The organism is Aeromonas sp. CA23 (assembly GCF_002587065.1).
In the GTDB taxonomy this organism is placed as follows: domain Bacteria; phylum Pseudomonadota; class Gammaproteobacteria; order Enterobacterales; family Aeromonadaceae; genus Aeromonas; species Aeromonas bestiarum.
The window spans coordinates 3,936,760-3,994,430 of sequence record NZ_CP023818.1 but is presented as its reverse complement, the minus strand read 5'-3'; the positions used below and the strand labels follow the sequence as shown (position 1 = coordinate 3,994,430).

The window sequence follows — 57,671 nt, the reverse complement described above, 5'->3', positions numbered from 1 at the left end:
AGGTGGTGGAGGTGGGGCCGCTCGCAGACTTGCTGGTGAAGCTCGCCGCCAAGCACCCGGAGACTGTGACCCATTTTGATCAGCTGAACGGCATCTACAAGGCGCTGACCGGCTCTGCCATCAAGACCGAACAGCTGCATTCCACCATGGGCCGCATCATAGGCCGCGCGGTGCGCTGCTGTGTGCTCAAAGACACCCTGGCGCACCAGTGGAAGGCGCTGGTCGACAACATCGGCAAGGGGGACTTCAGCGCCTACATCAAGGCCGAGATCCCGGCGGACAAGGAGTTTCGCGGGGTGGGCTTCGAGGAGGCGCCGCGCGGCATGCTCTCCCACTGGATCGTCATCAAGGAGGGCAAGATCGCCAACTATCAGGCAGTGGTGCCGTCGACCTGGAACTCGGGTCCGCGCAACTTCAACGACGAACCCGGTCCCTACGAGCAGGCGCTGGTGGGCACGCCGGTGGCGGATCCCGCCAAACCGCTGGAGGTGGTGCGCACCATCCACTCGTTCGATCCCTGCATGTCCTGCGCTGTGCACGTGGTGGATACCCAGAATGGCGAAGTGACCCAGGTGAAGGTGCTGTGATGAACACCTTGATCCTGGGGGTCGGCAACCTCTTGCTGAGTGACGAGGCGGTCGGGGTGCGCCTCGTCGAGGCGCTGGGGCGCGAATACCGTTTCGCCCCCGGCATCGAGCTGCTGGATGGCGGTACCGCCGGCATGGAGCTGCTGGAAGCCATGGCCAGCCGTGACCACATCATACTGGCGGATGCGGTGCGCAGCGGCAACCCGCCGGGCACTGTGGTGACCCTGCAGGGCGAGGAGATCCCGACCCTGTTTGGCCGCAAGATCTCCCCCCATCAGCTGGGGCTGGCGGATGTGCTCTCGGCGCTGCACATGACGGGGGAATCCCCCAAGCGGCTCACCCTGATAGGGGTGGAGCCCGAGTCGCTGGAACCCCGCATCGGCCTCACCCCGCGAGTGGCGGCGGCCATGGGGGAGGCGAAGGATAGGATCTTGACCCTGCTGGCCAGCGTCGGCGCCCCCGCCATTGCGCTTTCCGAACAGGAAAAGGCAAAACAGGAGCAGGAGGGCCTATGGCGCAGTCCCATTTGAGCGAGGCTGATGCCGTGCAGGAACGCGTGCAGGAGTTCATCGGTTTCGCCACCAATCCCGCGCCCCTGCTGGTGGCCCAGTATGAGCGGATCGCCCAAGAGCAGATGCAGGGGTTGCCCTTCTACCACGCCACTATGCCCATAGTGGCCGAGTGCGTGCTGTTTGAGGGGCAGTGGCTCGGTTGCGTGCTCACCCCCTGGATGCTGAGCCTGGTGGTGCTGCCGGGGCCGGATCAATGTTGGCCCGTGCGCAGCAGCAGCGATCGGCTCGCCCTGCAGCTCCCCTGCGGCAACATGACCTTCATGGTGGGCGAACTGCCCGAGACGGGGCAGCTGCTGGCCTGCTCCCTGATGTCGCCGCTCGATCCGCACCTTGGTGCCGAGGAGGGGCGCTCGCTGGTGAACAGCACCCTCAAGATGCTGCACTCCTTGCCTGTGCAGCAAGGTGCCGCCGGCGTGGATCTGGGGCGCAGACGGCTGTTTGGTGCCCGTCGTGGCCAACCGGCATAGCCGCTAGGTTTCACGCGAAATCAAGTTTAGAATAGGGGCCCGTTTTGGCCCCTCACTCGCTTCTTCGTCTGGCGTTTTTCTTCGAGGTGAGTGGTACAAACGAACAAGGAATCTTATGACCATTCAATGCCATGGCCGCCGCAAGGGCGTGCCTGTCGTCGCGGCCACCCTGCTGGCCCTGCTCTCGGGCGGACTCTCTCATGTGGCACTGGCAGCCCAGCCGGTTCCTGCCGAACTCAAGCTCGCCATCGGCGCCGAGCCTACCGAAGGGTTTGACCCCCTGCTTGGCTGGAGTCACGGCAGCTACCTGCTGCTGCACAGCCCGCTGCTCAAGCAGAACGCAGACCTCAGTTGGCAGAATGTGCTCACCCAATCTGTGACCCCGAACCAGGATGGCAAGGGGTGGCTCATCCGCCTCAAGCCCGACCTCAAGTTCTCCAACGGCGTGCCGCTCACCGCCGAAGATGTGGCCTTTACCTACAAGAGCGCTGCTAGGGGCGGCGGCAAGATCGACATGGGCAACTTTGTCTCTGCCAAGGTGCTCTCGCCCACCGAGGTTGCCATCACCTTGAGCGCCCCCCAGAGCACCTTCGTCAATGTGTTGGGATCGCTCGGGATAGTATCGAAGCGGGATTACGATCCCAAGCGTTATGCCCGCGAGCCGGTCGGTGCCGGCCCCTACCGGCTGGTGAGCTTCCTGCCCGGTCAGCAGCTGGTGGTGGAGGCGAACCCCCATTACGCCGGTGGCCGCAATGACTTCAAACGGCTGGTCTTTGTCTTTATCGACGAAGAGAGTGCCTATGCCGCCGCCCAGAGCAGCCAGCTCGATCTGGTGCGCATCCCCCCGTCGCTGGCGCCCACAGTGCCTGCCTCGCTCAAGCTCTGGGTACGGCCAAGCGTGGAGAACCGCGGCATCGTCTTCCCCATTCCTGCAGCAGGTAAAAAGGATGCCAAGGGTTATGCCATCGGCAACGACGTAACTTCCGATGTGGCGGTGCGCCGCGCCATCAACTACGCCATCGATCGCAAGCTGCTGGCCGATCAGCTGCTGGAAGGGCACGCCATCCCCGCTTACAGCGCGGTGGAAGGCTTGCCCTGGCAAAGCAAATCTACCGCCTTCAAGGACGGCGATGCCGCCCATGCCAACGCCCTGCTCGACGAGGCGGGCTGGAAGAGGGGCAGTGACGGCATTCGCCACAAGGACAATCTGCGCGCGGCCTTCACCCTCTGGTACACCAGTGGCGACAGCACTCGCCGGGATCTGGCGGAAGCTGTGCGGGCCATGCTCAAACCCATAGGTCTGGAGGTGAGCCTCAAGTCCGGCAGCTGGGAGCAGGTGGAGCGTGAGATGCACGCCAATCCGGTGCTGATGGGGTGGGGGAGTCTGGATCCCATGGAGCTATATCACCACTACCAGAGCGGTGCCGGGGGCGTCGAGTTCTACAACCCCGGTTACTACAGCAACCCCGTGGTGGATGGCCACCTCAAGCAGGCGCTGGATGCCCCGAACTGGCAGGCGGCCGTGCCCTTCTGGCAGCAGGTGGAGTGGGATGGCAAGACAGGCGCCGGAGTGCAGGGGGATGCCGCCTGGGCCTGGCTGCTCAATGTGCAGCACACCTATCTCGCCAACCGCTGCATCGACCTTGGCAAGGGGGCGCCGGAAATTCACGGTAGCTGGTCTTTGCTCAACAACCTCTCTGACTGGCGGTGGACGTGCCGCTAAGTTCGCCCTTGAGCACGTCAGGTTATATGTTGCTAAAAGCCCTGCTGCGTCTGGCAGGGCTCTTGTGTCTGGTCTCCGTCGCCACCTTTGTGTTGCTCAGCTACTCCCCCATAGATCCCATCAAGGCCTATATCGGTAACGATCTGCTCCATGTTCCCCCGGAGCAGTACGCCCGCATTGCCGCCCGCTGGGGGCTGGATCAGCCGCTGTGGCTGCGTTACTGGCACTGGTTCTGCCAGGTGCTGCAGGGGGATCTCGGTTACTCCATGCTCTACAACGCGCCTGTGGCTCAGGTGATAGGCAGCCGCTTTGCCGCCTCCTTCCTGTTGCTGGCGGGCGCCTGGCTGCTCTCCGGCTTTTTCGGCATCCTGCTTGGGCTCTGCGCCGGTCGCTATCTCAACCGCTGGCCCGATCGCCTTATCTGCCGCCTTGCTTACTTGCTCGCCTCCTTGCCCACCTTCTGGGTCGGCCTCTTGCTGCTTGCCCTGTTTGCTGTGCACTGGCCGCTGCTGCCGGTTTGCTGCGCCTGGACGCCGGGCCTCTCTGCCGATGAGGCGGACTGGCTGATGCGATTGCGCCATCTGCTGCTGCCGGTGACCACGCTGGCGCTGCTCGGGGTGGGCAACATCGCCCTGCATACCCGGGCGCGGGTGGCCGAGGTGCTGGCGAGCGACTTTATCCGCTACGCCCGCGCCCAGGGGGACGGTGGCTGGCCCATGCTGCGTCTTCACGTGCTGCGCCACGCCCTGACCCCGGCTATCTGTCTGCAGTTTGCCTCCCTGGGTGAGCTGATCGGCGGATCGCTTTTGGCCGAGAAGGTCTTCTCTTATCCGGGGCTCGGGCAGGCGACCGTGGATGCGGGGCTGAGGGGGGATATCCCCCTGCTGATGGGCATAGTGCTCTTCTGCACCCTGCTGGTCTTTATTGGCAACACTGTGGCCAGCGTGCTGCTGGCCCGCATCAACCTGGGCTGGGAGGGTGGGCATGCTGTTTAATCCGCTCCCCTCAATGTTGCGTCTGGGTTTTGCCCTGATCGGATTGGCGCTGCTGGCCGCCTATGGCTGGAGCCTCTCTCATCAGGATGTGCCCATGGATCTGCTGGCCCGCCAGCAGCCCCCCTCGCTGGCGCACTGGTTCGGTACCGATCAGATGGGGCGGGATCTCTGGTTGCGGGCCTTTCAGGGCACCCTCACCAGTCTGGAGCTCGGCATCAGCACGGCCCTGTGCAGCGGCCTGCTGGCCATGGTGGCGGCAAGCGTGTCGCTCATCCACCCCAGATGCGATGTGGCGGTGCGCCTCGTGATCGACGCCATGCTGGCGCTGCCCCATATGCTGCTGCTGATCCTGATCTGCTTTACCGTGGGGGGCGGCATGCGCGGGGTGATCCTGGCGGTGGCGCTCACCCACTGGCCCAAGCTGGCGCTCATTCTCTGCGCAGAGGCGCGGCGAATCGCCTGCAGCGACTATGTGGTGCTGGCCCGCTGTCAGGGGATGGGGGCGCTGCGCCGCTGGCGCACCCACCTGCTGCCGGGGCTCTTGCCCCAGTGGTTTATCGGCACCTTGCTGATGTTTCCCCATGCGGTGCTGCACAGCGCCGCCTTGAGCTTTCTCGGCTTTGGTCTGGCGGCCCATGAGGCCTCCCTTGGCCTGCTGCTGGCCGATGCCTTGCGTTATCTGGCCGGTGGCGGCTGGTGGCTGGCCCTCTTCCCCGGCCTGATGTTGCTGCTGCTGGTGTTGCTGTTTGATCAGGCTACCCGCGCCCTGCAGCAGCTCTGGTTTGGGGGTGAGCCATGCTGATATTTGAAACCGCCATCTGGCGTCAGCACAGGCTGGCGCTGCTATTCGATCAGGTTACTCGCGCGCTCTGCAGCAGCTCTGGTTTGGGGGTGAAGCATGCTGATATTTGAAACCGCCATCTGGCGTCAGCACAGGCTGGCGCTGCTGTTCGATCAGGTTACTCGCGCGCCCTGCAACAGCTGCTGTGGCACAGGAGTGAAGCATGCTGAGTTTTGACCATGTGACCATAGAGGCCGCCCACTACTCCTGGCTGGGGCGGCGCAGCTGGCAGCCTTTGCTGACCGACATCAGCCTGCAACTGGCGCCGGGGGAGATAGTGGCGCTGGTGGGGGGGAGCGGCGAGGGCAAGAGCCTGCTGCTGCAAAGCGCCCTGACCCTGCTGCCGGACAACCTGCGCATGCGCGGCACCATCTCCCTCGATGGCACGCCCCTGTGCGATGCCAGCCGTGCCCGTCTGCGCGGCCATACCCTCTGCTATGTGCCGCAAGGGGTGAGCGCCCTCAATCCGCTGCTGACGGTGGAGCGCCAGCTGGGCCGGGCGGCTCGTCTCTGTGGCCAGAACGGTTCCCGCGAACGGCTCGGCCAGCAGTTGCAGTGCTATCAGTTGCCCGCCTCCACCCTGGACAGCTATCCGCGCCAGCTCTCCGGCGGCATGGCCAAGCGCATTCTGGCCTGCACCGCGGCGCTCGGCGGCGCCCGCTATATTCTGGCGGACGAGATCACCGCCTGGCTCGACGAGGAGCTGGCCTGTCTGTTGCTCGGTCAATTGCGCGAACTGGCCAATCAGGGCAGCGGCATCCTCTGGGTGACCCACGATCTGGCGCTGGCGGCCCGCTTTGCCGATCGCATAGTCGCGCTGCATCAGGGCCAGGTGAGCGATACCCTGAGCTGCCACCACCTGCGGCAGGGGCAGGGAAGCGAGATGCTGCGTGCTCACTGGCAGGCGCTGCCCGAGTTCAACGCGCTCTTCTCTGTGTCGGAGGTTTCCTGATGCCGATTTTGTTGAAACAGAGAACTTGCTGCGCAGCAGATATGCAATGTCCGACATTCAATGGCCGGTGTTGCCGCAGTGCCATTCACCCTTTGTTACCCCGGAGGTCTGCTGATGTTTGAAGTACGGGATCTCACCATCGCTCAGGGGGAACGCCCTCTCTGGCAGGGACTGTCACTGGCGGTGAAGGCGGGCGAGCGGCTGGGGATGTCTGCCCCGAGCGGTTATGGCAAGACCACGCTGGGGCGGGTATTGGCGGGCTGGCAACCGGTTCGGGCAGGTGGGCAGATCCTGCTGGATGGGCAGCCTTTGCCTAAGCAGGTAAAAGGCTACAACCCCATCCAGCTGGTGCCCCAGCACCCCGAACTCACCTTCAATCCCTATCGCACCACAGGGCAGGCGCTGTGGGATGTGTGGCGCCCCGATGACGCCATGCTGGCCCGCTTTATGGTCAAGCCCGAGTGGCTTGAGCGCAAGCCGGGTCAGCTCTCCGGTGGCGAGTTGGCCCGCATCGCGCTGCTGCGCGCCCTCGATCCCCGCACCCGGTTGCTTGTCGCCGACGAGGTGACCGCCCAGCTGGATCCGCAAATTCAACGCCAGCTCTGGCGGGAGTTGATGCGTGAGTGCGAACAGCGCGGGCTTGGCATGCTTGTTTTCAGTCACCAGCAGGCGCTGCTGCGCCAGATCTGCCATCGGGTGCTGCGCTTTGGTGAGGCGTCGCCTGCAACTGGTGTATTGGCTGAAAACGCGGCCTGAGGATTGGTGTTCCCCCTCATCCCCAACCCTTCTCCCGCAAGGGGAGAAGGGAGCAGAAGGTGCCATCTCGTCAGGCTCGGGGTTTGGAAAACAGGGCTGGTTGTTATGCTTGCAGACCCTCTCAGGGGGACGCATATTTCGAGCATATTGCCAGCATCCACGCATAGGTTTCCCTTTCCCTGTTGAGACAGAAGAGAAGAATGCGACATCCACGAACCGGTTCCCTCTCCCTGGGGAGAGGGCCAGGGTGAGGGGGCAAGTGTGAGAGGCTGGCCATTTGGTGCAGATAGCACGGCTGGCAAGGTTCGCAGATAAAAGAGAGGGAGGCATCAGCCTCCCTCTTTTGTTATCCACCGTTAGCAACGGCGTTTAATCGGTTCATCTTCAGGCAGTGGCCAGCCAGTTGAGCCAGGCATCCATCCCTTCACCCGTGGTGGCGCTGACCTGGATCACCTGAATATAGGGGTTGACCCGTTTGGCGTTCTCGATGCAGCGGGCGACGTCGAAGCTGACATGGGGCAGCAGGTCAATCTTGTTGATCACCATCAGCTGAGCGGCGGCAAACATGTCCGGGTACTTGAGGGGCTTCTCTTCCCCCTCGGTGACGGAGAGGATCGCCACCTTGTACTTCTCGCCGAGATCGAAGCTGGCGGGGCAGACCAGATTGCCCACGTTCTCGATAAAGAGGATGCCCCCTTCATTGGCGGGCAGCTGGTGGCAGGCGTCGTGGACCATCTTGGCATCCAGATGGCAGCCCTTGCCGGTGTTGATCTGCACGGCAGGGACGCCGGTGGCACGGATGCGATCCGCATCGGCGCTGGTCTGCTGATCCCCCTCGATCACAGCGCAAGGGCGCTTGTCGGCCAGCTGGCGCAGGGTTTCGCACAGCAAGGTGGTCTTGCCTGAACCCGGGCTCGACACCAGGTTAAGCACCAGCTGGGCTGCCTCGTCGAAGTGTTCGCGGTTGTGGGCCGCCAGCTTGTTGTTCTTGGCCAGCACATCCATCTCGATGGCGATCAGCTGGCGCTGCCCCATGCCGGGTACCGATAACCCCGCTTCCCCTTTGCCATAGTGCAGATCACCCTGCTGATGGTCGTGGTCGTGGTCGTGGTCGTGGTCATGAGAATGGCTGTGGTCATGGGGATGCTCGTGGTCATGAGCATGACTATGGTGGTGCGGGTGGGCATGATCATGATGATGGTCGTGGGGGTGATCGTGATGGTGCTCATGACCCTCTGCTCCCACTGGCGCCCCTACCCAGTGGTAGTGGTGATGGACATCCCCCTGATGGTGATAGTGGTGGTGAACGATCAGGGTGCGCGGTGCGCTCTGCTCATGTTCGTGATGAGCGTCATGGGCATGAGGGTGGCCGTGCTCATGTTCATGGTGATGATGGTGCTCATGATCGTGAGCGTGGGGGTGTACATGGTCGTGATCCTCTTCATGGCCGGCGATCCGCGCCTGGCCGCATCCGCATACGCTACACATATCAACTTACCTCGATGTCGGTGATGCGCAGGCTATCGCCTTGCGCGACTCGTAATTTGTATCCGCCGCACTCGGGACAGGCCTGCCCGCGCTCGGTGAGGGTGACCGTCTGGTTGCAGTCGTAACACCAGGCTTCTGCCGCCTGATGCTGAAAGTGGAGCCGGGCCCCTTCGACGGCGGTGCCCTTGGCGGCGGCTTCGAAACAGAAGGCAATGGTGTCCGGGTCGACGCAGGAGAAGCTGCCGACCTCGAGCCAGAGGGCGGTCACCTTGTTAAAGCCCCGCTGGGCGGCCTGTTCAGCCGCCAGATCGATGGCAGCCATGGCCAGAGACATTTCGTGCATGGTGACTCCTTAACCGATAGGGGGAGGAGGAGTGACTCCTCCCCCTAATTGGGAAAACGGCATATGGGTGAACGGCATGGCCGATCAACAGATCCGCGGGAGCAGTTCCCCTTGCGGCAGCTCCAGATAACGGCGGCTGCCCCAGGGGTTGTTGAGCACCACCTTGTGGCGATCGCTCGCCTGAACCACGCCTATCTGGCTGGCAGAGGGGTTGAACTGTCGCAATATGCCCAGCGCGTCCTGCGCCTGTTCGGCAGGCAGAGCCAGCACCATGGTCCCCTCGTTGGCGAGATCATGGGGCTCGAAGCCGTAGAGCTCGCACAGGCCGCGCACCGGATCGCAGACCGGAATGGCGGACTCTTCCAGCTCGATGGCCACTTGGGAGGCGGTGCTCCACTCGTTGAGCACGGCGGCGATGCCACCGCGGGTGGCATCGCGCAGGGCATGGGGGGTAAGCCCCGCTTGCAGCAGCGCCTCCACCTGAGGCCAGAGGGTGGTGCAGTCGCTCTTGAGTGTCGAGCCCAGCTGCAGGGCATCGCGGGCCATCAGGATGCAGGCGCCGTGGCTGCCGATATCCCGCGACACCAGAATGGCGTCACCGGCCTTGAGGTTTCGTACCGAGATGCCCCGGCTCTGCTCAGGCAGCGGGAAGGTGCCGACCCCGCTGGTGTTGATGAAGATCTTGTCGGCCGCTCCTCTCGGCACCACCTTGGTGTCGCCGCAGACGATGCGGGCGCCGCTCTTGGCCAGCTCTGCGGCCATCGACTCGACGATGCGGACGAGATCCGCGTAGGGGAACCCCTCTTCGATAATGAAGCTGCAGCTGAGGTATTCCGGTTTGGCCCCCATCATGGCGAGATCGTTGACCGTGCCGGCGATGGCCAGCTTGCCGATATCGCCCCCCTCGAAGAAGAGCGGCGAGACGGTGAAGCTGTCGGTGGTGAAGGCGACGGGGCCCTCTACCTGCAGCAGGGCGGCATCTTCACCGCGCAGCAGGATCTCGTTGCCGAAGTGGCGAAAGAACAGCTGGTTGATCAGCTGGTTCATCTCGACGCCGCCGCCACCGTGGCTAAGTTGGATTTCTCTCATCGGGTCTGGTTCTCCACAAGATTGCCGAAACAGGCTGGTTCATCTCTCCTCATCACCCGACCACCGTGGCTTAACTGAATTTCTCTCATCGCTGCTGGATCCCCATATAGCGGTAGTAGGCATTGCAGGCCCCCTCGGAGCTGACCATGCAGCTGCCCATGGGCTGGGTCGGGGTGCAGCCCCGGCCAAAGACCTTGCACTGGTTCGGTTTGGCCAGCCCGCGCAGGATATCGGCGCACTGGCACGCCTTGTGATCGTCGATGGGGGTCTCACTGAGTTGAAAGTGGCGCTCCGCATCGCGCCTGGCAAAGGCATCCCGCAGGCGCAGGGCGGAGGCGTTGATGTCCCCGAGACCTCGCCAGCGAAAGTGCTCGCGGGTCTCAAAATATTGGTCGACCAGCCGCTGGGCGGCGCGGTTGCCGCTGGCGGTGACCGCCCGGCTGTACTGCACCTCCAGCGCGTAGCGACCCTCCACCTTCTGGCGCACCATCATCAGCAGCGCCTCCATCACGTCCACCGGCTCGAAGCCGCTCACCACCACAGGCACCTGATAGCGATCAACGATGGGCAGGTAGATATCGGCACCAGTGATGACGCTGACGTGGGAGGGGCCGATAAAGGCGTTCACCTTGGCAACCCCGTCGGCCATCACGGCGTGGATGGCGGGCGGTACCAGCACATGGTTGATATGAAACAGCAGGTTCTCCACCCCCGCAGCGTCGGCTGCTGCCAGCAGCGCGGCTGTCATGGGGGTGGAGGTCTCGAAACCGATGGCGAAGAAGACCACGGTTTTTTGCGGGTTCTCCTTGGCGATGCGCAGCGCATCGAGGGGGTCATAGACGGGGCGGATATCGCTCCCCTTGGCCCGCTGCTGGGCCAGCGTGCCCTTGGAGCCCGGCACCCGGATCATGTCCCCCAGGGTGACCAGAATGACGTTGGGCTCTCTAGCCAGTTCGATGGCCTGATCGATGCGCTCCTTGGGCATGATGCAGACCGGGCAGCCGGGGCCATGGACGAACTCTATGCTGGCCGGCAGCAACTGGGGCAGGCCGTATTTCATGATGGTGTGGGTATGGCCGCCGCACACCTCCATCACCCGCAGCGGCTCGGGCAGATCCTTTGCCAGTTCGGTAATTTGCGCGGCGAGGGCGCGGATCACCTCGGGCTGGCGAAAGCCCTGAAACAAGTCATTCAAGGTCAGCATGGCAAGATATCCTGCGCAGGGATAAGGGCCACCATCTGGCGGAAGCTCTCGAGGCTGGCCTGCGCCTCCTCTTCGTCAATCTTGCTCATCACAAAGCCGATATGGAGCAGCACATAGTCGCCAGGGTTGAGGGGCTCTTCGAGCAGCATGCAGCTGACGCGCCGCTGCACCCCCAGGGTGTCGACGGTGACGCAGTTATCTTCTGGGTGCAGCTGCACCACCTGAGAAGGTATGGATAGACACATGGATTTCAGGACTCCGACAAGGTGGCACAACCGGTTGTGGCAGGCTGGTGCGTGGCAATATGGTGGATGGCAAACCAGAGCTGACCGGCGGCTATGCCACCGTCATTGAGCGGCAGGGTTTCGCTGGTCAATACCTGGCGGCCGGCTGCTTCGAGGCCGGGCACAAGCTGGTCCATCAGCACCCGGTTTTGAAACACGCCGCCCCCGAGCGCGACCGGATAGCCGGGGAAGCGCCCGGCCAGGGCGATGACCAAATCGCTGATGGCGCAGATAAAACCGGCGGCCAGGCTGGCGATGGCGGTGCCTTTGCGCCGCTCGCCGACAAGGGTATTGAGCAGTTCGGCCCACTCGATTTTAAGCGGCCCCTCCGCGCTCTGGTTCAGGCCAAAGGCGAGGGGGAAGGGCTGTTCATCTAGGGTCAGCCGCAAGGCGGCGGCCTCCAGCAGGAGCCCCGCTTCGCCCTCGTAATCCGGGGTATCTATCACCCCCAGCAGCGCGGCCACGGCGTCGAACAGTCGGCCGATGGAGCTGGTATGGGGGGCGTTGCGACCCAGGTGCCAGAGCTGGTGCAGGTTGCTGATCCGCTCGATGGGTAGCCGAATTACCAGCGGAATATCGAGGGCGCCGATCTCGTCGGGGGTATACGACTCAAACAGCAGTCCCAACAGCTGGCGCACCGGCTCGCGAATGGCCGCCTCGCCGCCAATAAGCTTGAAGGGTTTGAGGTGCGCAACCCGTGTAAAGCCCTTCACATCGGCCAGCAGCAGCTCGCCACCCCAGAGGGTGCCGTCATCCCCAAGGCCGGTGCCGTCGAAGGCAAAACCCAGCACAGGGCCCCTGATGTCGTGCTCGGCCATCACAGCCAGCAGGTGGGCGTGATGATGCTGCACCTCGAGATGGGTCGCACCCTCTGCCGCGCAATAGCCCTTGGCCCACTGGTGGCTGAGATAGCCGGGGTGGCAGTCCGACACCAGCAGCTCTGGCTTGAGATCGTAGAGATCGCGAAAGGTGGCGAGGGTCTGCTCGAAGTGGCCCTGCATCGGCAGGCTGTGCAGATCGCCGATATAGGGGCTGTAGATGCGCTGGCGACCGAAGGCAAGCGCCAGCTGGTTCTTCTGCTGCGCCCCGACTGCCAAGAGCGGCACCCTGACAGCCTGTTTCAGGCTGGGAGTACAGGGGGCGTAGCCCCGGGCGAGGCGCAACGTCTGGCGCCGTCCACCTGCCCACTGCACCAGACTGTCGTCGCAGGGGTGCAGTATGGGGCGGTTGTGATCCAGGATGCCGTCGATTTCGCCCCCGAGTTCCCTGACCACAGCATCGCATTCGATGAGGATCGGGCTGCCGCGACCATTGGCGCTGGTGGCCACCAGCGGCATGGCGCATGCGTCCAGCAGCAGTTGATGGAGCGGGGTGTAGGGAAGCATGACGCCGAGATAGGGAATGCCGGGGGCTATCCCTTCGGCCAGCGGGGTCGCGGTGTGTTGGGATTCTGACGGCCGATCATCCTTGGTGCGCTTGCGCAGCAAGGTGATGGGCCTGGCCTGAGAGGCGAGCAGCTTCCACTCCTCCTCGCAGCCGGTGACATGCAGTTTGGCCTCGGCAAGGGAGCCCATCATCACCGCCAGCGGCTTGCGCTCGCGCCGTTTGAGCTGGCGAAGTCGTGCCACGGCGGACTCGCTGCGCGCATCACATATCAGGTGATAGCCCCCCATCCCCTTGACCGCAATCAGTGCCCCCGCTTGCAGGGCGCGGGCAGCCATTTGCAGGGCATCCTCACGCTCGGCCAGGGCATCACCCTTGCCGCTGCGCCAGCTGAGGTGTGGCCCGCACTCGGGGCAGCTCACCGGTTGTGCGTGGTAGCGCCGATCCAGCGGATCCTCATAAGCCGCCGCGCAGCGCGGGCACATGGCAAAGCCCGCCATGGCGGTGTGGGGTCTGTCGTAGGGGAGGCGGCGGATGATGGTGTAGCGCGGGCCGCAGTGGGTGCAGTTGGTAAAGGGGTAGTGATGGTGGCGATCAACGGGGTTGGCCACATCCGTGGCGCACGCCTCGCACATCCCCTGATCCGGCGAGATGGCGACCGTGGCTGCGCTCTGCTGCTGGCTGGCCTTGATATGAAACTGGCCGTCGTAGTCGGGATTATCTGCTCGGGGCAGTTCCCGTTCGCTGAAATGATCGATACGGCTGAGCGGTGGTGCCAGCTCCCGCAGTTCGCGGGCAAAGGCGGCCAGCTGCTCGGGGGAGCCTTCTGCGCCTATGGTGACGCCGTTGGCATCGTTCAGCACATAGCCGGTAAGCGCGTGGCGCAGCGCCAGCCCATAGACGAAAGGGCGAAAGCCGACCCCTTGCACTATGCCGTCGATATGAAATTCGCGGCGCAGTCGGGTTTCTGCAGAATGGGCTGCTAGCGTGGCCGTCATACCGGCTCCTGCTGCAGGGCATCTTGGCTCTCTGGCAGGCGCAGCACCCGGCGCTCGTTCTCCTCGCGCCGCACCCAGCCATCCATCTCCATGCGCAGGCAGAACGGAATGGCGTATTTACGCGACAAACCGGTGATCTCCTTGAAGGATGCCATGTCGATCAGATCTCCCACCTGCTGGCCCGCCAGCACGGCGGCGACCATCTGGTTGTAAAGGGCGGTGTCGTAGTAGATGGGGCCATCGAGCTGCACCAGATACTTGAGTCGCGCCAGGTTGCGCAGCTGCTTTTGCAGCGCGCAGTTTTTTTGTAAACCATTGCGCTGCAAGCCCTGCTGCAGGGCGGTGGGCAGCTTGCGGGTGATAAAGGGATCCAGCTCCACGCCGCCGGGGCCCAGTTTACCGGGCTCGTAACCCTCCTTGCCTTGATCTCGCACCACTTTGAGCACCAGCTGTGCCTCTTCCCCTAAATCATCTTCCGACTCGCCGCCGCCCGGCTGCCACTTGTCATGGTGCAGGCGAACCAGCTGCTCACTTTTGAGCTGCTGGAGCAGGGCTTGAATGACCGGCAGGGCGATGCCAAATCGGGTCGCCAGCTCGGCGGCGCTCAGGGGCTCGCATTTCAGTGTGGCGAGCAGCCGCTCGCGGCTCTGTGCCAGCCAGTGGTTGTCCAGCAGCCAGTCACCGAGCGGGGTGACCTGATCGGGCTGCTCGTCAAAGCGGCTGGCCAGCACATAGCCGTTGAGCCCCAGTTGCAGGGTGGCGGGGTTGTAGTTGGCGAGTTCATCGGGCAGCTCGCCCAGCAGGGCGTGCAGTGCCTTGCGTCTGGCGGGATGGATATCGCCGCACCAAAGGATGCGGGCGCCGTGCAACAGTTCGCTGCTGCCGTGGCGGATAATGGCGAGCGGCTGGCCGAAAAAGCAGGGGATGGGGTTGGCAAAGATCAGTCGCGCCAGCCGGGTGTCCTTGATCGGGACAAAACGGGCCCGGCCGTGCCAGCTGCCGAGGGCGATTTCAACCTCGCGGTTGCGTTGCTCCCGGATGCTGCCGCCGACCTCGTTCAGTCGCACGATAAGGTGGGTCGCCGCCTCGCACTGGCCGGCGGCGCTGGTAAGGCAGTGGCCACGTGCCACCTCCTTGTGGGGCACTTTTTTCAGGCCCACTGCCACCCGGCAGACGGCGCCAATTTCATCGACGCTCTGGTGATAGGCCTGCAGGGATCGCACCTGCACCTCCCGATCGGCGGGGTAGAGGCGCAGCTTGTCCCCCACCTTGAGGCTGCCCTGCTGCAGGGTGCCGGTGAGCACTGTGCCTGTGCCATTGGCGGTAAAGACCCTGTCCACATAGAGGCGCGGTGGTGCCTCTTCACGAGAGCGGCGCGGCGCGCCCTGCTCGCGGGCAGCGTGCGATGCTGGCAGATCGGCAAGCTGGCCCACGATGGCAGTGTGCAGAGCGGCCATGTTGGCGCCGGTTTTGGCGCTGACGCTGATGATATCGGGCACCATGTCGCTCTCGTCCATCACCCGTTCCAGCAGGCTCTCTTCCAGCAGGGCCAGCTCGTCGGCGCTGACCAGATCGCACTTGTTAATGCAGACCAGCAGACGCGGCACTCCCATCGCCTTGAGCAGGCGCAGGTGATCGCCTGTCATCGGCATCCACCCCTCGTCGGCGGCAATCACCAGCAGCACCAAGTCCAGACTCCAGAGCCCCGCCACCATGTTGCGGATATAGCGCTCGTGGCCGGGCACGTCGATGACGCCTATGGTGTTGCCCTGACCGTCATCGAAGTGGGCAAAGCCGAGATCCTGGGTCATGCCGATGGCCTGCTCGTGGGCGCGGGCTGTGGTGATTCCGGTGAGGGCCTTGATAAGCAGGGTCTTGCCGTGATCCACGTGGCCGGCAAGGCCGATAACGGCGCGATAGGGGGTCATGGGATCAGGGCTCCTCTGTTGCATTGATCTGGGCGGGCAACAGCAATTCCTTGAGTTGGGCTATCAACAGCTCCATCTCAGCCGGCAGCAGGGTGGCCATATTGAGCAGCACCTTCTGCTGGCGCACCGTGGCAATGACAGGCACCGGCAATTCCCGCAGGGCGTCGAGCAGTTGCTGGGCCGGGCGCGGATCTGTGCATTCCAACGCCAGCGCCGGGTAGAATTCGTCCGGCAGGGTGCCGCCGCCCACCACCAGTTGGACGGGCACCTCGGCAAAGCAGCCGGGCAGGGCGGCCATCAGCTGCTCGCTCCTGGCCTGCATGGCGGCGGGCTTGCTCAGGGTGCGCTGGGCGATGCCCTCGCCGATGGGGGATTTGTTGAGCTTGTGGATGAGCAGGCGTTCCAGCAGGGAGTAGACGATGCGGCTCGGGCGGAAGGTGCGCATCATGGGGTGTTTTTCCAGCCGCTTGATAAGATCGCTGCGGCCGCTGATGATGCCCGATTGCGGGCCGCCCAGCAGCTTGTCGCCTGAGTAGCAGACCAGATCCGCCCCCGCCTTGATGTACTGGCGCACCGAGGTTTCATCCGGTGCAAACTCTTCTGTGGTCAATCCCGAACCCTGATCCACCGCCAGCACCACCTGCTCTGGCAGGGCGCGGGCCAGCTCGCCGATGTCGGGGGATTCGGTAAAGCCGCGAATGGCGAAATTGGACCTGTGCACCATCAGCACCAGCGCGGTCTGATCCGTGATGGCATCCAGGTAATCGTTGGCGGTAGTGATATTGGTGGTGCCCACCTCCACCAGTTTGGCACCGGAGAGCGCCAGAATGTCGGGGATGCGAAAGCCGCCGCCAATCTGGATCTGTTCGCCCCGCGAGACGATCACCTCGCGCCCCTTGGCCACCTCCTGCAGCAGCAGGAAGAGGGAGGCGGCGTTGTTGTTGACCACCAGCGAATCCTCGGCCTGGGTGAGGCAGCCTAGCAGGGGAGCGATCAGCCCCTTGCGCCCGCCACGCTTGCCGGTGGCGAGATCCAGCTCCAGATTGTTGTAGCCGGTGTTGAGGTCACGCACCTCGTCCCACAGATCGCTACTTAACGGCGAGCGCCCCAGATTGGTGTGCACCAGGGTGCCGGTGGCGTTGATGACCCGGGTCTGGCGCTGGCGCAGCTGTTGCTGGCAGCGTTTGGCAATGAGTGCCTCAAGGTGCTCGGGGGCGACGCCGTGCTGGCGAAAATCTTCGCTCTGGCGCAGTTCACTCAGGGAATCGCGCACTGCCTGAGTCACCAGCGGGCGGCTCAGCGCATCGATAAACCTAGCGAGAAAAGGTTGCTGCAGCAGCTGTTCCACTTGTGGCAAGCGACGCTGGTTTGCTGGAGTCGCGGTATAAGAGGCGCTGGGGGCGAGGGAGGATACGTCAGACGGAGTTGGCATGGGATGACCCTGGCTGTGCGTGGGAGTGACATGCACGCCGCCTTGCCGGAGGAAGGCCGCTGCGACGCTGCTTATTTGCTGCTTTTCGCCATTCATGAATTAATAAAAAAGGCGAATGGATAAATTAATGTTCGAGCAGATAAATAAGGGTGTCGGAGCGCATTCAGATTATATTGGCAATGCGACAGGCGCCTTGTTAGAACAATGTGTGAAACAGTCGTCAACCAGCCTGAAACATAATTGACGGTTTCTCTCCAATATATGAAATTTGGCGGAAGAGGCAGGAATCGAACCTGCCAAAGCCTTCTCGGCTCTCATCGGTTTTGAAGACCGAGGAGGCCACCAGACCCCATCAGCTTCCGCAATGGCCACCATTTTGTGGCAATTTTCTGTGACTGGCAACGCTTTTTTTGTCATGAAAAAGCGGGGGTTAGCGGTTTTTTGAAAAATCAAAAGAACCTTGTTTTATATCAAATTCAGCACGATTAGCCCGATGTTTTTAATTTAACATCGGGCCTCGATCACATTGCCAAAAGCGTCAGTCAATAACGCTCGTTAACAACTCGGTAAATAGTTATCGCTCGGCGTTGGCGATATTCCATTGGTCCAGTCGTTCTATTAACAAGCTGGTATCCTTGGCGGCATCAAGGTGCTGATAAAGATAATCCATCGCCTCGCTCACCATCTCGGTCATCGGGAAGGAGAAGGCCACAATGGCCGGTTGCACCCCGACAAAGATCACCTCGGGAACAAAGGTCTTGAGCTCGTCGATCAGGAAATTGAGCGGCATATTGTGGGTCGAGAAGATAAACATCTCGGCTATGGTTTCGGGGGGGATCACCTGCAGGGTGCCCGCCTTCTCGCCGATCTCGGCGGCATCCACCAGCACCACCCGCTCCGGTTGCAGCTCCCGCACCTTGTGGACCACATTTTCCGGCGCTATGCCGCCGTCGATATGGATCCAGCCGGGCAGGGGCGCGGCTTGCAGCTTGTCCGCCAGATAGGGGCCGGCACCGTCGTCCCCCATCATGGCATTGCCCACGGTCAACACGAGATTGCAGCCCATCAGCGGCTCCTTACCATCAGGTACATATGGGGGTCGTTATAGAGGGCGGTGAGCTGATCCATAAAGGTGTCGGTCCAGCCCAGCTGCTGCTCATCGAGCAGATTGTCGGCTTTGCGCAGCCGGTCGAAGGCACAGGCCAGCATGTGGCAGTGCTCGCGATAGACGGTGATCTCGCCAAAGGTGAGAAAACCCTCCATCTTGCGGCGTGCCTCGCTGCCGGCCGGCAGTTTGGCCACCCAGTCGCGATAACCCGCCAGTGGGCAGACCAGATCGGCGCTCAGACAGTCGACGATGCCGAGGTGGTGGCCGATGGCGAGGCTGTAGTACATCACCTCCTTGGCCTCCTCGGGCACGTCGAACTGCTCGTCCACGAACTTGCGCGAGAGACGGTAGAAGAAAACCTGATCAGCCATGCACCGCCTCTCCCTTGCCAACGGTCCGGTTGAGGCAGGCGTTGGCCAGGTTGTTGACGATCTCCGCCAGGCGCGGATCGTCATGTTGAGCGAGGTAGCTCCGGATGCGCAGATCCACATCCTGCTGGGTCGCCCCTTCGAGCAGGGCCATGAACTCGTCGGCTATGATCCGCCCCTGACGGTAACCGGCCATGCGGCGCGCCTCGCGCTCTATCATCACCCGGATTTCGTTGGGGATGCCGGTGTGGCGCAGCTCGACCCGCTCACCCGGTTGCACCTGGTGGCTGGTGGCTTTGAGTTTCTGCTCCAGCAGACCGAGCGCCACGGCAAAGCCGTAGATGGTGGCGGCAGGCGTGGGCGGGCAGCCCGGAATATAGACATCCACCGGCACTATCTTGTCGGTGCCGCCCCAGACGCAGTAGAGGTCGTGGAAGATGCCGCCGTCACAGCCGCAGGCGCCGTAGGCGATGCAGATCTTGGGGTCGGGCGCCGCCTCGTAGGCGCGCAGGGCCGGTACCCGCATCGCCCGGGTCACCGCGCCGGTAAAGAGCAGGATGTCGGCGTGACGGGGAGAGGCGACCACCTTGATGCCGAAACGCTCGGCATCGAACAGCGGTGTGATGGTGGCGAAGATCTCGATCTCGCAGGCGTTGCAACCGCCGCAATCGACCCGGTAGACATAGGCCGAGCGGCGAATGTCTTTGAGCAGGGTCTTCTTGAGCCTGGTGATCTCGGGATCCTGTGCCAACGGCACGGCGCGGGTATGGGCATGGCCGACAACCGGTTCTATGCCTTTGATCTTGCTCATCACATCCACTCCTGTTGTGTGGTCATCGGTGTGGCAATCGGTGTGGTCAGGGCCGAGTCAGGCTGGCTCAGCATGCTCTGTTTTCGTTTGCAGTCGGGGCAGTGGTGCAGTCGCTCGGGATGCGCCAGCGGGGTGGCCGCTTGTACCAGGGTGTCCTCCACCAGCGCCACCAGCTTGCTCGGGGCAAAGTAGGTGCCGCACAGGGTGCAGGGGGCCAGCGCGAAGCGGGCCTCCTCATAGAGATCCGCCTTGTTGGTCACCGCCAGCTCGAACTCGGGGGAGAGGGCGATGGCATGGGTCGGGCAGACCTCCTCGCAGCGGCCGCAGAAAATACAGCGCGCCATGGAGATCTCCCAGCGCCGCTCGCCGGTCTCCATGTCGACTTCCATCACCAGCGCATTGGCCGGGCAGGCCTTGGTGCAGGCGGCGCAAGCGATGCACTGATCGGCCTGATATTTGGGTTTGCCGCGAAAATCCCGGTTCACCTCGTAGGGGGCGAAGGGGTACTTGGCGGTCGGCGTGCCCGCCTGGAGTATGGTCTTGAACAGCTTGATCATGATGACCCCTTACTTGAGCGGAGAGTTTTTGCGGTCGATGCCGTAACGCTCGATCTCCTTGTAGGAGACCACGGTGGACTTGCCCTTCCTGGGGTCGACCAGGGTGACCCGGTCGGTGCAGGAGTAGCAGGGATCCAGGCTGCCGATGATGAGCGGCGCATCAGCCACTGTATTGCCACGCAGCATGTAGCGCAGGGCAGGCCAGTTGGCGTAGGTGGCGGCGCGGCAGCGCCAGCGGAACAGCTTCTGGTTGTCCCCTGTCATGCTCCAGTGCACGTTCTCGCCGCGGGGCGCTTCGGTAAAGCCCAGCGCAAACTTGCCCGGCTGATAGGTGAAGCCTTCGGTCAAAAGCGGCCCTTCCGGCAGGTGCTCAAGGCCAAACTCAATCATGTCGAGGGAGTCGTAAAGCTCGTGGATGCGCACCAGTACCCGGGATTGCACATCGCAACCCGCCTTGGTCTGGATCTCCATCGGCAGCTCGCGGTAGCCGGCAAAGTCGTGGACCCGGCGCACGTCACGCTTGAAGCCGCTCGCCCGCACCATGGGGCCGACGCAGCTGAAATCGCGGGCAATCTGTGGGTCGAGCTTGCCGATACCGATCAGGCGAGAAGAGATGTTGGCGGTATCTAGCAGCATGGCCACCAGGGGTTTGAGCTCGTCACGGAGCTCGCGCACCAGCTGGGCACCCTTGATGCGATCTTCCTTGAAGATATCGCGGCGCACCCCGCCAATCAGGTTGAGGCCGTAGGTCTTGCGCGCGCCGGTCAGCAGTTCGGCCAGGGTCATGGATTTCTCCCGCACCCGGAAGAACTGCATGAAGCCGGTGTCGAAACCGGTGAAGTGGCTCGACAGGCCTATGTTGAGGATATGGCTGTGCAGGCGTTCCACCTCCAGCAGCACGGCGCGGATCATCTTGGCCCGCTCCGGCACCTGGATGCCCATGGCGTTCTCCACCGAGGTGGTGTAGGCGACGCTGTGGGTAAAGCCGCAGATGCCGCAGACCCGGTCGGTCAGAAACGCCACCTCGTTGTAGCCCATGCGGGTTTCCGCCAGTTTTTCCATGCCGCGATGGACATAAAACAGCCGGTAGTCGGCATCTATGATGTCTTCCCCATCGACGAACAGGCGAAAATGTCCCGGCTCGTCCGAGGTGATGTGCAGCGGGCCGACCGGCACTATGCGGTTGGCCTCATTGCCCAGCTCGTTGATGAAGGGGTAGGTCTCTGTGTCCGTGGTGGGCATGGGGCGCTGGCGATAATCCATGGCGTCCTTGCGAAGCGGGTGGATATCCTCAGGCCAGTCGTCCGGCAGCACCAGCCGGCGTTCGTCCGGCAGGCCGACCGCGCGTAGGCCGTACATGTCGCGGATCTCCCGCTCGCCCCACACAGCCGCTGGTATGGTCGGGGTGATGGAGGGGTACTCCTGCTCTATGGCGTTGACCAGCACCTTGACGGTGATCCAGCTCTTGGTGTCGCCCTCCATGGAGAAGACGTGGTAGACGGCGAAGTGACCGTTGAGGCTGCGCTCGTCATTGGCAAACGAAACCGAGAGCCAGCCTCCCTGCTTGTGGAAGATCAGGCTGGTGAGGGCCACCAGGCTGGTGGGCTTGACGGTCAGGGTGGCCTGATCGGCGGTCTGCCACTGCTCGTCGATGATGGCGTGGGGCAGTTGCTGTCGCAGTTGCTGGATATAGTCGCAGCCGATGCGATCCGAAATGGCGATGGTCATGCAGTTCTCACTTTATGTTCGGGAATGAGCAATCGGAAAAGGTGAAATCGAAAAAAATGGCTGTGATGGCGGGCATGGCTTATACCCCGACCAGATAGGCGAGCAGCGCCAGCAGGGCCAGCCCCAGGCCATAGCGGGTGAGCTTGTGGGTGCGCACGAACTGGGTGCGGGCCATGGCGTTTTCGATGATGCCCGCAAGAAGAAAGGCCACCAGCAGCTTGCACAGCAGGATCAGGGCTGCCACCGCCAGTGCGGGCAGGCTCCAGTTCGCCGCCTTGCCGAAGGGCAGGAAAATAACCAGAAAAAGCTGCACCACCACCAGTTGCTTGAGGCCCATGCTGAGCTTGAGCAGCGCCAGCCCCGCGCCCGAGTATTCGGTGAGCGGCCCCTCCTGCAACTCCTGTTCTGCTTCGGCGCAGTCAAAGGGCAGCTTGCCCATCTCCACAAAGACCGCGAAGGCGCAGGCGGCGCCGGCCAAGAGGGTGGCGATCGGCGCGGCCAGCGGCTGATTGGCCACATAGCTGCTGATGTTGCCCAGATCCGAACTGCCCACCATCATCGCCATGATGAAGCAGGCGAGCACCAGAATGGGCTCCACCAGAATGCCCAGCGTCAGCTCGCGGCGGGCACCTATCCCGGCAAACATGCTGCCGCTGTCCAGCCCCGCCAGGGAGAAGAAGAAGCGGAAGATGGCGAACAGATAGATGTCGGTGATGAGATCCCCGGCGATGGGGAAGGGGGATTCCTGGGTCAGGGTCGGCAGCGCCATGGCTACCAGCAAGAGGGCCGAGATCAGCAGCGCAGGCATCAGGTTGAAGATGATGCCGGCAGGCTCGGGGGTGACCTCCTGGCGGCGCAGGAGCTTCCCGATATCCCGGTAGTCCTGCAGCAGGCCCGGCCCCTGACGGGAGTGCATTTTTGCCCGCAGCACCCGGTTGAAACCTGTGGCCAGCGGCGCCAGCGCCAGCATGGCGATGGCCTGGGTCAGGGCGAGGGCAACCATGCCCCAGCTCGGCATTTCAAGAACAGGCATATCAGACTCCTACAGCCATCAGGATAAAGAGCGCCAGTACAACGCCATGGAGGATCCAGCCAGTGTTGCCGGGGGCGTCGCTCACCCCGTGCAGGGCGGTGGCCAGATCGAGCTGCGGCTGTTTGCGATAAAGCGGCGCGCAGAGCTGGCGCAAGGTGTGGGTGACACCGCCGGAGGTGAGGCTCATGCGCTCCTCATAGGCGTAACCACAGGCCCAGGGCGTACCGGCGTGACGACGACCCAGCTTGGGCCCCTTGAAGATGGCCACGACCAGCAGCGGGATGAGGAACAGCCCCAAGAGGGTGATGGCAATGACCGGCGGGGAGAGGATCGCCTGAGCGCTATCGAGCGGCAGCAGGGTGGCGCCGGTGGCGACGCTCATCTGGCTGGCCACAAGGGCCTGACCGTAACCCGCGATATGGGGGGCAATCCAGGGGGCGCCCAGACCCAACACCAGACAGACGGCGGCCAGCAGCAGGGTGCCTGCCACCATGGCATTGGGTACTTCGCGGGCCTGACTCGCTTTCTCGCTGCGCGGGGCACCGCAGAAGCAGATGCCATACACCTTGACGAAACACATCACCGCCATGGCGCCGGTCACCGCCAGCATCACCACCGCGAGCGGGGCCACCACAGAGGTGCCGAGCTTGGTCATGGAAAGCAAGGCCTGATAGATAAACCACTCGCTGACAAAGCCGTTGAGCGGCGGCAGCGCCGAGATGGCCATGGCGCCGATAAGGAACGCCAGCGCGGTCCAGGGCATCAGCTTGGCCAGGCCCCCCATCTTGTCCATGTCACGGGTGTGCAGGCGGAACATCACAGATCCTGTGCCCATAAACAGCAGGCTCTTGAAGATGGCGTGGTTGAGCAGGTGATAGAGCGCGCCGAGCAACCCCAGCACCACCAGCGCGGCTTGCTGGTTGGCGATGCCTATCATGCCAATGCCCATCCCCATCAATATGATGCCGATGTTCTCCACCGTGTGGTAGGCGAGCAGCCGCTTGAGATCGTGCTCGGCCAGCGCAAACAGCACCCCGAGTACAGCCGAGCAGGCACCGAAGATCAGCACCATGTAGCCCCACCAGAGCTGGCTGGCGCCGAGAAAATCGATGCTGACCCGCAAAATGCCAAACAGACCCAGTTTCACCATGACCCCGGACATCAGCGCCGAAATATGGGAGGGGGCGACGGGCTCGGCCACCGGCAACCAGCCGTGCAGGGGCACGAAACCGGCGCGCAGGCCAAAGCCGCAGAAGCTGAGCAGGAAGACCAGGGATGCCAATCCGCCCGCCAGATGGTGTTCACGCAGGGCGGCGAACTCCAGCGAGCCACTTTCGCGGCAGAGCAGCCAGAAGGCGATGAGCACCAGCGCCATGCCGATATGGTTCATCACCAGATAGAGACGGCTCTGCTTGGCGGCGTCCGGGTTGGTCTTGACCAGCCAGTAGGTAGTCAGGGTCACCAGCTCGTAGCAGAGCAAAAAGCCCAATGCGTTGTCGGCCAGCACCATGCCCACCATGGCAAAGAGGAAGAGGTTCATCAGCACGCCAATGGCCACATCCCCCTTGCCCTGGTACTCGCGGATATAGGCAAAGGAGTAGAGGGAGACGGCGACGCCCACGAGGGTGATCACCAGCAGCATGAGCGCGGCAAGCATGTCCAGATGTACCGAACCCAGCAGCCAGAGCTGGCCGTCGATGGGGGCACCTTGGGCCAGGGCCTTGATGGCGGCAACCACACCGACCAGCGAACCCAGCAGGGCAAAGCCGCTATTGAGGCGGTTGGCAAGCCAGGGCTGCTTTTGCAGCAGCAGACCGGCGGCCGCGCCCAATAGAAAGAGCACGAGCGTGCCCATAACAAGCGGGGACAACATCAGCGAACTCCCTCTGTGATTGAAGCGTCGAGTGAAGGGGGCGTGGTCGTGGAGGTCGAACATGCAGAGGCCGAGAATGCGGGCGCACCTTGCGGGTGAGCGTTGGCGGCTTGCAGGCGACGGTCGCGGGCGGCGCTGGCACAGGCACTGTCGTTGACCATGCTCAGTGACTGGGAGGGGCAGGCCTCAATGCAGGCGGGGCCTTCTGCGCGAAATTCACAGAGGTCGCACTTGACCGCTATGCTGCGCACGCCGGGCTCCCAGCTCAGCAGATCTTCGCCAAAGCAGCGCAGACCGGCGGAGGTGGAGGGGTTGCTGGAGCGGATGGAGCTGGGGATATAGGTGTCGTAGCTGTTGGCCATGGCCACCGGACGGCTGCCACCGCTCTGGATGGCGCCGAACGGGCAGGCCACGGCGCACAGGTTGCAGCCGATGCAGAGCGACTCGTTGAGCTGCACGCAATCGTCCGTCTGGGCAATCGCCTCGACCGGACACACCTTAATGCAGGGGGCGTCTTCACAGTGACGGCACTGAACCGGCATGGTCGCCTGCTCGTGTCGCATAACGGTTAATCGGGGGGCTTGCTGCAAACCTTGCGCCTTGTGAACCGTGCTGCAGGCCGCCATACAGGTGCCACAGCCGATACACAGCTTGGGGTCAGCGATAACGAAGCGGTTCATAGCCTACCTTGTCGTGTCGCGAACGGAGAGAATAGGGGCAGGATGGCAAAATGCGGGCCAGATTGACTATTAGCGTGAAATTGATTTCAAGTTGTTGTTTTTAAATGGCTTTAAATTTTGTGTCGAGCCGTGGCGAGGACGCGGCACAGTGTCGAAGTGTGACGTTCGTCACTTGTGACGAAGGGCGGGAGAGGCTTCGTCACCCCGGAAAAACAGTGCCGACAGGGAGGGATACGGGGTAGTGATGAAGGGCGGAAGGGTTATTCATCTGCGGTAGGGAATGGGGTGCAAAGAACGAAGTAAATTGCACCGTTTGCAGCCATATGGTCGTCGTGGTCAGCTCCCTTCTCCCCTCGTGGGAGAAGGGTTGGGGATGAGGGGGAGAAATGCCCCCGTGGTTAACGGTTAACGGTTAACGGCAAAAAAAGAGGGAGGCCAATGCCTCCCTCTCTCTTGCTGGCGTTCTTTATGCCATCAAAAACGCCATCAAATATCCACCTGCGAGCCCAGCTCTATCACCCGGTTGGGCGGGATTTCGAACTGATCCGGGGCGCGCAGGGCGTTGCGTTGCAGCAGCATAAACAGCTTGCCGCGCAGATAGAGGTACCAGGGGCGCTCCTTCATGATCAGCGACTCGTGGGCCATAAAGAAGGAGGTCTCCATCATGCGGCAGCTCAAGCCCTCCGCGTTGCAGCGGTGGAAGATCTCCTCCATGTTGGGGGTCTCGCGCCAGCCGTAGCTGGCCACCACCCGCCAGAAGGTGGGGGAGAGCTGCTCGATGCAGACCCGGCGCACGTTGTGGACGTAGGGCACATCCTCCACCCGCAGGGTGAGCAGGATTATCCGCTCGTGCAGCACCTTGTTGTGCTTGAGGTTGTGGAGCAGCGCATGGGGGATCACATTGACCACCCGCGACATATAGACGGCTGTGCCCGCCACCCGGGTCGGCGGGGATTTTTCCAGCGAGGCTATCATGGGCTCGAGCGAATTGCCGTGCTCGTTCAGGCGGCGAATAAGCTGGAAGCGCTCGCTCTTCCAGCTGGTCATCAGGGTGAACATGACGGCGCCCAGGGTGAGTGGCAGCCAGCCACCGGAGAAGATCTTGCCCAGGTTGGCGGCAAACAGCGGCACGTCGATGGCCAGCAGCAGGGCGAACAGGGCAGCCACCAGGTAGGTGGGCCAGCGCCAGCTGTTCTTGGCCACGGAGCAGAAGAGGATGGAGGTGAGCACCATGGTGCCGGTCACGGCGATACCGTAGGCTGCCGCCAGATTGCTGGAGTGCTCGAAGCTCATGATGACGATCACCACTGAGATGTAGAGCATCCAGTTGATGACGGGAATATAGATCTGGCCGGACTCCTGCTCGGAGGTGTGGACGATGCGGATGGGTGAGAGATAACCGAGCCGCACCGCCTGCCGGGTGAGGGAGAAGACCCCGGAGATCACCGCCTGGGAGGCGATCACGGTCGCCATGGTCGCCAGCACCAGCAGCGGCAGCAGCGCCCATTTGGGGGCGAGCAGGAAGAAGGGGTTGGCGATGGCCGCCGGGTTGCCCAGCAGCAAGGCCCCCTGGCCGAAGTAGTTGAGCACAAGCGACGGCAGCACCACCACAAACCAGGCGAGCCGGATCGGGTTCTTGCCAAAGTGGCCCATGTCGGCGTAGAGCGCCTCCACCCCTGTGATGGCCAGCACCACGGCGCCGAGGGCAAAGAAGGACGTGGTCTGGTACTCGGCGAAGAAGCGCAGCGCCCAGATGGGGTTGAGCGCCCCCAGCACCTCGGGATTCTGGATGATGCTGCGCAGCCCCAGCACGGCCAGGGTCAGAAACCAGGTGAGCATGATGGGGGCAAACAGCTTGCCCACCATGGCGGTGCCATGTTTTTGAATGGCAAACAGCAGGGTCAGCACCAGCACCGAGAGCGGCACTATATAGGGGTCGAGGGAGGGGGCCATCAGGCTCAAGCCTTCGATGGCCGACATCACAGACATCGCCGGGGTGATCACCACCTCGCCATAGAAGAAGCTGCCGCCAATCAGCCCCAGGATGATCAGCACAGGCGTCCAGCGGGGAGAGGCATTGCGGGTGGCCAGCGACATCAGGGTGAGAATGCCCCCTTCACCGGCGTTGTCGGCCCGCATCACGAAGGAGAGGTACTTGACCGAGACCACCAGGATCAGCAGCCAGAAGATGAGGGAGAGAAATCCCAGGATGGCGGCGGGTTCGGCCCCGATCCCGAATTGACCCGACAGGCACTCACGCAGGGTATAGAGGGGGCTGGTGCCGATATCACCATAGACCACGCCAATCGCCGCCAGCGTGACGCCGGACAGGGCTTGTTTGTTATCACAGCTCATGAGGTTATCTTGTTACACGTTTGCCAAAGCACAAGGGCCCGAACGATCAGGAAAAACCCTGATATTCAATCGGGATAGTATTAAGAAATTGCTATGGGAAAGGGAGTTAACTGGATATAAAGGGGCTCATTATGGGACACAGTCTGTTCATCTGCCGTTAAGCGTATGATGACACACACTCTGTGGGATCATGCTCTGGTATAAATAATCAAAAGGGGCTTTTGAACGAAATTATTAATTATCCATTGATTGAAATAACCCGTCGGGGCGCGTGCAAGCGTTTGTTTTCTCTGAGTATCCATTTTGGCCAGAGTTTTCAATCAGGCTGATTGAAAAATATACGATAAAATGCTGACTAATAAATTGATGCAGAGGTGGGTAAAGAGGACTGTGTTGGGTGGCGATAGAGTCTTTATTTATCAAGAGACAGGAAGTAGGGTGCAATGAACGAAGTGAGTTGCACCAAGTATTAAAAGAGGCAAAAGGTGCAATGTGCTACGCTTATTGCACCCTACGGCCCTATACCATTAAATTTTAAGTGATGTGCATGCATGAATAAGCTCTTTTCCCATAATCGTTGGGTTTATTTTTGTGAAGATCTCACCCCCACCCCAGCTGAAAGCGAATTTAACACACCCAAGACGAACTAGATTTGCAAGTGCCAATTTTACATCATGGCTTGGTTCTTTAAGGAGATCTACATCATCGTTATTATCATCATAGACAATAACACTGTTAGGCAAGTTTGCGGTTAATATACCGTTGTGTTGAGTATCTTCAAAAGGAACAGAGTATATTTTTTGCAAAATATTTGCTTCTAAGTAAGATATTTGAGCGAGTATTTCAATAAACGCACGCTCGATTTTTATACCTGTCATCTTATTTGTGCCATTAACTAAAAGACGAGCCCATAAATCTTGAAGTTCATTGTTTTCCTCCAGAGTTGCATATTCGAATAATGCAACAGCATTCTTTAATGGGATAGGATTGTCAGGTGCGGGCAGTCCACTTTCATGTAGAAATTGCTTAGCGCGCATCATTAGTCTGATTTGTCTTTCCCATCTAATATAACGTAATTTATCTTCAACAATCCCCTTGTATTGCTCCAGCGGCCCAGAAATGAATTTTGATAAAAAACTACCTACTTCTTGACTAGCTGTAATAGCTTGGGATGTCGTTTTTGCTACTTCTTGTGTTGCTTTGGCAACTTCTTTTATAGATTCACTGTCGGAACACATCTAATAAACCTCTCTAATATAGGAGTAAAACTGTTGATTTTTATGCGCCGAGCAATTTCTTGGCGACTTCAAACAACGCTTGCCTACCTTCTTGAGTTTTTAGAACTGATTTGATTAAACTAATTATTTTATTTCCTGCTGTCTTATACCACATCCCTTTTGGGAATATATCTAAGTCTGATTTTGTTTTGTTTATTGCATTGTCGAATTGTTTTTTATCATTGCTTGATATTTCATCGCGAGCTTCAAGTTCTTCGACTCTACGCTTTAAATCATCTAGTTTTTCTTTTAGTACGTTAGCTTCTTCTTCAGTAAAGTAAGAGTCTGGTTCGTCTATTGATTCGTCAACTTTTTCCTGAAAGCTTTGAGTGAAATCATCAATTATGGATGTGTCATTGAACCTGAGGTTTATAAGATCTTCTTTTATATATCCTAACCAGTGCGGTATTGTTGCTATTGCAGAGTCTAAGTCATCATACGCTTTTTGTTCAACATTTTTATATTGTCCAGGAGACATTTGACATATAGTCCTGGATGCTACATCTGCATTTTTGTTTATGTTGATAAAGTTTATAACTCCCGAGCTCTCATAAATTCTAAATGTATATTTTGGTTTTGCTGAAAATGTTACATGCACCAATGTATTTCCATTATCAGGAAATACAAGAGTGAAGTCTTCACGACAAAAGTTTTGATCGCCCAAAGAACTTATTATTCTTGATTTAACAGAGGTTTTTAAAATTGTCATATTGTCACCAATTTAAAGCCTGCACTTTCGATAATGAGTAGTAAAATTTTAATTTTTCCATATTAACTGAATACGATAAGAACTGAAGGGACATGGGTTGAAAACCTGCTCTGGCTCAACAAATCAGTCGATGTAAAACGATTTATCATTCAGGTTTGCTTGGTGCTTATGGGCTATCCCGATAGTAAAACCAAACAATGGCCGCCCCGGAATCTTCTCTGATCATGCTGTTTACACTCCCCGATAATCAGCTGGGGCAGGGGGCTGTCACCTGGTGTCGAGCTCGTCACTTTTGTCGTGTCGATCACAGTTCGGCGGGGCTGTCGTCATCGTCACCGGCCTGAAAGTCGTCGTCCATGTTTCTGATTACCCCTTTATTTTCAGTTGCTTGTGAACTTTATTTGGCCCGTCCCCGCTTTTGGTCTGATAAATGCTTTGTGGGTGAGCCGGCTGCGTCGTCGGTGTTTGAGTGTGCGCCCCCTGAGGCGATGACACTTGGGCACGCCGGGCGATGCCAGTGCGGCAGTAACGAAACATTTAGGATCCCTCTCTATGAACAGCTTCGTGATTGCAGATCCCAGTCTTTGTATTGGGTGCCGTACCTGTGAGGTGGCCTGCGCCGTGTCACACCAGTCAACGTCCTGCGCGGGTACCGTTGAGCGGGAGGGCGGCCTGCGTCTTGCCATCGAGGATGGACATCTGGTCTCCAAGGACAGCTATTTCCAGCCGCGCCTGAAGGTGATCGTCGGCAGCAAGGTGACTACGCCCGTGCTGTGCCGCCAGTGTGAAGACAAGCCGTGTGCTGTGGCCTGCCCCAACAATGCCATTGTCAGCGAGGATGGTTGCGTCAAGGTGCTGCAGGCGCGTTGCATCGGCTGCAAATCCTGCGTGGTGGCCTGTCCTTACGGTGCCATGGCGGTGGTGGTGAAAGAGGTGGCCCCCGAAGCCGATGCGCTGTTCAAGCGCCCGCAGACCAAGGCGCAAGCCTTGAAGTGCGATCTCTGCCGTCACCGTGAGGCGGGCCCGGCCTGTGTCGAGGTGTGCCCGACCCAGGCGCTGCGCTTGGTGACGCCGGAGTCGCTCGGCGAGCTGAACCGCCAGAAGCAGCTGGCCAGTGCCGAGGCGATGGCGTCCTGCCAGCGCCAGCCGGTCTCCGCACAGGGGTGAGGCATACGGGAGTGGGGCATCAAGATGGCGTGCACAGCCCCTTGCTGGGCGCTGCTTTGCCCTTTATCCCTGGCAAGCCATTTTCGTTAAAGGCCTTTTATCGTTAACAGCCTTTTACCGTTAACAAACAAGAGTGTGAGTCATGAAAAAAGTCATTACCGTCTGCCCCTATTGCGGCACCGGTTGCAAGATCAACCTGCTGGTTGAAAACGACAAGGTGGTGGGGGCCGAAGGCGCCAACGGCCGGACCAACGAGGGGCAGCTCTGCCTCAAGGGCTATTACGGTTGGGATTTCTTGAACGACACCAACCTGCTGACCCCCCGTCTCAAGAGCCCTATGATCCGCCGCGAGCGCGGTGGCAAGCTCGAATCCGTCTCCTGGGACGAAGCCATCGACTTTGCCAGCAGCCGTCTGGCTGCCATCAAGGCGAAATATGGCCCGGACGCCATCATGACCACAGGCTCGGCCCGTGGCCCCGGCAACGAAGCCAACTATGTGATGCAAAAATTTGCCCGCGCCGTGCTTGGGACGAACAACGTCGACCACTGCGCGAGGGTGTGACACGCACCCTCAGTCTCCGGTCTGGAGACAACTGTAGGCAACGGCGCCATGAGCAACGCCATTCCCGAAATTCAAGAGACCAAGTGCCTGCTGGTGTTTGGTTACAACGCTGCTGACTCTCACCCCATAGTCGCCCGCCATATCCTCAAGGCGAAGGCGAACGGGGCCAAGGTGATTGTGTGTGATCCCCGCATGGTGGAGACCGCCCGCATCGCCGATCAGTGGCTGCCGCTCAAAAACGGCTCCAACATGGCGCTGGTCAATGCCTTCGGCAACGTGCTGATCGCCGAGAACCTCTATGACAAGGCGTTCGTCGCCAACTACACCGAGGGGTTTGAGGCCTACAAGGCGCTGGTGGCCAAGTACACCCCGGAATACGTGGAGGGGATCACCGGCCTCAAGGCCGCCGATATCCGCGCCGCCATCCGCACCTATGCGGCCTCGCCTGCTTCCATGATCCTGTGGGGCATGGGGGTGACCCAGTACGGTCAGGCGGTGGATGTGGTCAAGGGGCTGGCCGGAATTGCGCTGCTGACCGGCAACTTCGGTCGCCGTGGCACCGGTTGCGGTCCGGTGCGCGGCCAGAACAACGTGCAGGGCACCTGCGACATGGGGATGCTGCCGCATCAGTTCCCGGGCTATCAGTCGGTGAGCGATCCCGCCATCAGCGCCAAGTTTGCCAAGGCGTGGGGCGTAGAGTCCCTGTCCCAGAAACCGGGTTATCGCTTGACCGAGCTCAGCCACAAGGTGGAGGAGGGCAAGTGCAAGGCCTTCTACATCTTCGGGGAAGATCCGGCGCAGACCGAGGCCGACCTGGCCCAGTTCAGGCGTACCCTGGGCGGCATGGATCTGGTGATAGTGCAGGATATCTTCATGACCCAGACCGCCGAGATGGCGGATGTGATCCTGCCCGCCACCAGTTGGGGCGAGCACGAGGGGGTTTACAGCTCGGCGGATCGCGGCTTCCAGCGCTTCTACAAGGCGGTGACGCCGCCGGACAATGTGAAGCCGGACTGGGCCATCTTCTCCCTGATGGCCACCGCCATGGGGTATCCCATGGAGTATCGCGACACCCAACAGATCTGGGACGAGATGCGCGCCCTTTGCCCGCTCTATACCGGGGTCAGCTACGACAAGATGGCCGATCTCAAGAGCGTGCAGTGGCCTTGCCCGACCGAGGATCACCCGGGCACCAGCACATTGTTCGAGGGGAATGTGTTCACCACCCCGAGCGGCAAGGGTCAGCTGATTGCCTCCGAGTGGCGGGCACCGCTGGAGCAGCCTTGTGCCGAGTACCCGCTGGTGCTCTCCACGGTACGGGAGGTGGGTCACTACTCCTGCCGCTCGATGACAGGCAACTGCTCGGCGCTGCAGACCCTGGCCGATGAGCCCGGCTATGTGCAGATCCATCCGAGCGATGCGCAAAAGCTTGGCGTGAAGGATCAGGCGCTGGTCTGGATCTCGTCGCGGCGCGGCAAGGTGATCACCCGGGCCAACTACAACGAACGGGTCAACGCCGGTGTGGTCTACATGACCTACCAGTGGTGGATCGGGGCGTGCAACGAGCTCACCATAGAGCACCTTGATCCCGTCTCCTACACCCCGGAGTACAAGTACTGCGCAGTGAAGATTGAGCGCATTGAGGATCAGCCCGAGGCGGAAGTGTACGTCCAGACTGAATACAGTGCTCTCAAGGCGAAATTGCGCAGCGCCGCCAAAGGGTAATCGTCGTTAAATAAAGTGGATCCAGGCTCTGTTCACAGGGCCCGGATCCTCTCATCCTTTTTTCAGCTGGCAGGTGTCCTTCATGAAAAATGAATTAACTCTCTCATTCGGGATCTTTTATGTTTCCGCTTATTTTCTGGTGATGTTATTGGGGCTGGTCTGCTTCTGGTGGCACGACGAGTTGATATTTCTGCTGGGGTTCGGTTTCTTCGGCTGTTTTATCGCCGCGCGCATCGCCATGGGCGCCGTGCTGGCGGCGCTGAGCGTGCAGGCGGCCTGGCTCATCGCCTTTCTCTCCACCACCCTGGTCAACGGCTTGCTGACGGGCTTGCTGGCGCTGGTGATCCTGCTCACCCATCAGGCGGTGTCTGCAGAAATAGCCGACAATATCAGTGGGTTATTGATTGCATTTCAGCTGCTGTCGGCCGGTTTCATCCTGGGTGGCCTCAAGCTCTACAACTACCAGCTCATCTCCTCCTGACGGGGTGCAGCCATGGGCAAGCGGCGGCTATCCAGTCAACCCATCAAACGACGCCATGCAGCGACGCGAGCCGACAGGAATTGGCGGAGCACGGCAATATATGTGAGCCAATGTGAGCATATTTGGTAGTGATGGCGGGATATTGGCGCTGGCCTGTCTGGTTGTAATGGGGGTAGGGCTACCTTATTATGCGTCAGGCAGTGAGAAGCTATTTCAAGGCATGTTAGTTTTTATAATTAAGCGTTAAGTTTTTAAAAATTAATTATAACATCTGACGGATCTGGCTGACCTGTTGTTTACCGTCGTTGCTGACCGCAATGTGCCTGCAATCTTTTGCCCATATAGATGTAACGTGAGGCCAGAATGCTGAATGTGAGTGCCATTCCGTTAACCGACATCTCACCCATCTGGGATGACGGCTTTCTCTCTCTCTCCAAGAACCTGCTCTCCGCCGTCACCCTGGATGATTTCATCAAGAAGCTGAACCGGATCGACGCCTGCTTCGCCGGGGTGACCCGGGTCAACCTGATCCTCAATCTGGGGACGGGGGAGGAGGCCCTCTTCTACTTCATGGGGGAGAAGGGCCCCAAGCACCTGGTCTGTGCCAAGGCTGATCTCCATTTTTCCAGGGAGCAGGCCATAGTGCTGCCCGTGGCCCGCTTTCACAACCGCTGCGAGTTACTGGCGGCGGCCGGGGTGTATGAGGGGTTGCACTCTTACTGCCAACTGCCCATCACCACGGCCCGCAGCCACCTGGGCGGGGTGGAGTTCATCAGCCCGGCGGCCAATGCCTTCCCGATGGAGACCCTGGCCAAGCTGACCCAGCTGGCGGCCATCGTCGCCATCGCGCTCGAGAACGTGCTCGACAAGGAGCGCACCCTGGAGCAGGCCAACTCCCTGCGTCTGGAGCGCGACAGCTGCAAGATCCTGGTGGATGTCACCAATGCGGTGATCAAACTGGTGCGCATCGCCGAGCTGCCGAGGAGCCTCTTCTCCATACTGCAGCACCACTTCTCCATCAGCAGCCTCTGCCTGGCGGAGTACAACGCCACCTCCGACAGCTTCAAGAGCTATCTGGTCAATCAGCAGCAGAGCGATCAGCCCGGCATCATCAACCACTCCTGTTTCGAGAAGAACTGTCTGCAGGGGGCGCTCGGCCACAGCGAGCCCTTCTTCATCTATCGGGAGCAGGGCCACGGCTGCGATTCGAGCTGCCGCTTCAGCTCCCAGATACTGCCGGCCGATGCGGACAGCTCCTGCATACTGCCGCTGCGCTATCGGGGCAATCTGCTGGGGGTCTTGATCCTCTCCCACCCGGATGCCGATTTCTTTGCCGACATCGATATCTCATTGCTGGAGCAGGTGGCGGCCCGTACCGCCATTGCCATGAACAACGTGCAGGCGCAGCAGGAGATCTCCAACACCACGGGGGCCCGCGAGAAGACGATCCGGGTGGCGGAGCTCGAGCCCAACGCCGATTTCTCCAGCATCATCTATCAAAGCGCCGTCATGGAGAGCGTGCTGGAGAAGGTGAAGCTGGTGGCCCAGAGCGACTGCTCAGTGCTGATCCTGGGGGAAACCGGCACCGGCAAGGAGCTGATCGCCCAGGCCATCCATCGGCTGAGCGATCGCCGCGAACAGGAGATGGTGAAGGTAAACTGCGCCGCCATTCCCACCGGCCTCATCGAGAGCGATCTGTTCGGCCACGAGAAGGGGGCCTTCACCGGCGCCCTGGCCCAGCGCATCGGTCGCTTCGAGCGGGCGCACAAGGGCACATTGTTTCTGGACGAGGTGGGGGACATGCCGCTGGACTTGCAGCCCAAGCTGTTGCGGGTATTGCAGGAACACGAGCTGGAGCGGGTCGGCAACAGCAACCCCATCGCCATCGACGTGCGGCTGGTGGCGGCCACCAACTGCGATCTGCTCTCCATGGTCAAGAACAAGCGCTTCAGAAGCGATCTCTACTACCGGCTCAACGTCTTTCCCATCGAGTTGCCACCCCTGCGTGAGCGGCGCGAAGACATACCGCTCTTGGTCAACTTCTTCATCAAGAAGATCGCCAAGCGGATGCGGCGCAACATCACCTCGATCCCGGCCGATGCCATGAAGATGCTGGTGTCGCTCCCCTGGTACGGCAACATCCGCGAGCTGGAAAACATCATAGAGCGCGCCGTGGTGATGACCCGGGGCCATGTGCTCAACCTCTCGCCGGACGAGCTGATGCCGCTCAAGGGCTATCACAAGATAGAGACCCTGGTCTATGACGAGCCCGAGCAGGCCTTGTTCAAGGGCGCCAGCAGCCAGAGCGAGGGGGTGGAGGACGAGCGCCAGACCATCATAGACACCTTGCGCGAATGCAACGGCATAGTCGCGGGGGAGCGGGGCGCCGCCAACCGGCTCGGCATGAAGCGCACCACCCTGCTGTCAAAGATGAAGCGGCTCGGTATCTCGGCGAAAGCCCCCCAGACCCTCAACTAAGGGCTCCAAGATGTTGCTCGAACTCGATAGCGATACGCCGCAGGTGCTTAGCGCCCACCGGGAGGTGGTCCATTACCAGCGCGACGGCGTCACCACGGACAGCGCCATGCAGCTGCCCTGCGAAACTCCGGTGGCGCTGGTCTACAACGGCCTGGCCCACAGCGTCATGATGTGTTCAGCCGCCGATCTGGAGGACTTTGCCATCGGCTTTTCACTCTCCGAGGGGATCATCGACAGCCTCCACGATATTCACGACATCGATCAGGTCGATGGCTGCCAGGGGATTGAGCTGCATATCACCCTGGCCAATCGCTGCGTCCATCGCCTGAAAGAGAAGCGGCGTACCCTGGCGGGGCGCACTGGGTGCGGCATCTGTGGCAGCGAGAGCCTGGAGCAGGTGGTGCGCACTTTGCCGCGGCTGCCGGACAGCCAGCGCTTCGAGGTGACCCTGATCGACAAGGTGCTGGCGGCGCTGCGGCCCCTGCAGTTGCTGGGGCAGAGCACGGGGGCCACCCATGCCGCCGTCCATGTGGATGGTGCGGGCAATATCCTGGCCATTCGCGAGGACGTGGGGCGTCACATAGCGCTCGACAAGCTGGTGGGGCACCTGCAGCGCACCGGCCGGCGCGACGGCGCCATCCTGGTGACCAGCCGCGCCAGCTTCGAGATGGTGCAAAAGTGCGCCAGCGCCGGGGTGGAGATACTGCTTGCCATCTCGGCCGCCACCGAGCTCGCGGTCGAGCGGGCCGAGCAGACCGGGCTCACCCTGGTGGGCTTTTGCCGCCCGGGCCGCGCCGAGATCTACAGCGGTCGTCAGCGCATCCTGCTGGGCTAGTGTGGTCTTGCTCGCCGCCTCATCCGGTCGGCGACGTCATAGCGCCGGCAGGTACAAGGCCATTGGCGGACGGGGGGCGGCTCGGGTATAGTCCTGCGCCAACAAGATAGGTTCGGTCGGGCGAAGCGCAACCCGCACCCGCAAGGGTTGCTTGAGGTCGCCGCCCGCCGACACAGCGTCAAAGGATACTTAGCCCATGAAATTCAGCCCCTTGCTGGATGAGATGATGAAGGCCCTGCAGGTGCTGCCGGGGGTCGGTCCCAAGTCGGCCCAGCGCATGGCGTTCACCCTGCTCGAGCGCGAGCGCAGCGGCGGCTTGCGACTGGCCCAGCTGCTCAACCGGGCGCTGACCGAGATAGGCCACTGCAGCCATTGCCGCACCTTCACCGAGAACGATCGCTGCGAGATCTGCGCCAATCCCAAGCGCGAAGAGAGCGGCCTGCTGTGCGTGGTGGAGAGCCCGGCGGACGTGGCCGCCATCGAGCACACGGGCCAGTTCTCCGGCCGTTACTTCGTGCTGATGGGGCACCTGTCCCCCCTCGATGGCATAGGCCCGGAAGAGCTGGGGCTGGAGATCCTGGAGCGGCGCCTGAAGGCCGAGTCCATCAGCGAGCTGATCCTGGCCACCAACCCCACTATCGAAGGGGATGCCACCGCCTGGTATATCGCCGACATGGCCCGCGCCGCCGGCGTCAAGGTGAGCCGGATTGCCCACGGCGTGCCGGTGGGTGGCGAGCTGGAGCTGGTGGATGGCACCACGCTTTCTCACTCGCTGATGGGGCGTCAGCCCCTTAATTGAGCCCGCGTCAGCCCCTTAATTGAGGCCGTATCAGCCACTGAGCTGAGCCTGCGCCAGGCTTATTGTTTCCCAAACCCGCCTCGGCGGGTTTTTGTTTGAGCAATGGGCGGTGCCTGGCAGTGCGCTGGCGCAAAAATCGCCATTCGCACCGTCAGCAGACTTGTCCCCCTTGAAATGGGGATCCCAGGCCCCATCTTGTATCAGGAATGTGTTCAACCCGAATCGCCTGAGGATAGTGTCGATGACCCAAAGCGTTCATGCCGAAACCCACGGGTTTCAGACTGAAGTCAAACAACTGCTGAGCCTGATGGCCCACAGCCTCTACTCCAACAAAGAAGTGTTCCTGCGCGAGCTGATCTCCAACGCCTCAGATGCGGCGGACAAGCTGCGCTTCAAGGCGCTTTCCGATGCCTCTTTGTTCGAAAACGACGGCCAGTTGCGCGTTCGCCTGGTGGTTGATAAAGAGAATCGGACCCTGACCATCTCTGATAACGGCATAGGTATGAGCCGGGATCAGGTGATCGAGCATCTGGGCACTATCGCCAAGTCCGGTACCGCCGAGTTCTTCAAGAACTTGTCCGGTGATCAGGGCCGCGACTCCCAGCTGATCGGTCAGTTTGGTGTCGGTTTCTACTCCGCCTTCATCGTTGCCGACAAGGTGACTGTGGTTTCCCGCGCCGCCGGCACCGAGCCTGATCAAGGGGTGCAGTGGGAATCGGAAGGGGAAGGCTCCTTCACCGTGGCCGATGTGACCAAGGAAGGCCGTGGTACCGACGTCATCCTGCACCTGCGTGCCGAAGAGGAAGAGTTCCTCGACGACTGGCGTCTGCGCGCCGTGGTCGCCAAGTATTCCGACCACATCAGCGTGCCGGTGGAGATGTTCAAAGAGGGCACCCCAGACCGTGAAGAGGATGGCGAGACCGTCGTCGGTACCCCGGGCGAGTGGGAGCAGGTCAACCGCGCCACCGCACTCTGGACCCGCAATCCGAAAGAGATCAAGGACGAGGAGTACCAGGAGTTCTACAAGCACGTCGCCCACGACTTCGAAGATCCGCTCTTGTGGGGTCACAACCGGGTGGAAGGGGCGCAGGAGTACACCAGCCTGCTCTACGTACCGGCCCGTGCCCCCTTCGATCTCTACAACCGGGATCAGAAACACGGCCTCAAGCTCTACGTGCAGCGCGTCTTCATCATGGACGACGCCGAGCAGTTCATGCCGGCCTACCTGCGCTTTGTCAAAGGGGTGCTGGATTCCAACGATCTGCCGCTCAACGTCAGCCGTGAAATTCTGCAAGACAACAAGGTGACCGTCTCCCTGCGCAAGGCCTGCTCCAAGCGGGTGCTGACCATGCTGGCCAAGCTGGCCAAGGATGACAGCGAGAAGTACGCCAAGTTCTGGAGCGAGTTCGGCAACGTGCTCAAAGAGGGTCCGGCCGAGGATCACGCCAACCGCGAAGAGATCGCGAAGCTCTTGCGCTTTGCCAGCACGGCGGGCGAGGGCGAAGCCCAGACCGTCTCTCTCGAGGATTACGTTGGCCGCATGAAGGAAGGCCAGCAGAAGATTTATTACATCACCGCCGACAGCTTCGCCGCCGCCAAGAACAGCCCGCACCTCGAGATCTTCCGCAAGAAGGGCGTCGAAGTGCTGCTGATGTGGGAGCGCGTCGACGAGTGGCTGATGAGCCACCTCACCGAGTTCGACGGCAAGCAGCTGGTCTCTGTGACCCGTGGCGAGCTGGATCTGGGGGATCTGGAGGATGAAGCGTCCAAGCAGGCGCAGGAGGAGGCTGAAAAAGCCAACGCCGGTCTGGTTGAGCGGGTCAAGCAGAGCCTGGCCGACGCGGTGAAAGAGGTGCGTGTCACCCACCGTCTGACCGACTCACCCTCCTGCATCGTCACCGACGACCACGGCATGAGCACCCAGATGATCAAGCTGATGCGCGCCGCCGGCCAGCCGGTACCTGAGCAGAAGTACATTCTGGAGCTCAACCCGGATCACGCGCTGGTGAAGAAGCTCGACACCATCCAGGACGAGGCGCTGTTCGGCGAGTGGGTCACCCTGCTGCACGAACAGGCCCAGCTGGCAGAGCAGGGCGGGCTGAATGATCCGGCGAGCTTCGTCTCCCGTATCAACCGTTTGTTACTCCAGGCATGATGTTTGGGCCCACTGCATGCAGTGGGCCTTTTTTATGTGGCGCTTGCCCGACAAGGGGCAAGCGCCTCTCTTCGTTATTGGGGGGGCGCTGCATTTTCACTCATTTTTTCAGGGTAGCGTTGCGGCTTGAGTCGCCTCGCCGCTGCGGGAACATGGTGAAAAATAAGCCACTCACACGGGGCAAGCTTGTGAAAATGAGCGAAACCGTGTAGTTTTTTGCCTTCTCAAGAATTGAATAACCAATCAATAGGAGCGTGTATGCGCATTGTTCTGTTGGGGGCTCCGGGTGCCGGCAAGGGTACTCAGGCTCAGTTCATCATGGAAAAACACGGTATTCCGCAGATCTCCACCGGCGACATGCTGCGTGCGGCGATCAAGGCGGGCACCGAGCTGGGCCTCAAGGCCAAAGCCGTGATGGACGCAGGTCAGCTCGTCTCTGACGACATCATCATAGGCCTGGTCAAAGAGCGTATCGCCCAACCGGATTGCGCCAACGGCTTCCTGCTGGATGGCTTCCCGCGCACCATTCCCCAGGCGCAAGCCATGAAGGATGCCGGTGTCGTGGTCGACTTCGTGCTGGAATTCGACGTGCCGGACGAAGAGATCGTCAAGCGCATGAGCGGTCGTCGCGTCCACTCCGGCTCCGGCCGTACCTACCACGTGGTGTTCAACCCGCCGAAAGTGGAAGGCAAGGATGACGTGACCGGCGAGGATCTGGTGATCCGTGCTGACGACGAAGAGACCACAGTGCGCAAGCGTCTGGACGTGTACCATCAGCAGACTGCGCCGCTGATCGGTTTCTACGGTAAAGAGGCGGACGCGGGCAACACCCGTTACGTCAAGATCGACGGCACCCAGCCGGTGGATCTGGTCAGCAAGCAGCTGGCCGCCATTCTGGGCTAAGCCTGCCGTTGCCAACCGCAATCGGTCGATAACGAGTCTGAGACAAGGGTCCATCCAGGGCCCTTTCTTGCATCATAACAAGAACGACAAAAACAGCATGACAGGAAGCTAACGTGACCACCAAAACCGGGATCTTGCTCGTCAATCTGGGGACGCCAGCGGCGCCGACCACCTCCGCCGTCAAGGCCTTCCTCAGCCAGTTCCTACAGGATCCGCGGGTGGTCGAGATACCTCGCCTGTTGTGGTCCCCCCTGCTCAACTTCGTCATATTGCCGCTGCGTGCCCCCAGGGTGTCCAAGCTCTACCAGCAGATCTGGACCGAGCAGGGATCGCCGCTGATGGCCATCAGCCAGCGTCAGCGCGATGCCCTCGAGCAGGAGCTCAAGCGCGAAGGGGTGGATGTGCCCGTGGTGCTCGCCATGACCTATGGCAAGCCGTCACTGGCCGACGGTTGGCAGGCGCTCAAGGCGCAGGGGGTCAACCGGGTGATACTGTTGCCGCTCTATCCCCAATATGCCGCCAGCACCACGGCCGCGGTGTTTGACGGCTGGGCGCGGGTGATGAAAAACGAGCGCCACCTGCCGGTGATGCGGCTCATCCGCGACTATCACAATCACCCCGAATACATACAGGCGCTGGCCATGAGCGTGCGCCGCCAGTGGGAGCAGCAGGGCCAGGGTGAGCATCTGCTGATGTCGTTCCACGGCATCCCCCAACGCAGCGAGGACGAGGGTGATCCCTATGGTCATCAGTGCCGCCGCACCGCGACCCTGCTGGCCGAGGCCCTGGGTCTTGCGCCCGAACAGTGGAGCGCCAGTTTCCAGTCCCGCTTCGGCAAGCAGGAGTGGCTCAAGCCTTATACCGATGCCACCATCACGGCGCTGGCGGGGCAGGGGATCAAGCGACTCGATGTGATCTGCCCGGCGTTTTCCGCCGACTGCCTCGAGACTCTGGAGGAGATCCAGGTCGAGAACCGCCACCTCTTCACCGAGGCGGGTGGCGAGCAGTTCCACTACATCCCGGCGCTCAACAGCGATCAGGCCCATATCCGCATGATGGTGTCGCTGATCTGCCGCGAGCTGGCGTGACCGCCCCGGGTTTCAACGTTCAACGATAAGGATTGTCTTCATGATGCATATCACGCTGATCTACGCCGGCCTGCTGGGGCTCTTGTTCCTGCTGCTCTCCTTCTGGGTGGTCAAGCGCCGTGCCCAGTTCAAGGTGATGATAGGGGAAGGGGAGGCGCCCGAGATGCGCTCCGCGATCCGCGCCCACGGCAATTTCGCCGAGTACGTGCCGTTGACCCTGCTGCTGATGGCTCTGTGTGAACTGGCGGGGGTCGGTGCCCTCTGGCTGCACCTCGGCGGTGCGCTCCTGCTGGTGGGGCGAATCCTGCACGCCATCGGCATCCAGATCCCTATGGCGCCGAACAAGCCCAGGCTGTTTGGCACCCTGTTCTTCTGGCTCTCCCTCGGCCTCTTTTCGGTGCTGGCCCTGGTGCAGGGGCTCTCGTTCGGCTGATCTCCTCATCGTTGCTGACTGAAAAAACCACCTCCCGGCGAGGTGGTTTTTTTATGGGAGAGGGATAAACGTTTTCCTCTGCAGCCCTTGTCTATACTGACGCCATATTTTAATCAGGCGACTTTTCGGCGCGGCGGATTGTGTTAAAATCCCGCCCCTCTTTCCCCCAGAGCACAGAACATTGCCATGAAATTTCCCGGTCAGCGCAAGTCCAAACACTACTTCCCGGTCGACAGGCGCGATCCCCTGATCCCGCAAAATCCCCTGCTTACCGAACTTGGCAAAGCCTATGTGGTGGGAATCGATCAGACCCTGGTGGACATCGAAGCTCATGTGGATGAGGACTTCCTGAACCGTTATGGCCTGAGCAAGGGCCACTCTGTGGTGATCAGTGACGACGTGGCCGAACGGGTCTACGAAGAGCTCAAGACCAACAACATGGTGGTGAGCGAGTTTGCCGGTGGCACCATAGGCAACACCATGCACAACTACTCGGTGCTGGCGGACTCCCACTCCATCCTGCTCGGCGTCATGAGCCAGGACATCCGCATCGGCAGCTACGCCTACCGCTATCTGTGCAACACCTCTTCCCGCGTCAACCTCGATTACCTGCAGCCGGTAGACGGCCCGGTCGGTCGCTGCTTCACCTTCATCACTGAGTGCGGCGAGCGCAGCTTTGGCATCAACGCCGGCAAGATGAACCAGCTGGATGTGCACCATGTGCCGGAAGAGGTGATCAAGGGGGCCTCCGCCCTGGTGATCACCGCCTATCTGGTGCGCGGTGACGATGGCGATCCCATGAAAGAGGCCGCCATGGCCGCCGTGCGTTACGCTCGCGAGGCCGGCGTGCCCGTGGTGCTGACCCTGGGTACCCGCTTCGTCATTGCCGACAATCCCCAGTGGTGGCGCGACTTCATCGCCGAGAACGTGACTGTGCTGGCGATGAATGAAGATGAGGCCGAGGCCCTGACCGGCATCGCCGATCCCCTCGGCGCTGCCGACAAGGCGCTGGACTGGGCCGACATGGTGCTCTGCACCGCCGGTCCCATCGGCCTCTACATGGCGAGCTACACGGAGGAAGATTACAAGCGCGAGACCACCCATACCCTGCTGCCCGGTGTCATCCCCGAGTTCAACATGTATGAGTTCAGCCGCCCCATGGCCCGCGCCAAGTGCCGCAAGCCTGCCCGCATCTACTCCCACATCTCCCCTTACATGGGCGGACCGGAGAAGATCAAGAACACCAACGGGGCAGGGGATGGCGCGCTGTCTGCCGTGCTGCACGACATGGTGGCCAACGCCTATCACCGCATGAATGTGCCGAACTCCGCCAAGCACATGTCCGAGTTCCTGACCTACTCCTCCCTGGCCCAGGTGTGCAAGTACGCCAACCGGGTCAGCTATGAGGTGCTGGCCCAGAGCAGCCCGCGTCTCTCTCGCGGTCTGCCCGAGAAGGAAGACAGCCTGGAAGAGGTTTACTGGGAGCGTTGATCCCGGCCATGGCAAACGCCTCCTTCGGGAGGCGTTTTATCAGGCAAAACACGGCATTGGGCAGTTTTTTGTGCGAATAACCCCAAGATGCTTGAGTCCATGTCACTTTTGCGACACCATTTGGCCACCGCATTGCCACTCGGCACTGCAGTGGCCGCAGCACCCGATAAAGAGAGAGCCCCATGAGTAAGTTAACTGACAATCTTGACGCCAATTTCCAACTGTTCATCGAAGAAGTCCGCGAGTCGGGTCAGGTGTGGGGCTTGCGTTACGGTGAAGACTGGGTCGTCTGCCGCTCTGCCGAATTTGAAGATGCCGATGTGATGCCGCTCTGGTCCGCCGAGGTTGATGCCCGTCTGCATTGCGTGGACGAGTGGGCCGACTACGAGCCGGAAGTGATCGAGCTGGAAGAGTTCCTCGACATCTGGATCAACGATCTGGACGAGGACGATGTGCTGATCGGCCCGAACTGGAATGCCGATCTGGAAGGCCAGGAGCTCGAACCCATAGAGCTGGCCAAGGCACTGGTCGAACTGGATGCCTGAACCGTTCTGCATTGATGGCCACGGCCATCGGATGCCTGAAGAACCGATATCCGCGAGGATGTCGGTTTTTTTATGGCCAGCTTGCAGAATACTGAATGAAAAGGCGATTTGGCTTTGCACCTGCGGGGGGTATGGTCCATCATCAACCTTTTGCCGAGCGGGAGGAGCCATGTTTGTATTCGACGTAACCGGCATTGCAGGGGAGCGCGCCGAGATCCGGGTCCAGGCGCTGGACTGGGGGCAGACAGGCCCAGTCACCTTCAGCTGTGATGACGATCAACTGGCCGTGCTGCTGTTGACCGAGTGCCGCTGCGATGCGGTGGGTTTCTTCAATCTGCTGGCGGGCAGCAAGCCGCTTTATCTCGAACAGTGGCTCGCCTATCTGCAGGAGACAGGCCGCATCGCCAAGCAGAGCAGCCAGCTGGAGAGCCCGGCCCAGAGCGACTACCTCGCCAGAGCCGGCTTCGAGCACGAAGAGCTCAATGCCCTGCTGGGCCAGATCTATCAGGTGGCGGGTTTCAACCGCCTGCAGATCAACCGCTACCTCAAGAATCGCCACAATCCCACCACCCTAGCGACCCGTTACGATCAGAAGGAGCTGGAACGTTATCGCCAGCTCAACGACATCATTCTGACTCTGCTGAAGTTGAAGCGTCCTCAGTAAACAGGCCAAGCTGGCTGATATCCGGCCGCAACTGCTGGGGCTTGGCGATGAGATAACCCTGCAAGCCGTCCACATACATGCCCTGCAGCAGCTGTTTCTGGCCAAGCTGCTCCACCCCTTCCGCTATCACCTGGCAGCCCATGCGATGTGATACGTCCACTATCATCCGCACGAACTGCTGATTGGTCAGATCCTGCTCCAGCCCTGTGATCAGGGCGGGATCCAGCTTGATGTAGTCGGGCTTGAGCTCGCGAAACAGGTTGAACGACCCTATCCCCTTGCCGAAGTTGCAGATGGCGGAGCGACTGCCATTGCGCCTGAGCAGCTCGAACACCCGCTTGGCCCCCGTCATGTTGCGCTCCAGATGCTCCTCATCCAGCTCGAACACCAGGTTGGCGCTGGTGTTGGGATCCTTGAGCAATTGCCGGTCGAGCCAGATCAGGAAGGCGCTGTTTTGCAACAGGTTGCTGGAGAGGCTGATGCCCCAGCGACTCTGGTTGGAGCCAAATGCCCGGTACTGGCGCATGACGTTGATGACCAGCATCTGCTCCAGTCGCATCACCATGTCCAGTCGCTGGGCCATGGCAAACAGGGTGTCGGTCGGCAGCACTGTGCCGTCGGCGCCGCTGAAGCGGGTGTAGATCTCGTTGTAGGCCAGCATGCTGCGGTGCATGGGCTGGATCGGCTGATAGGTAAAGCTGATGCGCTCCTGCTCCAGCAGATCATTGAGCACCAGCTTCCAGTGGTGCTGGCCCTGCAGTTCCACCACGTCATCGTCCTGTTGAATGGCCCAGCCGTTGACCGTTTCTGTCTGGGCGCGAGCCAGCGCCAGATCCGCCCGCGCCAGTATGGCCTCTATCTTCTGCCCGCTGCTCAGGCGCGTCAGCCCCGAGTAGGCGGCGCTCTCCAGCTCGTGTTGCTGCTGATAGTGATCGAAGGCGATTTTCAGATCCCGGCCGAGCAGGGGCGGCGGTATGTTGGCCACCGGCTGCACCAGCACGGCGAAGTCGGCCCCAGAGATGCGGTAGACCTGATGGCCCGGGAAGCGGCTGACCACCCGGGTGATGAGATTGGCGATATCCTTGATGTAGGCGTCCCCCGACTGGAAGCCGCGCTGGGCGTTGAGCTTGCCAAGTTCGGTGGCGCGGATCAGCACCAGGGTGGCGGTCTGGGTGTCCTGATCCCGCTGCAGCAGCTCCGTCATGTCGCGCCGGAACGCGTGGCGGTTCTGCAACTGGGTCAGCTCATCCTGGGTGGCCTGATTGTGCAGCTCGCTGATCTGACGGTGGGCGTCGAGCTCGGCTTCATTGAACCGGGTCAGCAGTTGTTGCAATGCCTCCTGGGCTGCCGGGCTCTCCAGACAGGCGGGATCGCGCAGTCGCAGTGCCTTGAGCCAGACTTGTTCCTGCTGTTCACGTTCGGCGTTGCGGGTGCGATGGGCCAGCATGAACAGCAGGCCAAAGCCGAGCAGGGTAGTGCCGACGATGAGGATCAGGGTGAAGGGGGTTGCCTGTACGGCGAGCCAGATGCCTTGTAACAACAGCAGAGGAGCACAGGTGACGGCTGCGATCAGTAACAGGTTACTCCCGAGCTTGTTCAACATCTTGTCATCCTTGATGATGCGTGTGATGTTGAAATTCTAACCAAGCTCGGGGTGTAAAGCATGGGATCCCGCTCAACTCCTGGAAAAGGGCCAATTGAAATCGGTTAAATGTGAGTGAAACCACTTTCATGGGCACTTAAAAAGGCGAAGATGGGTTGAAAATAGATCAAACAAGGCAGAGGTAAATCATGTTGTTAGAACCCGTAAATACTGCCAAAGCACGGCAACTATTGAATCAGAGTATGGCCTTGGTGCTCGCGGGGGGACGGGGCAGCCGCCTGAAGCAGTTGACGGACAACCGCGCCAAGCCTGCCGTCCATTTCGGCGGCAAGTTCCGCATCATCGACTTCGTGCTCTCCAACTGCATCAACTCGGGCATTCGCCGGGTGGGGGTGGTGACCCAGTACAAGTCCCACAGTCTGTTGCGCCACCTGCAATCGGGCTGGTCCTTCCTGCGCTACCAGATGAACGAATTCATCGATCTGCTGCCCGCCCAGCAACGGGTGGACGAGGTGCACTGGTATCGCGGCACCGCCGATGCCATCTATCAGAACGTCGACATCATTCGCGACTATGGCCCCAAATACATAGTGGTGCTGGCGGGGGATCACATCTACAAGATGGATTACGCCGCCATGCTGCTCGATCACGTGCGTCTCGGTGCCAAGGTAACGGTGGCCTGTATCGAGGTGCCACGGGCGGAGGCCTCTGCCTTCGGGGTCATGGACATAGACGAGCAACGCAAGATCCGCGCTTTCGTCGAAAAAACCGGCCAACCCGCCGGCCATGCCGGGCCATGAGGACAGATCCCTGGCCTCCATGGGCATCTACATCTTCGAGGCGGAGTACCTCTATCAGCTGCTGGAAGAGGACATCCACAATCAGGAGTCCAAGCACGACTTCGGCATGGACGTGATCCCGCGCATCGTGGGAGAGGGCAAGGCCTTTGCCCATCCCTTCACCATGTCCTGTGTCGGTGCCAAGGAGGGGCAGAAACCCTACTGGCGCGATGTGGGGACCCTGGATTCGTTCTGGGAAGCCAACATGGATCTCGCCTCCGTGGTGCCCGAGCTCGACATCTATGACGAAAACTGGCCCATCTGGACCAGCCAGACCATGACGCCGCCCGCCAAGTTCGTGCAGGACAGAAACGGTCAGCACGGCATGACCATCAACTCCATGTTCGCGGGGGGATCCATCGTCAGCGGCTCCTTCGTGCTCAACTCTGTGCTGTTTACCCATGTGCGGGTGCACTCCTTCTGCACCCTGGATCAGGCCATCATATTCCCCGGGGTCGAGATAGGTGCCGGCTGTCGTCTGCGCCGGGTGGTGGTGGACAAGGGCTGCGTGCTGCCCGATGGACTGGTGGTGGGGGAGAACGCGGATGAGGATAGCCGCCGCTTCTATCGCTCCGAGCAGGGTATCGTGCTGGTGACCAAGGAGATGCTGGCCAAGCTGGGGTGATGTCACGCCCAACGCCAGACGCCACAACTAAAAAGGGAGCCGATATGGCTCCCTTTTTTTATTCAGCGAGTGGCTGATTATTTCTCGGTGATCAGCGCCTTGGCGGCCATCACCATGGCGGTGCCATGTTTGCCACCGGCGGCGGTGACTTGCGGTACGCCGTCTTCGTCCGTGTCGCCACCGGCTCCTTCGATGACGTTCTCACCGGAGTCGCCGATCCACTCGGCCATCTGCATGCCGCCGTTGACCGTGCCACGGAACCAGCTCACGTAGCGCTGGGTCAGCTGGGCCAGTTCCAGCGCGGGGGCTTTCTCTGTCCCTTCGTTGCGCAGGTTCAGCATGGCGGAGCGCAGGGCACCCGAGATGGCGGCCTGGGTCCAGGGGGTGTATTCGCCCTGCTTGGCCGCAAGCCAGGTGCCGGCCTTCTGGTTGAAGTAGGCCTTGTCGGTGGCGATGAAGAGCTCGCGCGCGGCAGTGCGGTACTTGGCATCCGAGGTGGCCAGGAAGGCGGCCGTCAGACCCCGCACGGCGGCAAATTGCGCGTCGATGGACTGACCTGCATCCAGCTTGCCACCCAGGGTCAAACCGTCATGCACCAGACCGTTCTTGCCCTTGAGCTTGCCGAGGATGAAGTCGGCCTGCTGGCGAATGAGCACCAGCGCCTGCTGGCCTTGTGCGGTTTTCAGGTTCAGCTCGCCGTTGTCACCGGCGGCGTAGCCGACCGGCAGTGCATCCTGGGCACGCTGGAAGATCTGCAGGGCGACCAGGGCGTAAGCGGCGTCGAAGGTGGTGACGTGCTTGCCTTGTTTGCCTGCCTGCCAGCTGTCGACCAGGGTGCCGGCCTTGGGCTCGAAGTGCAGGGCGTTGAGGTTCTTGAACACCATGCCGGAGAGGTTCAGGGCCAGGGAGAAGGCGTCGTCGCCGACCACCTGCTTGGCGCTCTGACCCTGGGTGTTGGCGGCCGGGGCGGCGGCAAACGGGGCACCGTCAAACACGGCGTGGAAGGCCGGGTTCTGGTTGGTGTTGGCCGTGCGTTGATCGCTGAAGGCGTAGAACTCGGAGAGCGGCCACAGCATCATCCAGGCATCGCGCAGCTGGGCTGAGCCATCCACCACCTCGAGCTTGCCGATGGCGCCCACCTCATTCTTGCTGGTTTCGGTCACTTTCACCTGATGGGGGAAGTAGACGATACCCTTGGACGGATCGTATTGCGGTGTGATCTTGGCACCCAGCTGCTTGCCATCGAAACCGAGCTGGCCCTGCATGATGGCCAGCTTGTCGATGGACTGTTCGGTCAGCATCATGCCGTTGAAGCCGTCGGCGGCAGAGACGCCCAGCTTGTGCTTGCCGTCCTGATCCATGGTGGAGGACGCGGCTTCCACCTCTTCATCGCTCTCGGCCACGTGCATGCCGCCGAGGAAGTCCTGGGACCACATCACCTCTTTGAGCAGTATGCCGCCCACGGCTGCCGGGTTCAGCAGGTTGTCGGCACCGCTCCAGCGCAGGGTGGCGTAGTCGCGGAAGTAGGCCGGCACCTGGGTTTTGACGGTTTTCTCTGTGCCCTTGGCGGTCTTGATGGTGATCTGATCGCCGTTGACCGGGGTGGTGTTCACCGCTTGCGCAAACTCCGGATTGGCGGAGGCGTAAGGCAGGGAGAGGGGATACATGCCTTGCGGCACTTCATCGGCCGGGAAGCCGACGGCCTCGGCCATGGCCAGCACCCGCTTGCCGAGGTCGGCCAGGGTGCCGCCGCGGGCCAGGTTTTGCGGACCGTTCACCAGATGGGGGCCCATGCCGGACTGATAGTTCAGCGCGTACATGGCCTCTTCGGAATATTCATAGGATTCGATGCCGGCGGCGAAGTCGAACGGGGTCGGCTCATCGGCGCGGTTGGCATCCAGCACATCCAGATCCAGCCCCAGCGCTTCGGCCAGCGGCTCGCCGGAGAGCTCGAACTCGGTATAGGCCAGCATGTTGGCGGCGGTGTTGAATGTCTTGTCTTCCACCTTGACGGCAGCCTGTACGGCGCCACTGAGCAGTGCGCAGGCGATCGCCTGTACCAGTACGGTTTTTCTCATGTCCCTTCTCACCATATGTTTGATTTTATTATGACGCTTCTCATGAATCTAAATGAGAATGGTGTGCATTATGTACCAAGGTGATGGGCTTGAGAAGAGAAAAGCCGCGCTCCGAGAGGGGCGCGGCCTGAGGGTCACAGCAGCTTGAAGGGGATGACCAGTCGGCCCGGTTCCACCTTGAGCGCCTCGACCTTCTCCTTGATCCTGGCTTCGTTCTTGCGACTGCCATCCAGCCGATAGACGGGGGTCTGGGAGAGGAACAGCGAGAGCGACTGGTTGAAGGTGGGCAGCAGGGGGGTGAGGGCGGCGCCCACGTCGGCCGGCTCCGTCTTGACCGAGATGAGTTCGAGGTCACGCAGGTAGATGGCGCCCTGTTCGGCCACATAGTCGGGGCGGGCGCTGAGGGAGAAGCGGATCTTCATCTGCTGGCTGCCAAGGGGGCTCGCTACCTGCAGATCGCCGGCAGCATCCAGCTCGACCCGATCGGCGCGGGCGCGGCCGATGCGGCTCTGCATCTCGTCCAGGCGGATCTTGCTCGACATGATGCCGGGGATCCCCAGCTGTTTCTCGAAGGCGACCCTCTCTTTGAGGTATTGGTTGATTTCGCCTTCGCTGACGTTGTACTGGGTGAGCGAACAGGCTGCCAGCAGCAGGCTGAGGGGGAGCAGAAGCAGGTGCTTTAACATCGACAGTTCCGTGAGTTGAGATAAGTGACCAGAAAGATGGCGCCATCTTAGGGGGAAATGCCCCTGGCTGCCAGTCTGGGCACACAGCTGCCGTTTTTGTCGCAGCCTCATATGGGGTGTGGGCTGCATCTTCATACGAGTAACCCTTTCGGTGCCTGGCATGGCAGGCCGCCAGTGGCGCGGTTTGCCCAATATCCACAGATAAGTTCCAGTTTTATCGATATAAAAATCCCATTGACCGGGTGATTTCAAAGCGAGTATTTTACCGCCGCACAAATACAAATTGATAATCATTATCATTTTGAATCATGTTTGAGGGTGTAACGTGGATACTCTTGTGATGGAAAATAGCGCACCTGCCCAGGCTGCGTCTCCGCCCGATTTCTTGTTTACCTCAGGTCAGGGCACGATCAGCGCCTACGATCTGGGCCAGCCTATTACCACCCCCGCCTGCGAATGGCCCCTGCTGGAGCGACAGATAGCCAGGGCGCTGGCGGCGGCCGAGGCCGCAGGGCAAGCCAATCCGCTGCTGATCGGTGCCTTCGCCTTCGACCCGGCCGACGCCTCCTGCCTCTATGTGCCCGGCCGTTATGAGCGGGGAGAGCGAGCGCCTGCGGCGGAGCGTGCCGCCGAGGCCAACCAGGTCATCTCGGTGCAGAGCACGCCGGCGGCGGCCGAGTTCAAGACCTCGGTCAGCTCGGCGTTGGATGCCTTCGCCCAGGGTCACCTCGCCAAGGTAGTGCTGTCGCGCAAGCTGATCCTCACGCTGCACAAACCCGCCGATCCCGAGCAGGTGCTGGCCCGGCTGATGAGCCAGAATCCCCATGCCTTTCACTTCTCTCTGCCGCTCGGGCAAGATCGCCGTCTGCTCGGCGCCAGCCCCGAGCTGCTGTTGCGGGTCAGCGGGGGCGAGGTCTTCACCCACCCCTTGGCGGGTTCTGCCAAGCGCGGCGGCGAGCCGGCGCAGGACCGGCAGGTGGCACGGGATCTGCTGGCCTCCCGCAAGGATCAGCATGAACACCGTTTGGTGATCGACGAGATCCGCCGGGTGCTGACACCGCACTGTCGCGAGCTGGCCATTCCCGCCAATCCCACCCTGATGAGCACGGATACCCTCTGGCATCTGGGCACGCCCATCGCCGGCCAGCTGCATCCGGGTCAGGCTTCTGTGCTCTCCCTGGCCTGTCAGCTGCATCCGACCCCGGCCCTGTGCGGTTACCCCACAGATCTGGCGCGCCAGTTCATCCTCGAGCAGGAGCCCTTCCGGCGCGCCCTGTTCAGCGGCATCGTCGGCTGGTGCGACAGTCAGGGCAATGGCGAGTGGGCCGTGGTGATCCGCTGCGGCGTGCTCGATGGTCATCAGGTGGAACTGTTTGCCGGCGCCGGTATCGTCGCAGGCTCGGATCCCGCCATGGAGTGGGCCGAGACCGGCACCAAGCTGGGGACCATGCTCAAAGCCCTGGGCCTGAGTCCGGAGGTGGCACAATGACTCAGCCCAACCGCTTCCTGCCCTATACCCGCTGGCCCGCAGAGCTGGCGGATCAATACCGAGCCAAGGGCTATTGGCGCGGCGAGCCGCTGACTGCCATGCTGCACCGCCAGTGCGAACTGGCGCCGGATGCCGAGGCCATCCTCTGCGGCGAGCGCAGCTTCAGTTATCGCGAGCTGGACGCCGCCTCGAGCCGATTGGCCGGGCGGCTCGCCCGCCATGGCCTGGGGGTGGGGGATACCGCCCTGGTGCAGCTCCCCAATGTGGCCGAATTCTATCTGGTGTTCTTCGCCCTGCTCAAAGCGGGCATAGCGCCGGTCAATGCCCTCTTTAGCCACAACCGGCTGGAGCTGACCTCTTACGCCGAGCAGATCACACCGCGCCTCTTTATCGGCTCGCTCGCTCATGTGCTGTTTGCCAACGGGGATCGCCACAGTGACCTGCTGCGAGGCATAGGTGCCGAGCTGGTGTTGCTCGATGGCGAGAGCGGCGAGCTGGGGCTGACCCATTGGCTGAGTGATCTGGCAAAGACTGAAGGATTGGCCGTCCCCGCCTATGGCCCGAGTCCTGCGGACGAGGTGGCCTTCTTCCAGCTCTCCGGCGGCAGCACTGGCACTCCCAAGCTCATTCCCCGCACTCACGACGACTATCTCTACAGCGTGCGCCGCAGCAATGAGATCTGTGACTTGGGGCCCCACACCCGCTATCTGTGCGCCCTGCCGGCGCCCCACAACTTCCCTCTGAGCTCCCCCGGGGCGCTGGGGGTGTTCGAGGCGGGCGGCGCCGTGGTGCTCGCACCCGATCCCGGCCCCATCAGCTGCTTCCCGCTGATTGCCCGCCACCAGGTCAATCTCACCTCGCTGGTGCCGCCGGCGGTCTCCCTCTGGTTGCAGGCCGCGGAAGCGGATCCCACTGCGCGTACTCAGCTCGAGAGCCTGGCATTGCTGCAAGTGGGCGGTGCCAAGCTGGGGGAGGCGGTGGCCAGCAAGATTGGGCCGCTGCTCGGCTGCCGGCTGCAACAGGTGTTCGGCATGGCCGAAGGCCTGGTCAACTACACCCGGCTGGACGATAGCGACGACAAGATAATCCACACCCAGGGCCGCCCCATGAGCCCGGATGACGAGGTGCGGATCCTGGACGAGGAGGGCAAGCCGGTCGCCCCGGGGCAGCCCGGCGCCCTGCACACCCGCGGCCCCTACACCTTCCGTGGCTACTACCAGAGTCCGGCCCACAACGCCCGGGTATTCGATGCCGAGGGCTTCTACTGCTCGGGGGATCTGGTGGTGCAAGACCAGGACGGCTACCTCACCGTGGTGGGGCGGCAGAAGGATCAGATCAACCGGGGCGGCGAGAAGATAGCGGCGGAAGAGGTGGAAAACCAGCTGCTGCACCACCCGGCCATCACCCAGGCGGCCCTGGTCTCCATGCCAGACAGCGCCATGGGGGAGAAGAGCTGCGCCTTTATCGTCAGCACGGATCCCGCCTTGAAGCCGCTGGCCTTGCGCAAGTTTCTGCGCGAGCGCGGCGTGGCGGATTTCAAGCTGCCCGACCGTTTCGAAACCCTGGATGCCCTGCCCATGACGGCCGTGGGCAAGATCGACAAGCAGGGGCTGCGGGCGCGCATCGCGCACGTCATAGCCGCCGGCAATCCTCTACAGCATAAAACTATTAAGGAATCATGACGTTATGGCTATCCCAACCCTGAACAATTACGCCATGCCCAGCCAGTGGAAGGCCAACAAGGTCAACTGGACCCTGGATCCCAAACGCGCCGCCCTGCTGATCCACGACATGCAGGAGTACTTCACCGCCTTTTATGGCGAGAACAGCCCGCTGATCCAGGCCTTGACCGAGCGGCTCGCCGCGGTGCGCAAACAGTGCAAGGCCCTCGGCATTCCGGTCTTCTACACCGCCCAGCCCAAGGATCAATCCCCCGAAGATCGCGCCCTGCTCAACGACATGTGGGGCCCGGGTCTGAACAAGAGCCCCGAGTTGCAACAGGTGGTGGCAGCGCTGCGTCCGGAGCGTGACGATATTGTGTTGGTCAAGTGGCGCTACAGCGCCTTCCAGCGCTCCGAGCTGGAACAGATGCTTAAAGGTCTGGGGCGGGATCAGCTCATCATAGGCGGCATCTACGGCCACATCGGCTGCATGATGACCGCCTGCGATGCCTTCATGCGCGACATCCAGCCCTTCTTCCTGGCGGACGGGGTGGCGGACTTCTCCCTGGCCGATCACCAGATGGCGCTGGACTACGTGGCGACCCGCTGCGGCAAGGTGGTGCTCTGCGAGGAGGTGCGGGCGCTCGCCCCGGTTTCAGCTTCTGCCGTCCAGCCCACTAATCCGTTACTGACCAATCCGTTGCTGACGTATGAGGGGCTCAAGGCGCGGCTGCTGAGCCATATCGACGAGGATGAAGAAGAGTTCGATGCGGACGAGAACCTGATCGACTACGGTCTGGATTCGGTGCGCATCATGTCCCTGCTCACCGAGTGGCGCGCCGCCGGGGTGGAGCTCGGCTTCGTGGACTTGGCCAAGCTGCCGACCCTCAACGGCTGGTGGCGCCTGATCGAGAAGAAGCTGGCCGAGCAAAAAACCTTGGAGGTGGCGCAATGAGCCGCTTCCCCTTGACCATACCCCAGCAGGGGCTCTGGTCCGGTCATCTGCTCAACGACGACAAGGCGATGTTCAACACCGCCGAGTGCATCGCCTTCGATGGCAAGGTCGACGCGGCCGTGCTGGTGGCTGCGCTCACCCGGGCTGTGGGTGAGTGCGAGGCGCTCAAGGGCCACTTCGAAGAGAATGGGGAGATGGTCTGCTTCGTCTCGGACGAGGCACAGCTCGCCTATGGTGAGGTGAACCTGGCGAGTGATGACGAGGCTGCCGCCCGCGGCTGGGCCTGGGCCGATCTGCGCCGCCCGTTCGAGTTGACCAAAGAAGCGCCCTGCCGCTTCGCCTTGCTGCGCGGCCCCGGTCGGGATTACCTCTACAGCTGCGTGCACCACATAGCGCTGGACGGCTTTGGCACCACCTTGCTGTTCCAGCGCATCGCCGAACTCTATGGCGAAGGGCTGGCCGGGGCTGTGCCGTCGCCATCGCCGTTTGGCCTGCTGGATGAGGTGCTGGCCGAAGAGCTGGCCCGCGAGGAGAGCGGCAAGAACGCCGCCGCCCGCAGCTTCTGGCAGGAGCAATTGCAGGCCTGGCCCGAGGTGAAATCCTTTGGCGAGGCCCGCGCCCCCATCGCCGCCGAGTTCATCCGTGAGAGCCGCCCGTTGCCGGCAGCGCTGTGGCAGGCGCTGACCGGCTTTGCCGACGAGCACAAGCTGGGTTGGCCCGATCTGCTGCTGGCCGGCCTCTCTGCACAGCTGTCGCTTTCGAGCGGTCAGAGCCAGACCCTGTTTGGCCTGATGATGATGAACCGCATCGGCTCGGCCTCCCTGACCGTGCCCTGCATGCAAATGAACATCACCCCCCTGGCTCTCGCGCTTGGTGAAGCGCTGGATCTGGCGGGGGCCGCCGGCGCCGTGGCCAAGGCCAAGCGCGGCGTGCGCAAGCACCAGCACTACCGCTACGAGCTGCTGCGCCGAGACCTTGGCCTGGTGGGGGGGGACAAGCGGCTGTTTGGCCCTCTGGTCAATATCATGCCGTTCGACCATGCCCGCCGGTTTGGCCCCCTCAGTGCCCATATTCTCAACATCAGCGCAGGCCCTGTGGAGGATCTCACCATAGAGGTGCAAGTCGGCGCCGATGGTCAGCCCAGGCTGGATCTCGATGCCAATCCCGGTTGCTACCAGCAGGGGGATCTGGCGGCCATCGCCGATACCCTGTTTGCCCTACTGGGCCGCTGGCTGGCCGAGCCGACTCTGACTCTGGGCAGCCTCAAGGCCGACTGGCTGGCCGAGCAGCGGCTGGCTGCGCTGATCACTGGGCCCGCCCACGAAGTGATCAAGGTGCGCCCTGTGCTGGATGCGCTCTGCCACTTCGCCGCCCAGACTCCGCACAAGATTGCCTTGATACAAGGGGAGAGCCGCTTCAGCTACGAGGCGCTGCTGACCCGCTGCGAGCAGATGGCGGCGGCCCTGCAGGCGTCCGGCGTGCAGCCGGGGGACAGGGTCGGCGTCATGCTGGCCCGCACCCCCCAGGCCATCTTCGCCCAGCTGGCTGTACTCTTGGCGGGCGCCGTCTACGTGCCCCTCGACCCCGAGCAGCCGCTGGAGCGCCAGGGCCACATACTGCGGCTGGGGGAGGTCAAAACTCTGATCACCCAGGCCGAGTACCGTCACAAGCTGGCCAGCCTGTTTGAGGGCCACACCCTGCTGGCGGGGGATCTGGTGAGCGACGATCGGCTCAACCAGCCGGCCGCCGGTCGCGCCGTCGCCTACCTGATGTTCACCTCGGGCTCGACCGGTCTGCCCAAGGGGGTGGCGGTCAGTCACGGGGCGCTGGATCACTTTGCCGCCGCCGCCCGCTGCCGCTACCACTTGGGAGAGGAGGCGCGGATGCTGCAATTCGCCCCCTTCAACTTCGACGCCAGCATAGAGGAGGTGTTCGCCACCCTGAGCGCCGGCGCGACTCTGGTGCTGCGCACCGACGCCCTGCTCGAATCCATCCCCGCCTTCGTGGCCGGGGTGGAGGAGCTGGGGATCACCCATCTCGATCTGCCCACCGCCTTCTGGAACGAGTGGGTGGTGTCCCTCGGCGCCGGCCAGGCCCATATCCCGGCCAATCTGGCCACCGTCATCATAGGCGGTGAGGCGGTCTACCCGGAGCAGCTCGCCCAGTGGCAGCGTCAGGGACGCTCCGATCTGCGTCTGTTCAACACCTATGGCCCCACCGAGACCACTGTCGTGGTCACGACTCAGGAGCTGCAAGGGGAGGACCCGACTCAGGCCCAACTGCCCATCGGCCTGCCGCTGCCCGGCATGCAGGCACTGATCCTGGGGGCGGGGGAGCAACCCGCCGAGGAGGGGGAACTGGTGCTGCTCGGCCCACAGCTCGCCAACGGCTACGTGGGTGGCGTGCAGGGGAGTTTTGGCACCCTGAGGGTCGGCGCGCAGGATCTGCCCGTCTATCGCACCGGCGATCGCGTGCGCTGGGTGGCCGGTCGTCTGGTCTATCTGGGCCGGCGCGACAACGAGTTCAAGATAAGTGGCTACCGCATCCAGCCCGGCGAGGTGGAGGCCCAGTTGCTGGCCCTGCCCGGGGTGGATGAGGCCTGCGTGCAGGGGGTGAGCATAGGCAATGTGCGCCGGCTGGTGGCCTTCGTGGCCGGGGCCGAGCGGGACAGCCGGGTCATCAAGGCGCAGCTCGCCAAGGTGCTGCCTGCCGCCATGATCCCCACCGACTATCGCCACTTTGATCAACTGCCCCGCACCGGCTCCAACAAGCTGGATCGCAAGGCCCTGCTGGCCGCATACCAGGCGGGCGGGGAAGCGCTGACCCTGGGTAGCGAGACCGAGAACAGGGTCGGCGCCATCTGGCAGC

48 protein-coding genes, 1 tRNA gene and 1 pseudogene (2 of these 50 only partly in view) are annotated in these 57,671 nt (G+C 61.5%); 27 read left to right on the top strand and 23 right to left on the bottom strand.

Features of this window, described 5'->3' with window-relative positions:
- The 8 genes from hybC to CK910_RS18375 form a co-directional block, all read left to right on the top strand.
- A protein-coding gene (gene hybC / locus CK910_RS18410) for a hydrogenase 2 large subunit (RefSeq protein ID WP_098984276.1) crosses the window boundary here: on the top strand, positions 1–587 show its 3' end. 1,117 nt of this gene lie to the left of the window's left edge; the window shows 587 of its 1,704 coding nt (coding positions 1,118–1,704); its start codon lies beyond the left edge, outside the window; its stop codon occupies positions 585–587.
- Entirely contained in the window at positions 587–1,117 is a 531-nt protein-coding gene (locus CK910_RS18405; protein WP_098984275.1) for a HyaD/HybD family hydrogenase maturation endopeptidase, read from the top strand. The genes hybC and CK910_RS18405 overlap by 1 nt, the downstream gene beginning before the upstream one ends.
- A complete protein-coding gene (gene hybE / locus CK910_RS18400) occupies positions 1,099–1,626 on the top strand; it encodes a hydrogenase-2 assembly chaperone (protein WP_098984274.1) in 528 nt (175 codons plus the stop codon). Before CK910_RS18405 ends, hybE begins: the two co-directional genes overlap by 19 nt.
- 115 nt (positions 1,627–1,741) lie before the next feature.
- Entirely contained in the window at positions 1,742–3,349 is a 1,608-nt protein-coding gene (locus CK910_RS18395; RefSeq protein WP_098984273.1) for an ABC transporter substrate-binding protein, read from the top strand.
- The gene (locus CK910_RS18390; RefSeq protein WP_441296854.1) at positions 3,334–4,344 is read left to right on the top strand and encodes an ABC transporter permease; all 1,011 of its coding nucleotides are present in this window, start codon (positions 3,334–3,336) and stop codon (positions 4,342–4,344) included. The genes CK910_RS18395 and CK910_RS18390 overlap by 16 nt, the downstream gene beginning before the upstream one ends.
- Positions 4,334–5,146, top strand: coding sequence for an ABC transporter permease (locus CK910_RS18385; protein WP_098984271.1), 813 nt, complete (start codon positions 4,334–4,336; stop codon positions 5,144–5,146). Before CK910_RS18390 ends, CK910_RS18385 begins: the two co-directional genes overlap by 11 nt.
- 202 nt (positions 5,147–5,348) lie before the next feature.
- The gene (locus CK910_RS18380) at positions 5,349–6,137 is read left to right on the top strand and encodes an ATP-binding cassette domain-containing protein (RefSeq protein ID WP_098984270.1); all 789 of its coding nucleotides are present in this window, start codon (positions 5,349–5,351) and stop codon (positions 6,135–6,137) included.
- Positions 6,138–6,251: 114 nt separating this feature from the next.
- On the top strand, positions 6,252–6,893 hold the full coding sequence (locus CK910_RS18375; RefSeq protein ID WP_098984269.1) for an ATP-binding cassette domain-containing protein: 642 nt from the start codon (positions 6,252–6,254) through the stop codon (positions 6,891–6,893).
- Positions 6,894–7,277: 384 nt separating this feature from the next.
- Here the strand turns inward: CK910_RS18375 and hypB are convergent, their stop codons facing one another.
- Positions 7,278–8,138: a hydrogenase nickel incorporation protein HypB gene (gene hypB, locus CK910_RS18370; RefSeq protein ID WP_216640198.1), complete on the bottom strand. Its 861-nt coding sequence runs from the start codon at positions 8,136–8,138 to the stop codon at positions 7,278–7,280.
- Here hypB and CK910_RS24445 point away from each other — a divergent pair.
- A complete protein-coding gene (locus CK910_RS24445; RefSeq protein WP_253852720.1) occupies positions 8,019–8,405 on the top strand; it encodes a hypothetical protein in 387 nt (128 codons plus the stop codon). The genes hypB and CK910_RS24445 overlap by 120 nt on opposite strands.
- On the opposite strand, the gene hypA is transcribed toward CK910_RS24445, so the two are convergent.
- The 19 genes from hypA to CK910_RS18280 form a co-directional block, all read right to left on the bottom strand.
- A complete protein-coding gene (gene hypA, locus CK910_RS18365) occupies positions 8,383–8,724 on the bottom strand; it encodes a hydrogenase maturation nickel metallochaperone HypA (RefSeq protein ID WP_098984267.1) in 342 nt (113 codons plus the stop codon). The genes CK910_RS24445 and hypA overlap by 23 nt on opposite strands.
- A gap of 84 nt (positions 8,725–8,808) precedes the next feature.
- Positions 8,809–9,813, bottom strand: a complete 1,005-nt coding sequence (gene hypE, locus CK910_RS18360; protein WP_098984266.1) for a hydrogenase expression/formation protein HypE — start codon at positions 9,811–9,813, stop codon at positions 8,809–8,811.
- 85 nt (positions 9,814–9,898) lie between these two features.
- Positions 9,899–11,017 (bottom strand): hydrogenase formation protein HypD, encoded by a 1,119-nt coding sequence (gene hypD / locus CK910_RS18355; protein ID WP_098984265.1) that lies wholly within the window; start codon positions 11,015–11,017, stop codon positions 9,899–9,901.
- Complete coding sequence (locus CK910_RS18350; protein WP_098984264.1) at positions 11,011–11,262, bottom strand: HypC/HybG/HupF family hydrogenase formation chaperone; 252 nt, start codon at positions 11,260–11,262, stop codon at positions 11,011–11,013. Before CK910_RS18350 ends, hypD begins: the two co-directional genes overlap by 7 nt.
- 5 nt (positions 11,263–11,267) lie before the next feature.
- Positions 11,268–13,682: a carbamoyltransferase HypF gene (hypF, locus tag CK910_RS18345; protein WP_098984263.1), complete on the bottom strand. Its 2,415-nt coding sequence runs from the start codon at positions 13,680–13,682 to the stop codon at positions 11,268–11,270.
- The gene (gene selB / locus CK910_RS18340) at positions 13,679–15,610 is read right to left on the bottom strand and encodes a selenocysteine-specific translation elongation factor (protein ID WP_098984262.1); all 1,932 of its coding nucleotides are present in this window, start codon (positions 15,608–15,610) and stop codon (positions 13,679–13,681) included. Before selB ends, hypF begins: the two co-directional genes overlap by 4 nt.
- A gap of 4 nt (positions 15,611–15,614) precedes the next feature.
- Positions 15,615–17,042, bottom strand: coding sequence for an L-seryl-tRNA(Sec) selenium transferase (selA, locus tag CK910_RS18335; protein ID WP_098984261.1), 1,428 nt, complete (start codon positions 17,040–17,042; stop codon positions 15,615–15,617).
- Positions 17,043–17,311: 269 nt separating this feature from the next.
- Positions 17,312–17,403 (bottom strand) — tRNA-Sec (locus CK910_RS23870).
- Positions 17,404–17,616: 213 nt separating this feature from the next.
- The gene (gene hycI, locus CK910_RS18330) at positions 17,617–18,108 is read right to left on the bottom strand and encodes a hydrogenase maturation peptidase HycI (RefSeq protein ID WP_157774647.1); all 492 of its coding nucleotides are present in this window, start codon (positions 18,106–18,108) and stop codon (positions 17,617–17,619) included.
- Positions 18,108–18,521, bottom strand: coding sequence for a formate hydrogenlyase maturation HycH family protein (locus CK910_RS18325; RefSeq protein ID WP_098984260.1), 414 nt, complete (start codon positions 18,519–18,521; stop codon positions 18,108–18,110). Before CK910_RS18325 ends, hycI begins: the two co-directional genes overlap by 1 nt.
- Positions 18,514–19,329 (bottom strand): NADH-quinone oxidoreductase subunit B family protein, encoded by an 816-nt coding sequence (locus tag CK910_RS18320; protein ID WP_098984259.1) that lies wholly within the window; start codon positions 19,327–19,329, stop codon positions 18,514–18,516. Before CK910_RS18320 ends, CK910_RS18325 begins: the two co-directional genes overlap by 8 nt.
- Complete coding sequence (locus CK910_RS18315) at positions 19,329–19,886, bottom strand: formate hydrogenlyase complex iron-sulfur subunit (protein WP_098984258.1); 558 nt, start codon at positions 19,884–19,886, stop codon at positions 19,329–19,331. The genes CK910_RS18320 and CK910_RS18315 overlap by 1 nt, the downstream gene beginning before the upstream one ends.
- Positions 19,887–19,895: 9 nt before the next feature.
- Positions 19,896–21,614 carry a hydrogenase large subunit gene (locus CK910_RS18310; RefSeq protein WP_098984257.1) on the bottom strand — a complete coding sequence of 573 codons (1,719 nt, stop codon included), beginning with the start codon at positions 21,612–21,614 and terminating at the stop codon, positions 19,896–19,898.
- 79 nt (positions 21,615–21,693) lie between these two features.
- Positions 21,694–22,647, bottom strand: coding sequence for a respiratory chain complex I subunit 1 family protein (locus tag CK910_RS18305; RefSeq protein ID WP_098984256.1), 954 nt, complete (start codon positions 22,645–22,647; stop codon positions 21,694–21,696).
- A 1-nt stretch (position 22,648) separates the two neighbouring features.
- Complete coding sequence (gene hyfB, locus CK910_RS18300) at positions 22,649–24,520, bottom strand: hydrogenase 4 subunit B (RefSeq protein ID WP_098984255.1); 1,872 nt, start codon at positions 24,518–24,520, stop codon at positions 22,649–22,651.
- Positions 24,520–25,200 carry a 4Fe-4S dicluster domain-containing protein gene (locus CK910_RS18295; RefSeq protein ID WP_098984254.1) on the bottom strand — a complete coding sequence of 227 codons (681 nt, stop codon included), beginning with the start codon at positions 25,198–25,200 and terminating at the stop codon, positions 24,520–24,522. Before CK910_RS18295 ends, hyfB begins: the two co-directional genes overlap by 1 nt.
- Before the next feature lie 486 nt (positions 25,201–25,686).
- On the bottom strand, positions 25,687–27,555 hold the full coding sequence (gene kup / locus CK910_RS18290) for a low affinity potassium transporter Kup (protein ID WP_098984253.1): 1,869 nt from the start codon (positions 27,553–27,555) through the stop codon (positions 25,687–25,689).
- Positions 27,556–28,082: 527 nt separating this feature from the next.
- Entirely contained in the window at positions 28,083–28,793 is a 711-nt protein-coding gene (locus CK910_RS18285) for an Abi-alpha family protein (RefSeq protein ID WP_098984252.1), read from the bottom strand.
- A gap of 40 nt (positions 28,794–28,833) precedes the next feature.
- Complete coding sequence (locus CK910_RS18280) at positions 28,834–29,541, bottom strand: hypothetical protein (protein WP_157774646.1); 708 nt, start codon at positions 29,539–29,541, stop codon at positions 28,834–28,836.
- Between the two features lie 552 nt (positions 29,542–30,093).
- On the opposite strand from CK910_RS18280, the gene CK910_RS18275 reads away from it, so the two are divergent.
- From CK910_RS18275 to CK910_RS18210, 13 genes are all read left to right on the top strand, one after another.
- Positions 30,094–30,708 carry a 4Fe-4S dicluster domain-containing protein gene (locus CK910_RS18275; RefSeq protein WP_098984250.1) on the top strand — a complete coding sequence of 205 codons (615 nt, stop codon included), beginning with the start codon at positions 30,094–30,096 and terminating at the stop codon, positions 30,706–30,708.
- Between the two features lie 142 nt (positions 30,709–30,850).
- A complete protein-coding gene (gene fdhF / locus CK910_RS18270) occupies positions 30,851–32,995 on the top strand; it encodes a formate dehydrogenase subunit alpha (RefSeq protein WP_098984249.1) in 2,145 nt (714 codons plus the stop codon).
- A gap of 82 nt (positions 32,996–33,077) precedes the next feature.
- Entirely contained in the window at positions 33,078–33,476 is a 399-nt protein-coding gene (locus CK910_RS18265) for a hypothetical protein (RefSeq protein ID WP_065403213.1), read from the top strand.
- Positions 33,477–33,839: 363 nt separating this feature from the next.
- Positions 33,840–35,954, top strand: a complete 2,115-nt coding sequence (locus CK910_RS18260; RefSeq protein ID WP_098984248.1) for a sigma 54-interacting transcriptional regulator — start codon at positions 33,840–33,842, stop codon at positions 35,952–35,954.
- A 10-nt stretch (positions 35,955–35,964) separates the two neighbouring features.
- Complete coding sequence (gene fdhD / locus CK910_RS18255; RefSeq protein WP_098984247.1) at positions 35,965–36,789, top strand: formate dehydrogenase accessory sulfurtransferase FdhD; 825 nt, start codon at positions 35,965–35,967, stop codon at positions 36,787–36,789.
- Between the two features lie 196 nt (positions 36,790–36,985).
- Positions 36,986–37,588 carry a recombination mediator RecR gene (gene recR / locus CK910_RS18250; RefSeq protein WP_043138375.1) on the top strand — a complete coding sequence of 201 codons (603 nt, stop codon included), beginning with the start codon at positions 36,986–36,988 and terminating at the stop codon, positions 37,586–37,588.
- A gap of 241 nt (positions 37,589–37,829) precedes the next feature.
- Positions 37,830–39,743, top strand: coding sequence for a molecular chaperone HtpG (htpG, locus tag CK910_RS18245; RefSeq protein ID WP_098984246.1), 1,914 nt, complete (start codon positions 37,830–37,832; stop codon positions 39,741–39,743).
- A gap of 258 nt (positions 39,744–40,001) precedes the next feature.
- A complete protein-coding gene (gene adk / locus CK910_RS18235) occupies positions 40,002–40,646 on the top strand; it encodes an adenylate kinase (RefSeq protein ID WP_043555429.1) in 645 nt (214 codons plus the stop codon).
- A 113-nt stretch (positions 40,647–40,759) separates the two neighbouring features.
- A complete protein-coding gene (gene hemH, locus CK910_RS18230; protein ID WP_043555430.1) occupies positions 40,760–41,734 on the top strand; it encodes a ferrochelatase in 975 nt (324 codons plus the stop codon).
- Between the two features lie 40 nt (positions 41,735–41,774).
- Positions 41,775–42,167 (top strand): MAPEG family protein, encoded by a 393-nt coding sequence (locus CK910_RS18225; protein WP_098984245.1) that lies wholly within the window; start codon positions 41,775–41,777, stop codon positions 42,165–42,167.
- Positions 42,168–42,353: 186 nt separating this feature from the next.
- Positions 42,354–43,658 (top strand): inosine/guanosine kinase, encoded by a 1,305-nt coding sequence (locus CK910_RS18220; protein WP_043138387.1) that lies wholly within the window; start codon positions 42,354–42,356, stop codon positions 43,656–43,658.
- Positions 43,659–43,840: 182 nt separating this feature from the next.
- Positions 43,841–44,203 carry a DUF2750 domain-containing protein gene (locus tag CK910_RS18215; protein ID WP_042034251.1) on the top strand — a complete coding sequence of 121 codons (363 nt, stop codon included), beginning with the start codon at positions 43,841–43,843 and terminating at the stop codon, positions 44,201–44,203.
- A gap of 169 nt (positions 44,204–44,372) precedes the next feature.
- Positions 44,373–44,867 (top strand): hypothetical protein, encoded by a 495-nt coding sequence (locus CK910_RS18210; protein WP_043138390.1) that lies wholly within the window; start codon positions 44,373–44,375, stop codon positions 44,865–44,867.
- Here the strand turns inward: CK910_RS18210 and CK910_RS18205 are convergent.
- On the bottom strand, positions 44,830–46,470 hold the full coding sequence (locus tag CK910_RS18205; protein ID WP_098984244.1) for an EAL domain-containing protein: 1,641 nt from the start codon (positions 46,468–46,470) through the stop codon (positions 44,830–44,832). The genes CK910_RS18210 and CK910_RS18205 overlap by 38 nt on opposite strands.
- A gap of 188 nt (positions 46,471–46,658) precedes the next feature.
- Here CK910_RS18205 and glgC point away from each other — a divergent pair.
- Positions 46,659–47,934: pseudogene (glgC, locus tag CK910_RS18200) on the top strand (glucose-1-phosphate adenylyltransferase).
- 77 nt (positions 47,935–48,011) lie between these two features.
- Here the strand turns inward: glgC and CK910_RS18195 are convergent.
- Together CK910_RS18195 and CK910_RS18190 are read right to left on the bottom strand one after the other, a co-directional pair.
- Positions 48,012–50,012 (bottom strand): hypothetical protein, encoded by a 2,001-nt coding sequence (locus CK910_RS18195; protein ID WP_098984243.1) that lies wholly within the window; start codon positions 50,010–50,012, stop codon positions 48,012–48,014.
- A gap of 134 nt (positions 50,013–50,146) precedes the next feature.
- A complete protein-coding gene (locus tag CK910_RS18190; RefSeq protein WP_098984242.1) occupies positions 50,147–50,698 on the bottom strand; it encodes a lipoprotein in 552 nt (183 codons plus the stop codon).
- A gap of 325 nt (positions 50,699–51,023) precedes the next feature.
- Here CK910_RS18190 and CK910_RS18185 point away from each other — a divergent pair, with 325 nt between their 5' ends.
- The 4 genes in view from CK910_RS18185 to amoF are tightly spaced (at most 4 nt apart) and all read left to right on the top strand, a layout consistent with a single transcriptional unit that may run on beyond the window.
- Entirely contained in the window at positions 51,024–52,187 is a 1,164-nt protein-coding gene (locus CK910_RS18185; protein WP_098984241.1) for an isochorismate synthase, read from the top strand.
- Positions 52,184–53,869: a (2,3-dihydroxybenzoyl)adenylate synthase gene (locus tag CK910_RS18180; RefSeq protein WP_098984240.1), complete on the top strand. Its 1,686-nt coding sequence runs from the start codon at positions 52,184–52,186 to the stop codon at positions 53,867–53,869. The genes CK910_RS18185 and CK910_RS18180 overlap by 4 nt, the downstream gene beginning before the upstream one ends.
- Positions 53,870–53,873: 4 nt before the next feature.
- Complete coding sequence (amoB, locus tag CK910_RS18175; protein ID WP_098984239.1) at positions 53,874–54,803, top strand: amonabactin biosynthesis bifunctional protein AmoB; 930 nt, start codon at positions 53,874–53,876, stop codon at positions 54,801–54,803.
- A protein-coding gene (amoF, locus tag CK910_RS18170) for an amonabactin biosynthesis non-ribosomal peptide synthetase AmoF (RefSeq protein ID WP_098984238.1) crosses the window boundary here: on the top strand, positions 54,800–57,671 show its 5' portion. Its footprint extends 218 nt past the window's final position; the window shows 2,872 of its 3,090 coding nt (coding positions 1–2,872); its start codon is at positions 54,800–54,802; its stop codon lies off the right edge, out of view. Before amoB ends, amoF begins: the two co-directional genes overlap by 4 nt.

What these genes read in the sequence shown, in the direction of transcription:
- CK910_RS18280 (WP_157774646.1), bottom strand. Translation starts at nt 29,541, where the DNA reads ATGACAATTTTAAAAACCTCTGTTAAATCAAGAATAATAAGTTCTTTG.
- CK910_RS18210 (WP_043138390.1), top strand. Translation starts at nt 44,373, where the DNA reads ATGTTTGTATTCGACGTAACCGGCATTGCAGGGGAGCGCGCCGAGATC.
- fdhD (WP_098984247.1), top strand. Translation starts at nt 35,965, where the DNA reads ATGTTGCTCGAACTCGATAGCGATACGCCGCAGGTGCTTAGCGCCCAC.
- CK910_RS18285 (WP_098984252.1), bottom strand. Translation starts at nt 28,793, where the DNA reads ATGTGTTCCGACAGTGAATCTATAAAAGAAGTTGCCAAAGCAACACAA.
- hypE (WP_098984266.1), bottom strand. Translation starts at nt 9,813, where the DNA reads ATGAGAGAAATCCAACTTAGCCACGGTGGCGGCGGCGTCGAGATGAAC.
- CK910_RS24445 (WP_253852720.1), top strand. Translation starts at nt 8,019, where the DNA reads ATGGCTGTGGTCATGGGGATGCTCGTGGTCATGAGCATGACTATGGTG.
- kup (WP_098984253.1), bottom strand. Translation starts at nt 27,555, where the DNA reads ATGAGCTGTGATAACAAACAAGCCCTGTCCGGCGTCACGCTGGCGGCG.
- CK910_RS18380 (WP_098984270.1), top strand. Translation starts at nt 5,349, where the DNA reads ATGCTGAGTTTTGACCATGTGACCATAGAGGCCGCCCACTACTCCTGG.
- CK910_RS18265 (WP_065403213.1), top strand. Translation starts at nt 33,078, where the DNA reads ATGAAAAATGAATTAACTCTCTCATTCGGGATCTTTTATGTTTCCGCT.
- hyfB (WP_098984255.1), bottom strand. Translation starts at nt 24,520, where the DNA reads ATGTTGTCCCCGCTTGTTATGGGCACGCTCGTGCTCTTTCTATTGGGC.
- CK910_RS18405 (WP_098984275.1), top strand. Translation starts at nt 587, where the DNA reads ATGAACACCTTGATCCTGGGGGTCGGCAACCTCTTGCTGAGTGACGAG.
- CK910_RS18385 (WP_098984271.1), top strand. Translation starts at nt 4,334, where the DNA reads ATGCTGTTTAATCCGCTCCCCTCAATGTTGCGTCTGGGTTTTGCCCTG.
- CK910_RS18310 (WP_098984257.1), bottom strand. Translation starts at nt 21,614, where the DNA reads ATGACCATCGCCATTTCGGATCGCATCGGCTGCGACTATATCCAGCAA.
- CK910_RS18205 (WP_098984244.1), bottom strand. Translation starts at nt 46,470, where the DNA reads ATGTTGAACAAGCTCGGGAGTAACCTGTTACTGATCGCAGCCGTCACC.
- recR (WP_043138375.1), top strand. Translation starts at nt 36,986, where the DNA reads ATGAAATTCAGCCCCTTGCTGGATGAGATGATGAAGGCCCTGCAGGTG.
- CK910_RS18375 (WP_098984269.1), top strand. Translation starts at nt 6,252, where the DNA reads ATGTTTGAAGTACGGGATCTCACCATCGCTCAGGGGGAACGCCCTCTC.
- hypA (WP_098984267.1), bottom strand. Translation starts at nt 8,724, where the DNA reads ATGCACGAAATGTCTCTGGCCATGGCTGCCATCGATCTGGCGGCTGAA.
- CK910_RS18190 (WP_098984242.1), bottom strand. Translation starts at nt 50,698, where the DNA reads ATGTTAAAGCACCTGCTTCTGCTCCCCCTCAGCCTGCTGCTGGCAGCC.
- CK910_RS18260 (WP_098984248.1), top strand. Translation starts at nt 33,840, where the DNA reads ATGCTGAATGTGAGTGCCATTCCGTTAACCGACATCTCACCCATCTGG.
- amoB (WP_098984239.1), top strand. Translation starts at nt 53,874, where the DNA reads ATGGCTATCCCAACCCTGAACAATTACGCCATGCCCAGCCAGTGGAAG.
- hybE (WP_098984274.1), top strand. Translation starts at nt 1,099, where the DNA reads ATGGCGCAGTCCCATTTGAGCGAGGCTGATGCCGTGCAGGAACGCGTG.
- hycI (WP_157774647.1), bottom strand. Translation starts at nt 18,108, where the DNA reads ATGGGCTGCAATCTCGTGTTGACCGTGGGCAATGCCATGATGGGGGAC.
- CK910_RS18395 (WP_098984273.1), top strand. Translation starts at nt 1,742, where the DNA reads ATGACCATTCAATGCCATGGCCGCCGCAAGGGCGTGCCTGTCGTCGCG.
- CK910_RS18305 (WP_098984256.1), bottom strand. Translation starts at nt 22,647, where the DNA reads ATGCCTGTTCTTGAAATGCCGAGCTGGGGCATGGTTGCCCTCGCCCTG.
- adk (WP_043555429.1), top strand. Translation starts at nt 40,002, where the DNA reads ATGCGCATTGTTCTGTTGGGGGCTCCGGGTGCCGGCAAGGGTACTCAG.
- CK910_RS18325 (WP_098984260.1), bottom strand. Translation starts at nt 18,521, where the DNA reads ATGGCTGATCAGGTTTTCTTCTACCGTCTCTCGCGCAAGTTCGTGGAC.
- CK910_RS18295 (WP_098984254.1), bottom strand. Translation starts at nt 25,200, where the DNA reads ATGAACCGCTTCGTTATCGCTGACCCCAAGCTGTGTATCGGCTGTGGC.
- selA (WP_098984261.1), bottom strand. Translation starts at nt 17,042, where the DNA reads ATGCCAACTCCGTCTGACGTATCCTCCCTCGCCCCCAGCGCCTCTTAT.
- CK910_RS18315 (WP_098984258.1), bottom strand. Translation starts at nt 19,886, where the DNA reads ATGATCAAGCTGTTCAAGACCATACTCCAGGCGGGCACGCCGACCGCC.
- hypD (WP_098984265.1), bottom strand. Translation starts at nt 11,017, where the DNA reads ATGCTGACCTTGAATGACTTGTTTCAGGGCTTTCGCCAGCCCGAGGTG.
- CK910_RS18215 (WP_042034251.1), top strand. Translation starts at nt 43,841, where the DNA reads ATGAGTAAGTTAACTGACAATCTTGACGCCAATTTCCAACTGTTCATC.
- CK910_RS18350 (WP_098984264.1), bottom strand. Translation starts at nt 11,262, where the DNA reads ATGTGTCTATCCATACCTTCTCAGGTGGTGCAGCTGCACCCAGAAGAT.
- CK910_RS18195 (WP_098984243.1), bottom strand. Translation starts at nt 50,012, where the DNA reads ATGAGAAAAACCGTACTGGTACAGGCGATCGCCTGCGCACTGCTCAGT.
- CK910_RS18180 (WP_098984240.1), top strand. Translation starts at nt 52,184, where the DNA reads ATGACTCAGCCCAACCGCTTCCTGCCCTATACCCGCTGGCCCGCAGAG.
- selB (WP_098984262.1), bottom strand. Translation starts at nt 15,610, where the DNA reads ATGACCCCCTATCGCGCCGTTATCGGCCTTGCCGGCCACGTGGATCAC.
- hypF (WP_098984263.1), bottom strand. Translation starts at nt 13,682, where the DNA reads ATGACGGCCACGCTAGCAGCCCATTCTGCAGAAACCCGACTGCGCCGC.
- htpG (WP_098984246.1), top strand. Translation starts at nt 37,830, where the DNA reads ATGACCCAAAGCGTTCATGCCGAAACCCACGGGTTTCAGACTGAAGTC.
- CK910_RS18220 (WP_043138387.1), top strand. Translation starts at nt 42,354, where the DNA reads ATGAAATTTCCCGGTCAGCGCAAGTCCAAACACTACTTCCCGGTCGAC.
- CK910_RS18275 (WP_098984250.1), top strand. Translation starts at nt 30,094, where the DNA reads ATGAACAGCTTCGTGATTGCAGATCCCAGTCTTTGTATTGGGTGCCGT.
- CK910_RS18225 (WP_098984245.1), top strand. Translation starts at nt 41,775, where the DNA reads ATGATGCATATCACGCTGATCTACGCCGGCCTGCTGGGGCTCTTGTTC.
- CK910_RS18320 (WP_098984259.1), bottom strand. Translation starts at nt 19,329, where the DNA reads ATGAGCAAGATCAAAGGCATAGAACCGGTTGTCGGCCATGCCCATACC.